General features: G+C 38.5%; 65 protein-coding genes and 1 other annotated feature (1 of these 66 cut by a window edge). Of the genes, 38 read left to right on the forward strand and 27 right to left on the reverse strand.

The window, feature by feature from the left end; genetic code table 11:
- Positions 1-278: 278 nt before the first annotated feature.
- Together M3206_RS11710 and M3206_RS11715 are read right to left on the reverse strand one after the other, a co-directional pair.
- Entirely contained in the window at positions 279-1637 is a 1359-nt protein-coding gene (locus tag M3206_RS11710; protein ID WP_251312711.1) for an MATE family efflux transporter, read from the reverse strand.
- A gap of 155 nt (positions 1638-1792) precedes the next feature.
- Positions 1793-3517, reverse strand: coding sequence for a glycoside hydrolase family 13 protein (locus M3206_RS11715; RefSeq protein ID WP_251312712.1), 1725 nt, complete (start codon positions 3515-3517; stop codon positions 1793-1795).
- A 521-nt stretch (positions 3518-4038) separates the two neighbouring features.
- On the opposite strand from M3206_RS11715, the gene M3206_RS11720 reads away from it, so the two are divergent.
- From M3206_RS11720 to M3206_RS11740, 5 genes are all read left to right on the forward strand, one after another.
- Positions 4039-5304 (forward strand): extracellular solute-binding protein, encoded by a 1266-nt coding sequence (locus M3206_RS11720; protein WP_251312713.1) that lies wholly within the window; start codon positions 4039-4041, stop codon positions 5302-5304.
- Between the two features lie 153 nt (positions 5305-5457).
- Positions 5458-6720 (forward strand): carbohydrate ABC transporter permease, encoded by a 1263-nt coding sequence (locus tag M3206_RS11725; RefSeq protein WP_251312714.1) that lies wholly within the window; start codon positions 5458-5460, stop codon positions 6718-6720.
- 1 nt (position 6721) lies between these two features.
- The gene (locus tag M3206_RS11730; RefSeq protein WP_251312715.1) at positions 6722-7558 is read left to right on the forward strand and encodes a sugar ABC transporter permease; all 837 of its coding nucleotides are present in this window, start codon (positions 6722-6724) and stop codon (positions 7556-7558) included.
- 26 nt (positions 7559-7584) lie between these two features.
- Positions 7585-9108 carry an alpha-amylase family glycosyl hydrolase gene (locus M3206_RS11735; protein WP_251312716.1) on the forward strand — a complete coding sequence of 508 codons (1524 nt, stop codon included), beginning with the start codon at positions 7585-7587 and terminating at the stop codon, positions 9106-9108.
- Between the two features lie 106 nt (positions 9109-9214).
- Positions 9215-10237 (forward strand): LacI family DNA-binding transcriptional regulator, encoded by a 1023-nt coding sequence (locus M3206_RS11740; RefSeq protein WP_251312717.1) that lies wholly within the window; start codon positions 9215-9217, stop codon positions 10235-10237.
- A 39-nt stretch (positions 10238-10276) separates the two neighbouring features.
- Here the strand turns inward: M3206_RS11740 and ligD (M3206_RS11745) are convergent, their stop codons facing one another.
- The 3 genes from ligD (M3206_RS11745) to M3206_RS11755 are packed head-to-tail and all read right to left on the reverse strand — an operon-like array spanning position 10277 to position 13016.
- A complete protein-coding gene (ligD, locus tag M3206_RS11745; protein ID WP_251312718.1) occupies positions 10277-11197 on the reverse strand; it encodes a non-homologous end-joining DNA ligase in 921 nt (306 codons plus the stop codon).
- Positions 11170-12132 carry a non-homologous end-joining DNA ligase gene (ligD, locus tag M3206_RS11750; RefSeq protein WP_251312719.1) on the reverse strand — a complete coding sequence of 321 codons (963 nt, stop codon included), beginning with the start codon at positions 12130-12132 and terminating at the stop codon, positions 11170-11172. Before ligD (M3206_RS11750) ends, ligD (M3206_RS11745) begins: the two co-directional genes overlap by 28 nt.
- Positions 12129-13016, reverse strand: a complete 888-nt coding sequence (locus M3206_RS11755) for a Ku protein (RefSeq protein ID WP_251312720.1) — start codon at positions 13014-13016, stop codon at positions 12129-12131. Before M3206_RS11755 ends, ligD (M3206_RS11750) begins: the two co-directional genes overlap by 4 nt.
- A gap of 169 nt (positions 13017-13185) precedes the next feature.
- Between M3206_RS11755 and M3206_RS11760 the strand changes: the two genes are divergently transcribed.
- On the forward strand, positions 13186-14316 hold the full coding sequence (locus tag M3206_RS11760; protein WP_251312721.1) for a histidine kinase N-terminal domain-containing protein: 1131 nt from the start codon (positions 13186-13188) through the stop codon (positions 14314-14316).
- A 391-nt stretch (positions 14317-14707) separates the two neighbouring features.
- On the opposite strand, the gene M3206_RS11765 is transcribed toward M3206_RS11760, so the two are convergent.
- A complete protein-coding gene (locus M3206_RS11765; RefSeq protein ID WP_251312722.1) occupies positions 14708-14851 on the reverse strand; it encodes a DUF3941 domain-containing protein in 144 nt (47 codons plus the stop codon).
- A 57-nt stretch (positions 14852-14908) separates the two neighbouring features.
- A complete protein-coding gene (locus tag M3206_RS11770) occupies positions 14909-15772 on the reverse strand; it encodes a DegV family protein (protein WP_251312723.1) in 864 nt (287 codons plus the stop codon).
- 198 nt (positions 15773-15970) lie between these two features.
- On the opposite strand from M3206_RS11770, the gene M3206_RS11775 reads away from it, so the two are divergent.
- Together M3206_RS11775 and M3206_RS11780 are read left to right on the forward strand one after the other, a co-directional pair.
- Positions 15971-16795: a YitT family protein gene (locus tag M3206_RS11775; protein WP_251312829.1), complete on the forward strand. Its 825-nt coding sequence runs from the start codon at positions 15971-15973 to the stop codon at positions 16793-16795.
- Positions 16796-16933: 138 nt separating this feature from the next.
- Entirely contained in the window at positions 16934-17752 is an 819-nt protein-coding gene (locus tag M3206_RS11780) for a BsuPI-related putative proteinase inhibitor (RefSeq protein WP_251312724.1), read from the forward strand.
- A 105-nt stretch (positions 17753-17857) separates the two neighbouring features.
- Here M3206_RS11780 and M3206_RS11785 read toward each other — a convergent pair whose 3' ends face one another.
- Together M3206_RS11785 and M3206_RS11790 are read right to left on the reverse strand one after the other, a co-directional pair.
- A complete protein-coding gene (locus M3206_RS11785; RefSeq protein WP_251312725.1) occupies positions 17858-18118 on the reverse strand; it encodes a NifU N-terminal domain-containing protein in 261 nt (86 codons plus the stop codon).
- Positions 18119-18137: 19 nt separating this feature from the next.
- Complete coding sequence (locus tag M3206_RS11790; protein WP_251312726.1) at positions 18138-18590, reverse strand: GNAT family N-acetyltransferase; 453 nt, start codon at positions 18588-18590, stop codon at positions 18138-18140.
- A gap of 149 nt (positions 18591-18739) precedes the next feature.
- Between M3206_RS11790 and M3206_RS11795 the strand changes: the two genes are divergently transcribed.
- Positions 18740-19327: a GDSL-type esterase/lipase family protein gene (locus M3206_RS11795; protein WP_251312727.1), complete on the forward strand. Its 588-nt coding sequence runs from the start codon at positions 18740-18742 to the stop codon at positions 19325-19327.
- Positions 19328-19352: 25 nt separating this feature from the next.
- On the opposite strand, the gene M3206_RS19085 is transcribed toward M3206_RS11795, so the two are convergent.
- The 3 genes from M3206_RS19085 to M3206_RS11810 all read right to left on the reverse strand — a co-directional run bounded on the left by M3206_RS19085 (position 19353) and on the right by M3206_RS11810 (position 20800).
- Positions 19353-19706 carry a DUF3813 domain-containing protein gene (locus tag M3206_RS19085; protein ID WP_349774012.1) on the reverse strand — a complete coding sequence of 118 codons (354 nt, stop codon included), beginning with the start codon at positions 19704-19706 and terminating at the stop codon, positions 19353-19355.
- Between the two features lie 2 nt (positions 19707-19708).
- Entirely contained in the window at positions 19709-19852 is a 144-nt protein-coding gene (locus tag M3206_RS11805) for a hypothetical protein (protein WP_251312728.1), read from the reverse strand.
- 135 nt (positions 19853-19987) lie between these two features.
- The gene (locus M3206_RS11810) at positions 19988-20800 is read right to left on the reverse strand and encodes a Cof-type HAD-IIB family hydrolase (protein ID WP_251312729.1); all 813 of its coding nucleotides are present in this window, start codon (positions 20798-20800) and stop codon (positions 19988-19990) included.
- Positions 20801-20938: 138 nt separating this feature from the next.
- Here M3206_RS11810 and M3206_RS11815 point away from each other — a divergent pair, with 138 nt between their 5' ends.
- Positions 20939-21715, forward strand: coding sequence for a prolyl oligopeptidase family serine peptidase (locus M3206_RS11815; RefSeq protein WP_251312730.1), 777 nt, complete (start codon positions 20939-20941; stop codon positions 21713-21715).
- 5 nt (positions 21716-21720) lie between these two features.
- On the opposite strand, the gene M3206_RS11820 is transcribed toward M3206_RS11815, so the two are convergent.
- Positions 21721-21912 carry a hypothetical protein gene (locus M3206_RS11820; protein WP_077361738.1) on the reverse strand — a complete coding sequence of 64 codons (192 nt, stop codon included), beginning with the start codon at positions 21910-21912 and terminating at the stop codon, positions 21721-21723.
- A gap of 101 nt (positions 21913-22013) precedes the next feature.
- Here M3206_RS11820 and M3206_RS11825 point away from each other — a divergent pair, with 101 nt between their 5' ends.
- From M3206_RS11825 to moaD, 4 genes are read left to right on the forward strand one after another with little or no spacing between them, the layout of a single operon-like run.
- Entirely contained in the window at positions 22014-23336 is a 1323-nt protein-coding gene (locus M3206_RS11825) for a molybdopterin molybdotransferase MoeA (RefSeq protein WP_285876938.1), read from the forward strand.
- On the forward strand, positions 23273-23797 hold the full coding sequence (gene mobB, locus M3206_RS11830) for a molybdopterin-guanine dinucleotide biosynthesis protein B (protein WP_251312731.1): 525 nt from the start codon (positions 23273-23275) through the stop codon (positions 23795-23797). The genes M3206_RS11825 and mobB overlap by 64 nt, the downstream gene beginning before the upstream one ends.
- Positions 23798-23804: 7 nt before the next feature.
- Entirely contained in the window at positions 23805-24260 is a 456-nt protein-coding gene (locus M3206_RS11835; RefSeq protein ID WP_285876948.1) for a molybdenum cofactor biosynthesis protein MoaE, read from the forward strand.
- Entirely contained in the window at positions 24261-24500 is a 240-nt protein-coding gene (moaD, locus tag M3206_RS11840; RefSeq protein WP_251312733.1) for a molybdopterin converting factor subunit 1, read from the forward strand.
- Positions 24501-24522: 22 nt separating this feature from the next.
- Here moaD and M3206_RS11845 read toward each other — a convergent pair whose 3' ends face one another.
- A complete protein-coding gene (locus M3206_RS11845; protein WP_251312734.1) occupies positions 24523-24666 on the reverse strand; it encodes a hypothetical protein in 144 nt (47 codons plus the stop codon).
- A gap of 677 nt (positions 24667-25343) precedes the next feature.
- Between M3206_RS11845 and M3206_RS11850 the strand changes: the two genes are divergently transcribed.
- Positions 25344-25661 carry a hypothetical protein gene (locus M3206_RS11850; protein WP_251312735.1) on the forward strand — a complete coding sequence of 106 codons (318 nt, stop codon included), beginning with the start codon at positions 25344-25346 and terminating at the stop codon, positions 25659-25661.
- Positions 25662-25752: 91 nt separating this feature from the next.
- Positions 25753-25932: a YjzC family protein gene (locus M3206_RS11855; RefSeq protein WP_251312736.1), complete on the forward strand. Its 180-nt coding sequence runs from the start codon at positions 25753-25755 to the stop codon at positions 25930-25932.
- A 52-nt stretch (positions 25933-25984) separates the two neighbouring features.
- Here M3206_RS11855 and M3206_RS11860 read toward each other — a convergent pair whose 3' ends face one another.
- Positions 25985-26164 (reverse strand): YjzD family protein, encoded by a 180-nt coding sequence (locus M3206_RS11860; RefSeq protein ID WP_251312737.1) that lies wholly within the window; start codon positions 26162-26164, stop codon positions 25985-25987.
- A 421-nt stretch (positions 26165-26585) separates the two neighbouring features.
- On the opposite strand from M3206_RS11860, the gene M3206_RS19090 reads away from it, so the two are divergent.
- The 3 genes from M3206_RS19090 to M3206_RS11875 all read left to right on the forward strand — a co-directional run bounded on the left by M3206_RS19090 (position 26586) and on the right by M3206_RS11875 (position 28664).
- Positions 26586-27326: a serine aminopeptidase domain-containing protein gene (locus M3206_RS19090; protein WP_251312738.1), complete on the forward strand. Its 741-nt coding sequence runs from the start codon at positions 26586-26588 to the stop codon at positions 27324-27326.
- A gap of 120 nt (positions 27327-27446) precedes the next feature.
- Positions 27447-28343, forward strand: a complete 897-nt coding sequence (locus M3206_RS11870) for an NAD-dependent epimerase/dehydratase family protein (protein ID WP_251312739.1) — start codon at positions 27447-27449, stop codon at positions 28341-28343.
- 141 nt (positions 28344-28484) lie between these two features.
- On the forward strand, positions 28485-28664 hold the full coding sequence (locus M3206_RS11875) for a ComZ family protein (RefSeq protein WP_251312740.1): 180 nt from the start codon (positions 28485-28487) through the stop codon (positions 28662-28664).
- Between the two features lie 42 nt (positions 28665-28706).
- Here M3206_RS11875 and M3206_RS11880 read toward each other — a convergent pair whose 3' ends face one another.
- Positions 28707-29018, reverse strand: coding sequence for a YppG family protein (locus M3206_RS11880; RefSeq protein WP_251312741.1), 312 nt, complete (start codon positions 29016-29018; stop codon positions 28707-28709).
- A gap of 213 nt (positions 29019-29231) precedes the next feature.
- Here M3206_RS11880 and M3206_RS11885 point away from each other — a divergent pair, with 213 nt between their 5' ends.
- The 3 genes from M3206_RS11885 (at position 29232) to M3206_RS11895 (ending at position 32328) form a co-directional block, all read left to right on the forward strand.
- Positions 29232-30164 (forward strand): beta-ketoacyl-ACP synthase III, encoded by a 933-nt coding sequence (locus M3206_RS11885; RefSeq protein WP_251312742.1) that lies wholly within the window; start codon positions 29232-29234, stop codon positions 30162-30164.
- 41 nt (positions 30165-30205) lie between these two features.
- A complete protein-coding gene (fabF, locus tag M3206_RS11890; protein ID WP_285876939.1) occupies positions 30206-31444 on the forward strand; it encodes a beta-ketoacyl-ACP synthase II in 1239 nt (412 codons plus the stop codon).
- A 137-nt stretch (positions 31445-31581) separates the two neighbouring features.
- Positions 31582-32328, forward strand: a complete 747-nt coding sequence (locus M3206_RS11895) for a YjbA family protein (RefSeq protein ID WP_251312743.1) — start codon at positions 31582-31584, stop codon at positions 32326-32328.
- Between the two features lie 213 nt (positions 32329-32541).
- Here M3206_RS11895 and trpS read toward each other — a convergent pair whose 3' ends face one another.
- Positions 32542-33531 (reverse strand): tryptophan--tRNA ligase, encoded by a 990-nt coding sequence (gene trpS, locus M3206_RS11900; protein ID WP_251312744.1) that lies wholly within the window; start codon positions 33529-33531, stop codon positions 32542-32544.
- A 58-nt stretch (positions 33532-33589) separates the two neighbouring features.
- Positions 33590-33836, reverse strand: a binding site (T-box leader).
- A 26-nt stretch (positions 33837-33862) separates the two neighbouring features.
- Positions 33863-34234 carry a DUF3899 domain-containing protein gene (locus M3206_RS11905; RefSeq protein WP_251312745.1) on the reverse strand — a complete coding sequence of 124 codons (372 nt, stop codon included), beginning with the start codon at positions 34232-34234 and terminating at the stop codon, positions 33863-33865.
- Between the two features lie 429 nt (positions 34235-34663).
- Here M3206_RS11905 and M3206_RS11910 point away from each other — a divergent pair, with 429 nt between their 5' ends.
- From M3206_RS11910 to M3206_RS11935, 6 genes are all read left to right on the forward strand, one after another.
- Entirely contained in the window at positions 34664-36343 is a 1680-nt protein-coding gene (locus M3206_RS11910; protein WP_251312746.1) for a peptide ABC transporter substrate-binding protein, read from the forward strand.
- A 235-nt stretch (positions 36344-36578) separates the two neighbouring features.
- Positions 36579-37508 (forward strand): oligopeptide ABC transporter permease, encoded by a 930-nt coding sequence (gene opp3b / locus M3206_RS11915; protein WP_251312747.1) that lies wholly within the window; start codon positions 36579-36581, stop codon positions 37506-37508.
- Positions 37508-38530, forward strand: a complete 1023-nt coding sequence (gene opp3C, locus M3206_RS11920; protein ID WP_251312748.1) for an oligopeptide ABC transporter permease — start codon at positions 37508-37510, stop codon at positions 38528-38530. The genes opp3b and opp3C overlap by 1 nt, the downstream gene beginning before the upstream one ends.
- Positions 38531-38551: 21 nt before the next feature.
- Positions 38552-39571, forward strand: coding sequence for an ABC transporter ATP-binding protein (locus M3206_RS11925; protein ID WP_251312749.1), 1020 nt, complete (start codon positions 38552-38554; stop codon positions 39569-39571).
- Positions 39571-40569 carry an ABC transporter ATP-binding protein gene (locus tag M3206_RS11930; RefSeq protein WP_251312750.1) on the forward strand — a complete coding sequence of 333 codons (999 nt, stop codon included), beginning with the start codon at positions 39571-39573 and terminating at the stop codon, positions 40567-40569. The genes M3206_RS11925 and M3206_RS11930 overlap by 1 nt, the downstream gene beginning before the upstream one ends.
- Positions 40570-40693: 124 nt before the next feature.
- A complete protein-coding gene (locus M3206_RS11935; protein ID WP_251312751.1) occupies positions 40694-41545 on the forward strand; it encodes a DegV family protein in 852 nt (283 codons plus the stop codon).
- Positions 41546-41576: 31 nt separating this feature from the next.
- Here the strand turns inward: M3206_RS11935 and M3206_RS11940 are convergent, their stop codons facing one another.
- The 3 genes from M3206_RS11940 to M3206_RS11950 all read right to left on the reverse strand — a co-directional run bounded on the left by M3206_RS11940 (position 41577) and on the right by M3206_RS11950 (position 44261).
- Complete coding sequence (locus M3206_RS11940; protein ID WP_251312752.1) at positions 41577-42116, reverse strand: HD domain-containing protein; 540 nt, start codon at positions 42114-42116, stop codon at positions 41577-41579.
- A gap of 106 nt (positions 42117-42222) precedes the next feature.
- Positions 42223-43983, reverse strand: coding sequence for a UbiD family decarboxylase (locus tag M3206_RS11945; RefSeq protein WP_251312753.1), 1761 nt, complete (start codon positions 43981-43983; stop codon positions 42223-42225).
- A 95-nt stretch (positions 43984-44078) separates the two neighbouring features.
- Positions 44079-44261 carry a hypothetical protein gene (locus M3206_RS11950; RefSeq protein ID WP_251312754.1) on the reverse strand — a complete coding sequence of 61 codons (183 nt, stop codon included), beginning with the start codon at positions 44259-44261 and terminating at the stop codon, positions 44079-44081.
- A 127-nt stretch (positions 44262-44388) separates the two neighbouring features.
- Here M3206_RS11950 and M3206_RS11955 point away from each other — a divergent pair, with 127 nt between their 5' ends.
- The 3 genes from M3206_RS11955 to spxA all read left to right on the forward strand — a co-directional run bounded on the left by M3206_RS11955 (position 44389) and on the right by spxA (position 45865).
- On the forward strand, positions 44389-45003 hold the full coding sequence (locus M3206_RS11955) for a GNAT family N-acetyltransferase (protein ID WP_251312755.1): 615 nt from the start codon (positions 44389-44391) through the stop codon (positions 45001-45003).
- Positions 45004-45034: 31 nt separating this feature from the next.
- Positions 45035-45169 carry a hypothetical protein gene (locus M3206_RS19020; protein ID WP_285876940.1) on the forward strand — a complete coding sequence of 45 codons (135 nt, stop codon included), beginning with the start codon at positions 45035-45037 and terminating at the stop codon, positions 45167-45169.
- Between the two features lie 297 nt (positions 45170-45466).
- Complete coding sequence (gene spxA / locus M3206_RS11960; protein WP_251312756.1) at positions 45467-45865, forward strand: transcriptional regulator SpxA; 399 nt, start codon at positions 45467-45469, stop codon at positions 45863-45865.
- Between the two features lie 94 nt (positions 45866-45959).
- Here the strand turns inward: spxA and M3206_RS11965 are convergent, their stop codons facing one another.
- Positions 45960-46625 (reverse strand): TerC family protein, encoded by a 666-nt coding sequence (locus M3206_RS11965; protein ID WP_251312757.1) that lies wholly within the window; start codon positions 46623-46625, stop codon positions 45960-45962.
- Between the two features lie 321 nt (positions 46626-46946).
- Between M3206_RS11965 and mecA the strand changes: the two genes are divergently transcribed.
- The 3 genes from mecA (at position 46947) to pepF (ending at position 50857) form a co-directional block, all read left to right on the forward strand.
- Positions 46947-47618, forward strand: a complete 672-nt coding sequence (gene mecA, locus M3206_RS11970; RefSeq protein WP_251312758.1) for an adaptor protein MecA — start codon at positions 46947-46949, stop codon at positions 47616-47618.
- 166 nt (positions 47619-47784) lie between these two features.
- The gene (locus M3206_RS11975) at positions 47785-48963 is read left to right on the forward strand and encodes a competence protein CoiA (RefSeq protein ID WP_251312759.1); all 1179 of its coding nucleotides are present in this window, start codon (positions 47785-47787) and stop codon (positions 48961-48963) included.
- 76 nt (positions 48964-49039) lie between these two features.
- A complete protein-coding gene (pepF, locus tag M3206_RS11980) occupies positions 49040-50857 on the forward strand; it encodes an oligoendopeptidase F (protein WP_251312760.1) in 1818 nt (605 codons plus the stop codon).
- Positions 50858-50909: 52 nt separating this feature from the next.
- Here the strand turns inward: pepF and M3206_RS11985 are convergent, their stop codons facing one another.
- From M3206_RS11985 to M3206_RS12005, 5 genes are all read right to left on the reverse strand, one after another.
- Positions 50910-51086, reverse strand: coding sequence for a hypothetical protein (locus tag M3206_RS11985; RefSeq protein ID WP_251312761.1), 177 nt, complete (start codon positions 51084-51086; stop codon positions 50910-50912).
- A gap of 93 nt (positions 51087-51179) precedes the next feature.
- Positions 51180-52082, reverse strand: a complete 903-nt coding sequence (locus M3206_RS11990; protein WP_251312762.1) for a ClpXP adapter SpxH family protein — start codon at positions 52080-52082, stop codon at positions 51180-51182.
- Entirely contained in the window at positions 52066-52482 is a 417-nt protein-coding gene (locus tag M3206_RS11995; RefSeq protein ID WP_251312763.1) for a globin, read from the reverse strand. The genes M3206_RS11990 and M3206_RS11995 overlap by 17 nt, the downstream gene beginning before the upstream one ends.
- Before the next feature lie 543 nt (positions 52483-53025).
- Positions 53026-53694 (reverse strand): lytic transglycosylase domain-containing protein, encoded by a 669-nt coding sequence (locus M3206_RS12000; RefSeq protein ID WP_251312764.1) that lies wholly within the window; start codon positions 53692-53694, stop codon positions 53026-53028.
- Between the two features lie 50 nt (positions 53695-53744).
- Positions 53745-54326 (reverse strand): CYTH domain-containing protein, encoded by a 582-nt coding sequence (locus M3206_RS12005; RefSeq protein WP_251312765.1) that lies wholly within the window; start codon positions 54324-54326, stop codon positions 53745-53747.
- Between the two features lie 125 nt (positions 54327-54451).
- Between M3206_RS12005 and M3206_RS12010 the strand changes: the two genes are divergently transcribed.
- The 4 genes in view from M3206_RS12010 to M3206_RS12025 are tightly spaced (at most 14 nt apart) and all read left to right on the forward strand, a layout consistent with a single transcriptional unit that may run on beyond the window.
- A complete protein-coding gene (locus M3206_RS12010; RefSeq protein ID WP_251312766.1) occupies positions 54452-54850 on the forward strand; it encodes a hypothetical protein in 399 nt (132 codons plus the stop codon).
- Positions 54847-55494 (forward strand): GTP pyrophosphokinase, encoded by a 648-nt coding sequence (locus tag M3206_RS12015; RefSeq protein ID WP_285876941.1) that lies wholly within the window; start codon positions 54847-54849, stop codon positions 55492-55494. The genes M3206_RS12010 and M3206_RS12015 overlap by 4 nt, the downstream gene beginning before the upstream one ends.
- A 14-nt stretch (positions 55495-55508) precedes the next feature.
- Positions 55509-56303 carry an NAD kinase gene (locus M3206_RS12020; RefSeq protein WP_077361669.1) on the forward strand — a complete coding sequence of 265 codons (795 nt, stop codon included), beginning with the start codon at positions 55509-55511 and terminating at the stop codon, positions 56301-56303.
- A 1-nt stretch (position 56304) separates the two neighbouring features.
- Positions 56305-56551 carry the 5' end (the start) of an RluA family pseudouridine synthase gene (locus tag M3206_RS12025; RefSeq protein ID WP_251312833.1) on the forward strand. It continues 650 nt past the right edge of the window, so only the first 247 of its 897 coding nucleotides appear in the window; the start codon lies at positions 56305-56307; its stop codon lies beyond the right edge, outside the window.

Below are 56551 nucleotides of genomic sequence, written 5' to 3' on the forward strand. Positions count from 1 at the left end.
ACAGCTTGAACCTTAAACTCAGGTTTATAGGTGATAGAACGATCTGAAACATGGCTTACATTTGGATTGTTTTCAAGTTGTTTTCTTTGAAGTTCGTTATAGATAATTTTACTCACTGTGGATTCCCGTTCTCCCTGTTTGGTTTGATTATAACGGTTTTCTTGTTTAAGAACACAAAAAATCCCGAATACCGGACTTTTTATAAGTGTCCATTATTCGGGATACAGTTCATCTCTATTGAGTGACCGCTTTTTTATATTTGTTTTTTCCCCGTGTAGTTAAGCCGTCGCTTCAGCACCCCGCACCATGATTTGATTCTGCCATTTGCGTTTTCTCCATCTTGCAAGCATGAATAGGCCACGCAACCATTCGTCTGCAATAAAAGCGATCCAGATACCGGCTAATCCCATGTCGAAGATGATGCCGAGAAGATAGGCGAGGGTTACACTGACTCCCCACATCGAAATGACGCCAATCACAACAGGAAACTTAACATCACCGGCAGCCCGCAAGCTTGAGATAATAACAAGATTGAACGAACGGCCAGGTTCGAGTAAAAGAGTTAAATACAACAACAGTGTACCTTCTCTTAGGATCTCAGGATTGTCTGTAAAAATGGAAAGAAGAGGTTTTGCAAAAAGGGAAGCCACTCCTGCCATTAAAAAGCTGATAATCATCGCATAAATCTGGCTCTTTAAACACATCTTGTAGGCAGAGTCATAAGATCTCGCACCTATCATGTGCCCAATTAAAATTTGTGTCCCTTGTCCGATCGCCACAGCGAAAAGAAATATAAACATCATGATATTAAATGTGTACACCTTTGTTGTAAGTGCAGAAGTCCCAAGCCATGTAATGAAAAAAGTAATGACCATTTGAGAACCGCTATATGAAAGGTGTTCACCTGCAGAAGGGAGTCCAATTTTTAATACACTTTTAATATGAAGCGGAATCAACTTGATTGAGCTTGCAAAAGGCAGGGGGATAGAAGTCCTCTTGAATAATAGATACCAAATAACAACTAATCCTAAAAATCGACTGAAAACCGTAGAGATGGCGACTCCTTCAACACCAAGAACAGGAAATCCGAAAGCGCCGAAAATAAACAAATAGTTTCCGATCACATTTAAAATATTCATTCCAATCGTTACATACATCGCATCCTTTGTGTACCCGTAGCTGCGAATAGCTGCACCAATCGTCATAATAACAGATTGAACAAAAGAAAAACCTCCGACAATTAAGAGATAGCTTTTCGCCTCTTTTATCAATTCTGAAGGAGTGTTGATCCACCTTAAGAAAATGTCACCCCAAATCAGTAACATGCCACTCAACAGCAAACCAATTAGTAAGTTTGTCATGATTGATACAACGGCAACCTCTGCAGCTGTTTTTTCAAGTTTCGCACCTATCGCTTGTGCAATAACCACACTCGCTCCTGTAGCAACAAAACCGAACATCACAATAATAATTGATAACAGCTGGTTTGTCAGACCAACAGCTGCGACCGAGTGATCAGAATATTGGCTGAGCATAAGGGTATCAGCGTTCCCCATCAACATATGAAGCAAAATCTCTATAAATATGGGCCACGTTATGGCAAAAAGGGAAAGCTTCGCTGCTTTACTTCCATTCATTAAATTCCCTCTCCATCAAGTTGTTTAGAATATTTTCCTATTGTAGCAGAAAATTGCATCCATGAAAGAAAATCCCCATACTTTTTAGTAAGGGGATCTATGGAGTACAAACAATCTTCATAAGGATGAGGTGTCCGCCGCACGCCCAAAGTATTTTACTTTTTTCGATACATGCTGAAACCATAAGGGGGCAATACGCCTGAAGCATCATTACCAAATAACAATTCATAGCCTTCTGCGATCACATAAGCATTCTCAACTGATTCATCTCCAGCGTTTAATACAATCATGATGCTTTCCTCATAAGAAGATCTTTCATAAACGAGAGTCCGGCCCTTTGCCGAGATGAATGAAAGGCTGCCTTCATTTGCTAAAACCCTGTGTTCTTTGCGCAGAGTAAGTAACGTTTGGATATGGTGAAAAAGGTCTAAATCTTGTTTTTCTTCATCCCACTCCATACATTCCCTGCACCCAGGATCTATTTCTCCCGCCATACCAATCTCATCTCCATAATAAATACATGGAGTCCCTTTAAAACTCAGCATGAGAAGGAAGAGGAGTTTCATTTTGTCCTTATTGCCATCACAGAAGTTTAAAACACGTTTCGTATCATGAGAGCCAAGAAGGTTAAACGCTACTTCATTCACGTTTTCAGGATACATCTGCATAACAGCGGTCATTTTTTCAGAGAATCCTTTTGCATCAATCGTTTCTTTAGCAACAAAATCAAGGGCCGCATTTGTAAAAGGATAGTTCATGACTGCATCGAACTGATCTCCTTGAAGCCATTTTATCGAGTCATGCCAGATTTCTCCTAAGATATATGCTTCAGGTTTCGCGTTCTTTACAACTTTTCTAAACGCTCTCCAGAAAGAATGATCCACCTCATTAGCTACATCGAGTCTCCAGCCATCGATATCGAACTCTTTGATCCAATAACTTGCTACCTTCAGCAAATATTCAAGAACTTCCGGATTTTCGGTATTCAACTTTGGCATCGTTTTTTCAAACGCAAATGTATCATAATTCGGTCGCGGTTCTGTTACGATTGGAAACTCTCTTAGATGAAACCAATTTTTATATCGGGAGTTATCCTCATTCTTAAGAACATCCTGAAACGGTTCAAAATAATAGCCACTATGATTAAACACGGCATCTAGCATCACTTTAATCCCATTTTCATGACAAACCTGTACAAGCTTCTTAAACGTTTCCTTATCTCCGAATTGTGGATCGATCTCTAGATAGTCTATCGTATCGTATTTGTGATTAGACTTAGCTTTGAAAATGGGAGTGAAATATATGCCTGAAATACCTAACTTCACAAGATGATCAATATGATCGATCACACCTTGAAAATCACCGCCGAAAAAGTTGTCCGGCTTAGGTTCTTCACTTCCCCAAGGAACAGCATCTTCAGGATCATTACTCTGATCACCATTTGCAAAGCGCTCAGGGAAAATTTGATACCAGACTGTATCTTTAACCCAACAAGGAGCACGGAATACATCAATCGCGTTTAAAAAAGGAAAACAGAAGTAATAAGCAGTATCGTCAAGGGGGGCTTCTTCATAAAATCCTTTTTCCGTATACACTACTGTTTCATCACCGTTCGAAATTTTAAACCCATAACGCAACCTTCGAAAAGGCGGTTGAATCTCTATATGGTAATAATCAAACCATTCATCTGTTCCGCTTAGAGTCATAAGGGAAGAAGAGGTTTGCCATCCTTCCTCCGTCCAGTCGTACGGATCTCCGTAAATCAAAGTAACCTGATCAGCATCTCCTTTTTTGGTGCGCAGACGGATATGAAGAGTTTTCTCATCATAAGCATACGCATAATTATTTCCCGGCCTGTGGTAGATCGCTTCTTTTAACATGTCTGTTCTCCCTTCTTTAATCACTGAAGTAGTTGATTTGCGCTCCAGGTTGCTCGCTTTCCACGGGGCGTGCGGTGAGCCTCCTGCCGCTACGCGCCATTAGGAGTCTCCACCTGACCGCTCGTCCCGTAGGAGTCGGCAACCTTACACTCCAATCAACTTGTCAATGAAGCAAATTTATAATCTTTTAGAAGGCAAAAAGAGCTTTTATAGGAATAAAAAAAGGGCACAACCTATTAATTGCCTAGGTTGTACCCCTTTGGATGTACATTGCCTTCCTATTGTTGAAAGTAGTATAAACCGCTTACATCATGAAAATCAAGGAAAATGAAAGCGAATCCAAAAAAAAATAAAAAAGTATTGTAAAAATGATAACCCGAGGTATAATGAAATGGAGCAGGTAATGCAATCGTTTTCATAAGCGACAATAACGACATAAATTCCTAAGAATTATATTTTTTTGTTGCTTTGTGCAAACGTTTGTATGCTTTGAATTTTTATATCTAATGGGGGTACAATTCATGAAAAAGTTATTAGCTTTGCCTTTAACTTTTGCTCTTGCTGCAAGTGCTCTAGCTGCTTGCGGGCCGCAAGAAGGGACAACTTCAACCGGCGGAAAGAAAGAAGATTCAAGCAAAAAGCCAGAGAAACTGGTTATCTGGGAAGACCAGGAAAAAGGTGTAGGGACAAAGGATGCTATTAAAAAGTTTGAAGAAAAACATGGCATCAAAGTAGAACTTAAAGAAATCCCTATGCTTGATCAACAAGAGAAACTTCGTCTTGACGGACCAGCTGGTAAAGGACCAGATGTTATCACAACACCGCATGACCGTATCGGGCCTTTAGCAATTGAAGGATTGATTACTCCGGTCGAAGTTTCTGACGATGTAACCAAGCTATACACAGAGTCATCAGTTAACGCATTAACATATGACGGTAAACTTTACGGACTTCCAAAGTCAACTGAAACACCTGTATTCATCTACAACAAAAAAATGATGGATAAAGCACCTGAATCATTAGAAGATCTAATGGCGTACGCTAAAGGCGACAAGGGTGGCGCTCAATACGGATACCTTGCAAACTGGACGGACTTCTACTTTGCACACGGTGTGCTTTCTGGATTTGGCGGATATGTGTTTAAAGAGGACAACGGTACATTAGACCCGAAAGACGTTGGTCTTGCAAACGAAGGTGCTGTTGAAGGACTTGATTACATCACGAGCTGGTACAAAGAAGGTTTATTCCCGAAAGGAATTATCGGTGAAAAAGCTGGTTCTACAATCGATGGCCTGTTCACTGAAGGTAAAGCAGCTTCCGTTATGAACGGACCATGGTCTTTCCAAGGCTATAAAGATGCTGGAATCGATATTGGTGTAGCTCCAATGCCTAAGCTTCCAAACGGTGAGTACGTAAAAACATTCATCGGTGTAAAAGGTTACAACGTAAGTTCTTTTTCTAAGAACCAGGAATGGGCTACAAAGCTAGTTGAATTTATAACGAATGAAGAAAACGCAAAAGTACGCTATGAAAAGACGGCAGAGATCCCTCCAGTTGTATCTTTAATGGAGGACCCAATTATTGCAGACAACGAAGCAGCTAAAGCAGTAGCTGTTCAATCAGAACGCGGTGTTCCAATGCCTAACATCCCTGAGATGGCAGAAGTTTGGGTTCCAGCTGCAAATGCACTACAGTTATCTGCAACTGGAAAATCTAAGCCAAAAGCAGCATTAGACAGTGCAGTGAAGACAATCGGACAAAATATCGAAGCGAACCACAAAAAATAAGCAGCAATAAGAGGAAAGCGGTATCCGTTGTCGCGGGTGCTGCTTTCTCTCACTATTGTGTATGTTGGAAAGGTTTCGCTAAAAGAATGGGTCCTGAAATCTTTCGAACGATACACAATTTAGTAAGTGGGAAAAGGAAAGGGGAAACCTGTAATGACACATCGTAAGACGGCAGCATTGCTGTCCATCATTCCAGGAGTGGGCCAATGTTATAACAAACAATGGGTTAAGGGATCAATATTTTTATTCTTGGCCGCTTGTTATTTTATTGCGTTTCTGGATTTTCTAAACATTGGACTATGGGGAATTGTAACACTTGGTACTGAAGTGCCGCGAGATCATTCGATCTTCTTGCTTGTAAATGGGGTAATCTCTCTAATTGTCGTTGCAATCGGACTTGGCTTTTATGCTCTGAACTTTTATGACGCTTATCAAAATGGAAAAAAACGCGACATGGGACTAAAGTTAAATACTCTTCGTGAACAGTATCATAATGTGATCGACAAAGGATTTCCTTACCTTATGGTGGGACCTGGGTTCCTGCTTTTAGTTTTTGTCGTGATATTTCCGATCATATTTATGCTTTTGCTATCATTCACGAACTATAATTTATACAACTCACCGCCTAGCAAACTCGTAGACTGGGTAGGTCTTCAAACATTCATTGAAATGTTCACACTTGATATTTGGCGCGAGACGTTTATCTCTGTATTCGCATGGACGATTATCTGGACGTTTACGGCTACAACACTGCAAATCGGTGTAGGGATTTTCCTTGCTGTTCTCCTTAATCAGAAAGATTTAAAATTCAAAGGCTTAATACGTACTTTATTGATTCTGCCATGGGCGGTACCTGCGTTTGTATCCATTCTAATCTTCTCAGGATTATTCAACGATACGTTCGGTGCGATTAATAATGATGTTTTAGCAGCCTTTGGAATCGATTCCATCCCTTGGATGACAGATCCATTCTATACAAAAATAGCATTGATCTTTATACAGTCCTGGCTTGGTTTCCCATTTGTTATGGCGATGACTACTGGGGTTCTTCAATCCATTCCGGGTGAGCTCTATGAAGCAGCAACTGTTGATGGGGCAACAACTTGGGACAAATTTAAAAAGATTACGCTGCCTATGATTCTATTTACGACAGCTCCAATCTTGATTACACAATATACCTTTAACTTTAATAACTTTAACGTAATCTACCTGTTCAACAATGGAGGTCCTGCGATCCCTGATCAGAATGCAGGGGGGACTGATATCTTGATCTCATGGATTTATAACCTAACGATGACATCTGCTCAATACAGCAAAGCTGCAGCAGTAACCGTTATGCTATCTATTATTATTGTTTCCGTGTCACTGTTCTACTTTAGAAAGACCAAATCATTTAAGGACGAAGGAATGATTTAATATGAGTATAAAAACAGCAAATAGAATTCGTTTAACTCTGTCCTATCTTATTCTTCTAGGTGCAATTGCTGTTGTGATCTATCCTATCATTTGGGTAGTCGGCTCTTCACTGAATCCAGGAAATAGCTTATCAAGTTCGACGATTATTCCTGAAAATGCAACGTTGGATCATTATAGAAAGCTCTTTGCTGAAACCGAATATTTAACGTGGTACTGGAATACGCTGAAGATCTGTTTTATTACGATGGTTCTTTCCGTCATCTTTATCGGTCTTACCGCATATGCGTTTTCAAGATATAAGTTTGTTGGGCGCAAGAATGGATTGTTGCTGTTCCTGATTTTGCAGATGATTCCTCAGTTTGTAGCAATCCTTGCAATCTATATCCTTGCATTCCAGGTAGGATTACTAGATACACATCTTGCGCTAATCCTTGTATACGTTGGAGGATTAATTCCGATGAACACGTATTTGGCGAAGAATTATTATGATACGATTCCAAAAGAGCTGGATGAATCTGCACGTATCGACGGTGCTGGGCACTTCCGTATCTTCTGGCAGATTATTTTGCCACTTTCTAAACCGATCTTAGCGGTCATAGCATTATTTAGTTTCATTTCGCCTTTTGCTGACTTTATCTTAGCTTCGATCCTTATCAGCTCGGATGAAAAACAGACATTGGCAGTTGGCTTGTTCAACATGATCTCTAATAAATTTGGTAATAACTTTACGCTTTTTGCGGCAGGTTCTGTGTTGGTTGCGATTCCGATCGGTTTGCTTTTCTTATCGTTGCAGCGTTATTTCATCTCTGGATTAACAGCAGGCGGAACAAAAGGTTAAAAAGTAAGCAGTCAGGAGGAACGGCGATGGGCAAAAGATTTATTTTCTTGGCTATGTCGTTTCTTCTTTTTTTATCTGTTCAAAATAAAGCGCTTGCAGAGAAAAAGGAAGAACGGTCATGGAAAGACGAAACCATCTATTTTATAATGATTGACCGTTTTCATAACGGAGACAAAAAGAATGATTTTGATGTTGATCCAACTGATCCATCCGCCTACCATGGCGGAGATTTTAAAGGGATTACAAAAAAACTTGATTATCTGAAAGATCTTGGTGTAACAGCCATCTGGATGACCCCTGTGGTCAAGAATGAGGAACGAGGCTACCATGGCTATTGGACAGAAGATTTTTATGAAACCGAAGAACATTTTGGAACTGAGGAAGAACTGAAAAAGCTCGTACAGAAAGCCCATGATCGTGACATAAAAGTTATAGTAGATCTTGTTGTCAATCACACAGGCTATATTCACGCCTGGCAGAACAACACCGAAAAAAAGGATTGGTTTCATCCCAAACAGGAGATAACCAATTGGGATGATCAGCAAAATGTAGAAAACGGATGGCTAGCAGGTTTACCAGATTTGAATACTGAAAATCCAGAAACAAGAAAATACCTACTGGACATGGCTGAATATTGGATAAAAGAAACGAATATAGACGGCTACAGACTCGATACAGTAAAGCATGTTCCAAAAGATTTCTGGGTTGAATTTTCGGAAAGAGTAAAAAATGTGAAGTCAGATTTTTATCTGATCGGTGAAGTATGGCACAACGATCCACGGTATATTTCAGAATATAATAAAGCGGGAATTCAATCCTTTGTCGATTATCCGCTTTTTAATGAGATGGTAAGGGTTTTTAGACAAAGCGGTCAATCACTTTCAGAACTGCATTCTGTGTGGGAGAGAAACAAGTATTATTATGATGATCCATACATGTTAGGTAACTTTATCGATAATCATGATAACATCCGTTTTGTAAGAGAAGTACTTCTTAAACAAGAGGATCCAGAAAAGAGATTAAAGATGGCTTTGACCTATCTTTATACCGCTCCAGGAATTCCGATTCTTTATCAAGGAACAGAACATATGGTGGACGGTGGAAAGGACCCAGACAACCGTCGAATGATGGCTTTCAATCAGAACAAAAAGATCGAAACATTTACAGCGAAACTTGGAAGCTTAAGGCAGAAACACCCAGCCCTTCGCCGTGGCGATTTTACGATGATAAAAGATGAAGGAGCAAAAGGGGTATTTAAGCGAACATATAAGGGTGAAACGCTTTATATCGTATTTAACAATGATAAAAAAGCTGTCAATATCGCTTTTCAAGATAAGGCTTTTAAGGGTCATAAACTTGTTGATCTAATGAACCAGAATGAAGAAAGAGCAGATGGAAATAAGGTGGAATTCCAAATAAAAGGAGAAACAGCCCTTATTTTTCTTTTGCAAAAGCATTCTAATAAACCTTTTCTCTACGGTGCAATAGGAGCAGGTATTCTTCTTGTGATCTTGTTAATAAGCTTCTTTTTTAGAAAAAGCAAAAGTTAAAAACTTAATGAATTCTGTATCTTTTTTCCTAAGGATTCTATACAATTATGTTGGATTAAGAAAGCGTATACTGCCAGAGTATTAGTTGGAAAGGAGGGCTCCCAATATGTCAGTTACCATTAAAGATGTAGCGAAATTAGCAGATGTTGCTCCTTCAACGGTATCGAGGGTAATAGCGAACAACCCGCGAATATCTGAAAAAACAAAGCGAAAAGTGAAAGAGGCCATGGATTATTTAGGCTACCACCCAAACTTTAATGCTAGAAGTCTAGCTAACCGCAGCACTCAGGCGATCGGTCTCGTTATGCCGAGTTCTGCAGATAAAGCGTTTCAAAACCCGTTTTTTCCGGAAGTGATCAGGGGTATCAGCACGATGGCGCATGAGCAAGAATATGCCTTATATATGTCCACTGGAAAAACAGAAGACGAAATATTTGATGGTGTTGTCCGCATGGTACAGGGACGACGAGTAGATGGCATCGTTTTGCTTTATTCGCGCGTAGATGATCGTATCATGTGTTATCTGCAAGAACAGAAGTTTCCTTTTACCGTGATCGGTAAACCTTTTAAGAAAGCAGAAACTATCACACATATCGATAATGATAATTTCAAAGCTGGTCAGGAGATGACAGAGTATCTACTCTCTTTAGGACATGAAAGAATCGGTTTTGTTGGGGGAGATTTGAATCTCGTCGTTACGATCGACCGATTATTAGGTTATGAAAAAGCGATCCGACATGCAGGACTGCCACATAAGGATGAATATATCGTACATGAAGAGTTTCTAAAAGAAGGCGGGCAGGAAGCCGTGAAAGAACTTCTGGCGTTGAAAAATCCGCCAACAGCCTTGTTGGTGATGGATGACCTTATGTCATTCGGTGTACTAAGCACATTAAATGATCTAGGACTTAATGTTCCCGAAGACATTTCCTTATTAAGCTTTAATAACGTTATGCTGTCAGAACTTTCATCACCGGCTTTAACGTCTGTCGATATCAATATTTTTCAGCTTGGGTATGAAGCAGCAAAAGGATTACTGGAATGCATTCAATCACCAGAAAAACCAGCAAAACGAGTAGCGGTGCCGTTCAAGCTCATTGAAAGACAATCTTGTAAAAAGATAAACTAACCTAAAAAAGCCCCTATCTGATGAATTTTATTCTATCAGTTAAAGGCTTTTTTCTTTTAGTGCTTGAATAACAGGGGATATAGGCTGCTTGTTTTTCGTCGAGAAAAAATCTTGAAAAGGGTCCCCAATTTCTTTAATACGGTCATGGATAACCGTTAAGGGGAATAACTCTGGACGGAGATCTTGTTTTACTTCATGCCAATAAAGCGGAGCGGCAACGAGTGCATCCTCATTTCCTCTTACGGAGTAAGGAGCTATGATCGTTTTACCTTCAGCATGCTGGATATAATCGATGTAACATTTATTTCCTCTGTTCTTTTTTAAACGTTCAATCGTAAACCATCGAGGTTCCTTTTCAATTAAATAGTGTGCCAGGAATTCAGTAAAAAGACGTGATTCCTCAAATGTAACCTGATCGGCAGGTAATGGAATATAAATCTGCATCCCTTTATTACCACTCGTTTTAATAAAGGTTGTCAGGCGAAGGCTGTCGCAGACTTCTTTTATCATTAATGCCGCTTCTACAGAGAGTTTAAACTCATCCCGCGAAGGCGGATCGAGATCCATAACGATTTCTGAAGGGTATGAGGTATCGGATGTTCGGTAAGGAATATGAAATTCAAAAGCGAGCTGATTTCCAAGCCATAAGAGGGTTGGCAGGTTATTGCACATAATGTAATTAATATTCTCTTTTTGAACCGTTTGAATAAATGAAGGAGCGTAGTCTGGACAGTTCTTCTGATAAAACCGTTCATCTCCTACTCCGTGCGGATATCTGATCACAGTAAGTGCGCGATTTCGAAGGAAAGGCAGCATGAACGGTGCAAGATGTGTTAAATAATTGATGTATTCCACTTTTACAATCTGCAGTTCTGGCCAGAGAGGCTTATCAGGACTTGTCAGTGTAACGATCTCTCCATTCACTTGGAGGTTCAGAGATTCTTTTGCAGGTTTTCCCATGTGCAATCCTCCCAATCAGCATCAAAACGAAAACGGACAAAGCGAGGCTGCCGTAACTGATTTTTGTAGACTTCTAAAAAAGAAAGCTCCACACATAGAGATGGTTCAATTAAAATGATGGAGTTTGATCTTCCGCTTTGATTTTTCTTAACAATTTGTATGAGTGCTTCCTTCTCTTCCGGTGAGATTCCGTGTGAAAATAATCCAACAAACATAATTTGATCATCCTTTATCACACCAACATGGAAAAATCCGTTTTCGGTATCGTAACCCATTAAGATAAAATTACTGTACGTTAGATTTTTTACCTTTATCCAGTGGTTGGTTCGTGTTCCAGATAACCACTTACTCTTTATTTTTTTGGCTACGATTCCCTCGCTTTTGCTAAGACGAACCGTTTGCTCAATATCTTCTCTATCTTTTGTATATGGGATAAAGTTCAAATGAGAAGAAGGGATGACTTTCTCTGTGTCAATCAACAATGTCTTCATTAACTCTGATAGCATTTCTTTTCTATAAATAAAAGGTTCATGAGACATGTATCGTCCTTGTAAAGCTAATAAATCAAAAGCACAAAAAGAAGACGGATACAGCTTAATTGCTTGTTGGATTCTTTCATGTTGTTTCAGCCTTCCTCTTTTTTGAATCTGTTCAAAGTTTGCTTTAAATGGGTTTTCTAATATACAAAGTTCACCATCGATCAAAAGGGGAAATAAGTGATTCACTTTATTTTCAATACCCTTTAAATAATCAGGGATTTCTGGAAAGATGGTGTGCAGGTAATGACCATTTCTAGATGTCATAACAATCTTTGAATGATCCCAATAAAGAAGACAACGAAAACCATCGTACTTTACTTCAAAGACCCAATCCTCACCAACCGGAAGTTTGTCCGAAAGGGAAGGGAGCATGGGTTTTAGAAATGCAGAAATCATGAACTTGAGGCTTTCTTCTTAGCTGTAGATTTTTTCTTTTTTGTTTTCTTTTCCTCGCCCGATTTTTTCTCGCCCGTTTCTTTTTGTTTTTTGGTTTCTTTTTTCTTTGGTTCTTTCCCTTTGCTTTCATTGATCGAAGCTTGTAAAGCTTCCATCAGGTCAACGACATTTGTCTTAGGTTTTTCTTTCGCCACTTTCACTTCATCACCAGAAATTTTACTGTTGATCAGTTCTAGAACCGCTTCACGGTACTCATCCTCATATTTCTCCGGTTCAAATGGAGCAGTTAGCTGTTCGATCAGCTGCTTCGCCATTTCAAGTTCTTTTTCATTCAGTGAGACTTCGTCAGTCAGCCCAGGAACATGATCCACATTACGTACTTCGTCAGGGTAAAAAATTGTTTCTAAAACTAATCCGTTTTTATAAACACGAACAGCGGCAAGGTGCTCTTTTGATCGGAGTGTAAACTTAGCTAGGCCTATTTTTCCTGTATCTTCCATCGCTTTTTTTAATAGAGCAAATGACTTCGTGCCGTTTTCTCCCGGTCCTACAAAATAAGAACGGTTATAAAAAATCGGATCGATCTCCTCTAATTGAATGAAATCGATGATTTCTATCGATTTATCAGATACACCTGCCAATTCATCCAATTCATCTTTTTCAACGACAACAAACTTTCCAGGTTCATATTCATAACCTTTGACAATCTCTTTAGAATCAACCGTTTCTTCACATACCGGACATACTTTTTCATATTGAACAGGGCTATGGCACTTTTCATGTAAATATCTCATCTTAATATCTTTATTTTCAGTGGCAGCAAACAGTTTTATCGGAATATTCACAAGCCCGAAGCTGATTGCTCCTTTCCACATCGTATGCATGAATACCATCCTTTCTCAATTTCAATTTACTTATAGTGTTTGATTTCCAATAAAATAATCGTCATGTATATTTTTCCAACTCTATATACATTTCGACAATAGATTGTAGAATCCGTGAAAATCCTGCATAATGGATGGCAGAGATTGATAATTAAAGGGTGATTTTAGGATGGAATGCAGTACACAAGAACAAATCAATAAAAAGCTGGCTACTTTCCTTATCGAGCAGAAAGCAAGCATCGTTGAAAAATGGCTTGAACACGTACTGTTGCCACAGAATGACCCTTTTTATGAGGAAGTCAAAAAGAACGGATATCAAACGATTCTTGAACTGATCAATTACTTGGAAACAGGATCGCTGGACAGATTAAACAAACTTACGAATAAAATGGCTACAGAGCGAATTGAAGCCAAGGCGGATATTGGGGACTTTGTACATAATATAAACATTGGTCGGAGCGTCGTTTATGAGCTTTTGATGTGCTCTTTATTAAACGAGCATGAAAAAGGCAAAGGCGTTCTCATGATGCAGCGGTATTTCGATCATCTTCTTTATTTAAGTGTAAAAGACTATACGGCATTAAAAGACTCGATCATTGAAAAGAAAAATCAGTTCATTCAAGAAATGCATCATGACAGGTTAACGATGCTTGGACAGATCGCAGCGAGTTTTGCACATGAATTTAGAAATCCCCTTACATCGGTTAAAGGATTTATTTATTTACTTCAAAGAGAGTTGGAGAAAACGGAACAATCTGATCATTATTTTGATATCATCAAAAACGAGATGCAGAGTTTGGAAGAAAAGATCACTCAGTTCCTTTATCTATCCAAAATGAGAGGTCTTGAAGATAAGCTTGTACATGTACCAATAAAGACGCTTATAGAAGAAATGATTGAATTTATGTATCCTCGATTCACGGAAACAAACATCATCATCCATGCTGATTTGGATGAAGAAGTAATGATTGAGGGTGACAGTTCACAGATTAAGCAAGTCTTATTGAATATTCTTGTTAACGCTGTTGAAGAGTTAAGCGAGTGGAACGGTGAACGGAAAATAGAAGTGAAGCTGAGAAGAATGGAAGATAAGGCTGAACTTTCTATCTGCAATAACGGTAATCCAATCCCTGATTATCTGCTGGAGAACGTATTTGAACCATTCGTAACGACCAAATCCCTTGGAACAGGTCTTGGCTTATCGGTTTGCAAACAGATCGTAGAGAAACATAATGGCACGATCGAAGTGAGTTCAGAGGAAGACATCACATGCTTTACAATCATGTTCCCAACCTTATAAAAGGAGGGCTGACTTGAAGTGTAAAAACTTTTGAGTTCTAGCCCTTTTTTTATATAAAAATTAGAGAAAAAAGTGTGTGTTGATGAGTGAAAAACGAGTTTTTCAGTACTGACCTAATAAAATTTTAAGCAAAAATAACTGCCTAACAAGTTGTAACAGATGTTAAGTAGGACTGAATCAGCAAGTCTGAGCGAAAACCTACCTTTTCTGCGCGAAAAAAGGGGTTTTGAGCATAACTCGGCATTCTCCGAGCGTAACTAGAGGATTTTGTGCGAAAAGCGGGTTCTTACGCGAACGTGTAACAAAATAAAAAAACATGTACCGTAAAAACGTCATAGAGATCTTTTGATCAAAAAAAGAGGGCTGACGTTGGTCAACCCTCCTATCATGCTTATAAATGATCAGGTTTTTTAGAATATGGCTGCTTGCCTTTTTCTCTGATCTCATGCTCAGCTACATTATTTAACTTATTTCTCGCTTGATTGTCTACAGGCTTTTTATCATCATCTTTTGTGTAGCGGTGTTTGTGTGTCATATCGTATCCCTCCTGTTTCTAACATCTGTCAGAAGGAAATCGATTATGCATCATGTTTCAAGAAACTTTTTTCGGTGTATTTAAAAAGAATAACGCGATGGTTCCAGGTCCTGCATGAGCCCCTATCGCACATCCGATCATCGTGATCAAAATGTTTCGGTTACCGGTTTCAGCGATGATTAATTCTTTCAGTGCTTGGGCGGTTTCTGTATCATCCGCATGGCTGATTCCAATCGTCACATCATCCAGTGCTTCGGATCGTTCTTTCATGAGTTCGACCATACGGCCTAAAACTTTCTTTTTTCCTCGCAATTTTTCAAGCGGGAACAACTTGCCTTCTTCCATATGAAGGACAGGCTTAATCTTTAAAAGCGTGCCCATCACAGCAGCTGTTTTACTAACCCGGCCGCCGCGCAATAAATATTCAAGGTCATCAACGGTAAAAATAGATTCAAGATGTTTCTGATAGTGCTCGAGGGTGTTCTTAATTTCGTCCATTGTTTTTCCGGCTTTCGCTTCTTTAGCTGCCTCGTAGACCATTAGACCATAGCCAAGTGAAGCAGCCTGACTGTCAAATACCTCAATTTCGGCGTCTGGGTATTCTTCAAGTACCTCATTTTTCATAAGGACCGCGGTTTGATAGGTACCGCTTATTCCTGAAGATAAGGTTATGTAAATAGCGGGAGTCCCATTCTTAGCATAAGAACTTAATGTTTCTTTTATAAGAGAAGGTGGGACTTGTGCCGTTTTTGGCGTCGCTCCATCTTTCATATATGTATATAGCTGTTTTGGCTCAATGTTTGACCGGTCTAAATATTCTTCGTTGTTTATCTGTACAACTAATGGAAGCATAGCAATATCGTACTCATCAAGAATTTGTTTGGGCAGATCAGAACCTGTATCCGTAATAATTTGAATCATTTCATTTCACCTGCTTAGCTTTTTCTATAGTTTACCGTGTGATGGAATGAAAAGGCAATCATCATCTTTCAAAAAAGGTTAATTTGGCTATTGACGATGGTCTGCTTTTTCTGTTAAATATAAATCTTGGACATTGAAAGGAGGGGCTCAACAATGATTAGAGATCGTTTCCGAATTACAGAAATCGGGACAAATGAGATGAAAACCATCTTTTTTATAATTGTAGGTGCTATATTAAACGCAATATCACTGAATATGTTTTTAATTCCCGCTAAAGTATACGCTAGCGGATTTACTGGAGTTTCTCAGCTGATATCATCCTTGCTTGAAAATACAGAATTTCCGATCTCAACAGGTATTTTATATCTTATTTTTAATATTCCGGTTACGGTTCTTGGCTGGATGAAAGTAGGAAAGTCGTTTACGATTTACAGTTTTTTAAGTGTCATCATGATTACTTTTTTCTTAGAGGTCGTTCCGATTACAGTAGTATCGGAAGACATCTTGCTTAACGCCGTATTTGGAGGCGTTATTGCTGCGTTGGGAGTGGGGGTAACCTTAAAATACGGTGCGTCTACTGGCGGATTGGACATCATCGCAATGGTCCTTTCACGAATGAAAAATAAACCGATCGGCAGCTACTTTTTCATATTAAACGGGTTGATCATTATGGCCGCAGGTTTCTTGTTCGGGTGGGAAAAGGCATTATACACCTTAGTTGCTCTCTATGTTTCCTCACGCGTCATCGACGCCGTACATACCCGTCATGAAAAGCTGACGGCAATGATTGTTACGAAGAAAGGAAAAGAGATACAAGAAGCCATCCATGGCAGAATGGTCAGAGGGATCACCATCATCCCCGCAAAAGGAGCCTTCTCTAACCATGACAAAGAAATGCTCATGATTGTCATTACGCGATATGAATTATACGATCTTGAGCTTGTACTGAAAGAAGTAGACCCAAATGCCTTCACAAATATTATCCACACGCAAGGCATCTATGGATTCTTCCGCAACGACTAGGGACAGACCCCAGACAAATACAAATTCATTAATTTTGTACACACGGTATGGACATTTTCCATGCCGTGTTTTATTTATGAATCTTTTCGTTAAAATCACCATATAACGGTAAAAATGAATAGGAAGGTGGTGATTTGCTTGGCGCGAAAATTAAAACAGAGTTTTGTGCTCTTTTTTGCTTTAATTATTATTCTTGCTATCGCATCTGGCTGTTCCAAAGATAATGAAGAAAAGAAGGTTAAAGGGAAGGAAAGCGTTAGTTCGCAACTCAATCCTGTATTATCTATACAACAGAAAAATGATGGAATCGACTTTTTGCTAGCATTAGAAAACCAAAGCAATCATACGGTAACCTTACATTATAACAGTACAAAGATGTTTGATATCACGGTTACTGATACTACAGGCAAAGAGAATTATCGATATTCAAAAGGGAAGAAATATAAACAACAAACAGCGAAGGTTCAGATTCAATCAGGAGCTAGCCATATATGGAAAACGAAGTGGAAGCTTTCACCAGAGGAAAGGAAAGCTGGTATATACAAAGTTAAAGCCGAATTCACCCCAATCAAAGTCACACCAGGCTCAATTAAAACAGAGAAGCTTGTTATTACAGATAACTTGACCTTGCAATCAGGAATGGGTGATTTAAAAAACAACTCATTTCGAAATATTCATTTCACTGGAACAGATGGAGAATATAAAGTTTCAGGTGAAGCTAGGGTCTTTGAAGCATCATTTGCTTACTTAGTTACGGATGGTCATGAAGTTTTAGTGGAAAATCATGCGCAGACTGCAGAAGGAGCACCTGCTTGGGCACCTTTTTCAATAGAAATTGAGATTCCTGAGGATGACTTGCCGATAAATGGTACACTAATGCTTGAACTGTTCTATTATAGTCCGAAAGACGGCGAGAAAACGGATGTATTAGCTGTTCCGCTTGAGACATTTAAATAAAGGATCTGTGAAATTTCAGAACATCTATCCCAAATAACAAACAACTAAAATTTATGACGTGATAAAAACAAAAACCAGCCCTCAAAAGGCTGGTTTTCTCATTCATTAAGCATTCTCATTCAAAGCTTTTTCGATTTCAGGCATGAGTTGGTTCCAGTCACTGTCCGCTGTTTTGTTGACTGTGATGAAATTTTCAAAGCCGAAGATCGATTCTACACCGTCGATTGACAATAAAGCTTTTGCTAGAGAAGAATCCGTATCATCTCCAACACGTGCAGATAATCTTCCTTCTAGAAACTTTTCAGTTGCATCAAACTTGATTGCATTCGGATTTGGTGTCGGGTGGATCGAGAATTCAATGGCCATAAAAACACTCCTTCGTTTATTAAAAGTTAAATGCGTATCTCTTTGAGATGATATCATGAAAATCTAGTGAGTTATACAAATGCTTCGTTACAGAGTTGTTGATTCCTGTTTCCAATTCAATCGATTTAATTCCATCACGTTCAGCCCAATAAATCAGATGAAGAAGTAGTTTGCGGGCAATACCCTTATTTCTGTGCTCTTCGTGGACATAAAGTTCATTCAGCCATAAATAAGGGCCACCGATTCGAATACTAATTCCCAAATTGAAAAAAGCAAGACCAATTATAGAATCTTCTTCTTGAGCGACTATGATCCCGCTCTTATCGGGATTTTCCAGTGCGAGCTTAACTCCAGCAAGCGTACGGGAATGCTCCTCAGGCTCACCATCCATGGTGCGCTGCTGTATGAAAAGGTGCGCAATTTCTTCGATGATATGGGATTCGGCTTCACTCGTTACTCGATATATTTTCATTAGAATGCCCCCAAATTACTCGTAAAAACATTAAATTTAAACATAACATAACACATTATAACAAATTTATTGAAGGAATGACGTTTGTTAAATGGAATTTTATTTCGAATACCTATAATACACATTCAATTAAAAGGAGGTGGGTGGGATTGAAGACTCTTGTTTGTTTTGGGGACAGCATAACCTCGAAAGAAAAGAGTGAAGACGGTTCATTGCGTTTAACATCCCGTTTAAGACAAGAATTAACGGAATGGGTAGTGATGAACGCTGGTATACCTGCGGAAACAACAAGGGCAGCCTTGGTCAGACTTCAAGATGATGTTTTGCGGCATCATCCCGATATTGTAACTATCCTGTTTGGCGCAAATGATTCAAGTGACCACAGACTCATTCCTTTAAAAGAATACGAAAATAACCTCACATATATGGTAAATAAAATTGGTGCAAAAAAAGTAATCCTGATTAGCCCTGCACCTGTTTTTGAAGAAAAACAAAAAGCGAGAACGAACGAAAGAATGCAAACTTATGCTCAGACTGTAAAAAAAGTCGCAAAGCATGAAGGAACGGCATATGTTCCGCTTTTTGAAATACTTAATGAAATGGAAATCGAAAAGTTTGTGATCGATGACGGTCTTCATTTTAATCAATATGGATATGAAGAATTAAGTGATCTTGTTTTAAAAACAATTAAAACGCTAAGCACTATATCATTTCCAAAAAAACAGCTTTCTCTGTAAAAGGAGAAAGCTGTTTATCGTAGTACTACTGCAATTTGTTTTGATCTGAACCATCTTCTAGAAGATTTTGAGCATCTTCCAAGCTTAAGCCTGTCGCTTGAGAGAAAGAAGGAGGTTGCCCATTTTGCCCTTTTTGATTAGAAGTTTCCGTATGATTTGAATGTGCATCAAGTTCCTGCTGAAGTTCAGCGAGCTGAGCACGTTCTGCGTCAGAAGAATTCGCCATGGCTGAGGATAAAGCATTCTGAGCAATTTCCATATCATGACCAGAAAGGTTCGTATGTGATGTATGGTTATTCATCTCATGAGGTGAATGTTGAAACTTTCCTACAGCCTGTTGAACAGCATTTCTAGCCATTTGGAATAATTTATTTGCCATCGTTATATGCCTCCTAAAGAGTTTCTTTCTTCTTTTGCCCGCTTGCGGTCTTCTTGTTCATTTTTGCTGAATGCCATGGTTGTTTCTTGACTTACCATATCAGCACCTTGTTTGATCGTTCGTTTTGATCGGCTTTTTTTACTCATTAAATATACCTCCTTTTTCTCCCGTAGGATTAGTTTTAACCGTGAAGGAGACATTATGTAAAAAGAAGATGAAACAGCCTATAAAAGAAATGGAAAAATAAAAAACCTCTGGAATTCCAGAAGTTTTATGTGTAATCAAACTAGCTTTAATACATTTTTCAAATAATGTGCAATTCCTTCTTCTTCATTTGTTTTCGTAACATAATCTGCCCGCTCTTTAAGTTCATCAATAGCATTGCCCATTGCTACTCCGTGTCCTGCGTATTCGATCATTTCAAAGTCATTGTCTTCATCACCAAAAGCAACGATACGTTCTTGTGGAATATTATAATAAGCGGCAACTTTTTCAAGTCCTTTTGCCTTATTTATTCCTGAACGGATCACTTCGATAATGTTCCATGGAGCTGCCCAAATACGCTGATCAACAACTTCTGCATGTTCTTTTTTCAGCATTTTTCGTAAATCACCAATGTGATGATCTTCCGGATGTACTAAAATGGCGGTTGGGTCCTCGGTTAAAGTCTTTTGAAGATCCCCGATTTGTAGAGGATTTTCGTTCATGATGAACGTATTTACAATTACTTCATCGTGTTTTCTTAAATACACATCATCAAGAACTTCCACCATGATGTTTTTTACCTTGAAGGTCTCACATGCTTTAATGATTCTTTGTGCAACATCGAGTTCCAAAGGTGAATGATGAATGCCGAAAGAGGCATCATGTGGATGATGGACAAAAGCACCGTTAAAATTTACGATCGGCGTTTTTAGATCAAGCTCTTCATAGTACATGTTTGATGATCGAAATGGTCTGCCCGTTGAAATGCAGACGTGGTGGCCTTTTTCAATTAGTTCAAAAAGCAATGCCTTTGTCTTGCGGGGAATTTTCTTTTCAGCTGTCAATAAAGTTCCATCAAGATCAAGTGCGATTAAGTATGGTTGTGTCACAAAAGTACCTGCCTTTTTATATGCTTTAGGTAGAGTGTAATATTTTTCCTTGAAAAAGTCTATGGATACAGGTCTTCATTCATGAAAAGGAAGCTTGTCTCATGATAAGATGGAAAAAAAGAGAAAGAGGAGATACATTTGGTTTCAATTCAGAACGGAATGATTGGGAATATTCCTTTCCTTATGGCTGAAAAAGAAGAAAATAAGGGAATGCCATTGCCACTCTTTATTTTTATACATGGTTTTACAAGTGCAAAGGAACACAATCTGCATTTTGCCTATACACTTGCTGAAAAAGGCCTTCGTGTTATTCTGCCAGATGCTCTTCACCATGGTAATCGAATTTTACCAAACCCTCCAAAAGTAGTGGAATATGAATTTTGGAATATCGTGCATCAAGGTATTAGAGACGTTGATGCAATCATCGATTGGGCAGAGGAAAATAACCTCGTTACTGATGGAGAGGTCGCGGTTGGCGGAACTTCCATGGGAGCTATCATCACGTATGGTTCGCTTGTAAACAACCAGGATATTAAAGCAGGATGCGCATTGATGGGAACGCCTTCTCTTGAGGCATTTGCAAGATGGCAAATTGAAAGGATTGAAAAGGCTGGGCATAAGCTGCCTCTTTCAATAGAAGAAATTGAACATTCATACGAAATCATCAGTAAATTTGATCTCGTGCAAAATATGGATCAGTTAAATAACCGTCCATTATTCATCTGGCATAGTGAGGTCGATGCTGTGATACCATATGAATTTGCAAAACCTTATGTGGACTCTCTAACCCAACATAATAAGCGATCTGTATACATGAATGATAAGTTATCGGGTCATAAAGTCTCGCGTGCAGCTTATCTAAACGCAGTTGAATGGATCGCTCAAAATATAAAAGCAAAAAAAGAAACGGTGTAACCTGGTTACCCCGTTTCTTCTAACTTAAGGCGATATGTTCTTTTTGGCTGATACATATGATCAATTTCGTCTATTTGCTTTTGAAGAGAGTGCATGATACGGAGTGTCCAAACACCTTTCTCATTAAATTCTTCTGGGATGTCGGTAATGGTTACTTTATTGCCGCTTCGGTGGTAATATTCATAAGAAACCTTCATAAATCAACATCCTTTCTATAATTTAAAGAAATAATACCAAATATAGTCCAAAAAGTAAACTGAAAAGTGTTTATATTCTGATAATTTAAGGAGGATCTGTTTTGCCTGTTGTAAAAAGAAATCCGATACCCGTTTCAGACGCAGTAAAAAAGATCATGGAACATACCTCTCTATGGGGAACCGAGGAAGTTCCGCTAACAGAAGCGGATGACCGAATCCTGGCAGATGACCTTTCTGCTACACATGATGTGCCCCCATTTAACCGTTCACCTTATGATGGCTTTGCTATTCTGTCAAAAGATACTGCAGAAGCATCAGAAACCCATCCTGCTAAACTTCATGTTTTAGAAACGATAGGTGCAGGGCAAGTTGCTGTTAATCAAGTAAAAAGCGGAGCAGCTATAAGAATCATGACGGGTGCACAAATACCGAACGGCGCAGATGCTGTAATCATGCTTGAACTAGTTAAAGAGATGGATGAACACGGAGAATCTTATATCGAAATCAAGCGCAACGTTAAATCAAACGATAATATATCATTTCAAGGCGAAGATACAAAAAAAGGAACATTGTTAGCAGAAACCGGAAATCGGATCACGCCCGGTTTGATCGCGGTTCTTGCAACGTTCGGGTATCATACGGTCAATGTCTTTAAAAAGCCTATTGTTGGAATTTTATCAACAGGAACCGAACTACTTGATATCAAAGAACCCTTACAGCCCGGTAAAATCCGAAACAGCAATGCTTATATGGTGGCTGCGCAAGTAAGAGCAATGGGTGCAAAAGTCAACATGTATCAGCATCGGGAAGATGACTTTGAATCCCTTTATGAGAATGTTAAAGAATGCTTAAAAGAATCTGATCTTTTAATCACGACAGGGGGAGTATCTGTTGGGGATTATGATTTTCTTCCGGCCATTTATGAAAAACTGGGAGCTCATGTATTATTTAATAAGGTTGCCATGAGACCAGGTAGTGTGACAACGGTTGCTGTTCATGAGGGGAAATGGCTATTTGGTCTTTCAGGTAATCCTTCAGCCTGCTTCGTTGGATGTGAGCTTTTTGTTAGACCTGTTGTACAATCCGGTATGAAAGTAAGGAAACCGCATTGTAAAGCTGTAAAGGCGGTTCTTGGTGCTGATTTTCCAAAGGCTAATCCATTTACACGTTTCGTAAGAGCTGTTTTGACAGAAGGGGTTGAAGGAAACGTAGTAACTCCGGCGGGACTTGATAAATCAGGATCGGTCTCTTCACTTCTGGCAGCGAACGCATTTATTGTACTTCCAGGCGGGACAAGAGGCTGGGAAAAAGAAAGCGAGGTTGGCGTTCTGACTTGGAATGGCGAAGGGAGTGAGTGGCCATGGGATTCCCCGTTATTCTTCAAGTCGCAGGCTACCAGAACAGCGGAAAAACAACAGTCATAACGAAACTGCTAAAAGAGCTGACAAAGAAAAAAATAAAAACTGCCGTAATAAAGCATCATGGGCATAGTGACGTACTTAATCTTAACGATGCTGGAAAAGATACAGAAAAGCATAGAGAAGCAGGAGCCTTCATTACAGGTATTTCTTCTAAAGGAGGCACCATTTTTTCGATGAACGATGAATTGCCTTTAGAAAAGACAATTGAAGTTTATAAAGCTTTAGATATTGAGTGCGTATTAATTGAAGGATATAAACAAATTCAGTATCCAAGGGTCCTGCTTTGCCGGAACTCCGATGACAGTGACTTAATAAATAAATCAAATGAACTTATCGCTATCATCAATAGAGATCAATTAATGAACCAACCTAGTGTTCCACAATTTATAAGATCCGAAGAAACAGAGTGGATCAAATTTATGATGGAATATCTAACAAGCCGGGTTAATGAGGAGAGGGCATAACATGAAAATGTTTACTATCACACAAAAACCAATCATTAATCAAGACGTTATTGATAAAGTGATTCATCACAACGCAGGGGCAGTATCCGTTTTTATTGGTACGGTTAGGGAAATGACCGGTGAAAAACAGACGCGGTATCTGGAATATGAAGCATATGTACCTATGGCGGAAAAGCAACTCGAAAAAATTGGAGATGAGATTCATAAAAAGTGGCCGAACGCTATAGTGGCCATCACACATAGGATTGGAACACTTCAGATCTCTGATGTTGCCGTAACGATCGCTGTTTCAACTCCTCACAGACAGGATGCCTTTGAAGCCAGCCGGTATGCGATCGAACGAATTAAAGAAATCGTGCCAATCTGGAAAAAAGAGCATTACACGGATGGGGAAGAATGGGTAGGAAATCAACAAGGCACAAAAACGTATCCAGAAGGTCATCCAGAAGGGATTGAAAAATAGATGGTACAAATATTGCTCTTCGCAAGTCTCGCCCAACAAGCGGGTACTCAAAGCGTTTCATGGAAAATAGAGTCTCCTGTTACAGTGGGACAAGTTAGAGGTTACCTTCAAGACCATGTCGGGGAACTTCCAGGAATCGAAAATGCGCTCGTAGCCGTAAATGAAGAATATGCTGATCAAGAAGTTGAGATCAAAAATGGAGATACAGTTGCTTTTATACCTCCTGTAAGCGGAGGTTGAAAAAGAAGGAATGTAACGAAGATTATTCGTTGGATTCCTTTTTTTCTTCTTTAATACATGAAAAACAATAAAGTTTTCCTGATGGTGAGATTTCACCTTGAAAAAATCCATCCATACAATATAAATCTTTTTTACAGCTCTCACAAGGTCCAACATATTCTTTCATTTGTTTCGCCTCCGTTTTATTCAGTTTGACTTCTTCATGCGCGGCATCGAAGTTACAAGTTGTTTTTAACCTGCTGATAAATTTTTTTCATACCTCTGGTTTATCTTTTTAATGATCGCAAAGGTGAATAGCGTGTAGCTCCCAGAAAAACAGCCCCTTTCTTCTAACTAACTCATGTAAGGTTAGTTTAATGGGCTGCCTTTTACAAAGTTCACACATACTTTTCTCCATAAGATATTCAAACCCTTTTCCAATGTCGGTTACGTGAAACGTCTTTGATTTCCTGTTCCGGATACATGTTTTCCGAGTTGCTTACGTTGAAATTCTTGCTCTCTGAGTGTTTTAAGGTGTCAACCTTCACCCTGATTGTACGAGTCTAACACCTGGGGAGGTATTTATTGCGGAGAATCCCACGTTAATTCAAGAAATCCCACGTTAATTGGATTTTTTCCTGCGTTAAATTAAATAATCCCACGTAAAATGAAAAATAACCACAAGTCGACAATCCGCGACAAATTTAACGATTCCCGGCCTGATAAAATTCTCAACTTTTATCCTTTCCTCAGGTTTTTACATCTTACGAAATGAATTAAAAAGTAGAAATTATTGTGTCTAAACGGGACAAAAGAACCAACTTCTTTTTCTTTGAATAGGATAAGTTAAAAGGAGGGCGTGTGATGTTTCGAAATCAATTTGAAGGACAGAATCCCATTCAGCAGGCACTTGGTATAAATAGAAATCCATTTAAAAAGATATATAAATCATGCTTAAAAAGCAGAAATCAGCATGTACAGTTGATGCTCATTGATGGAATGGTCTACTCAGGGTTTATTGAGCATGTCGATCAGCAGAATGTTTACTTTGCGATTCCCTATGTGGAAAACAAACCAAACCAATCCCGAAATAACCAGGCTCAATATAATGTTGCCGGTTATCAATTATACCGATGTATGTTTCCGCTGCAGGCAGTGGCGGGAGTTACAGGAGTATTCTAGTCCCTAATTTTAGCATGTGAACCTTTTCTTTTTTTTAGCAAGTGTTATCACGCAAACCGCGGGTAACCTATAAAAGAAAGGAGGTTCATAAATGGGACAGCGCAGGCATTTTACACACGGTCAAAAAGCTCCAAATAACGGTATTTATGTTGAAATTGGCGAGACTGGAAGCATGGTCAATGATCCTCAGCAAATTCATTTGTCAGCAGGTGACCGGTTTCCGGAGACAACAAACCACAATCGTGTATGGACATATAAAAGAAAACCTTAACATAAACAGACAAAATAAAATAAAAACCCGGCATCCCGCCGGGTTTTCATTTTTATATCTCTTCGCTTTTTGCAGGCAAGATCTCACCAAGTACTGAGATCACGACAGTAAAGATTATACCGAAAATTGATGCTTTAACAAAATCGAATGTTCCGCCTTGCATAGAGACTAATACATAAAAAATCATATTACTTAACAATAAAGACCAGATTAACGTCCAAATATAACGCATGCTACATTCACCTCTTTATGTAAACGAATTCTTTACCCTTCTGTATAGTAACAAAAGTTTAGGAAAAGGAAAAGATTCTTATTAGAATTTATCATTTGGCAAGGCAAGAAAAGCAAAAATTTTCATAAAATGTTCATGCTTAACAGGATTGACTCACATATATAAAGAAAGGAATACGTATACAGACTATTGCTGACACTTTGAATAGACTTTTAAAGAGGAGGCTATATTTATGGAACAAAAATGGGAAGAGTTGAAAGCCCTGGAAGAACAAGATGAGAAGAACCTTACTCCGGAAGGAAAAGAGACTCTTGAACAGCTGAAAAAAGAACTCAATTCCTAAAAACATAGGCAGATAACTTTAGCTATTTTTTTGCCCCTGCATACATTAGTTAAGAAAAGCTAATGTGAGGGGAGAAATGTGAGTATCGATAAACGCACTTTCCAAATAGACAATCAATGGAATATTATCCATCTGCCAGAGCGCCCAAATGGATTTGCGGTTATGATCATCGGTGATTGCAATCATTACGTTGACGCTCATACCAGTCTCTGGAAACAAAGCACTGAACGCGCCCATCTAATTCAATCCCTCAAAGAACAAGGCTATACGATTTTTTATTCGAACTTATATGGACGGAATTGGGGAAGTCCCAACGCTGTAACGCTTGCTAAAAGGCTTTACCATTATGTGATGAAACATGAAATATTAAATCCAAACATCCATATCATTGCAGAAGGCATGGGAACGCTGGTCGCCCTGCGGTTAATGGAAGAAATGGAACCTCAAATTCGCTCAGCTGTCTTTATCAATCCTTGTTTTGACTTGAAACATCACTTTAACCACGAAAGGCAAAACCGCCTTTTCTATAAGCGGTTAGTGAGGGAAATAAGTGCGGCGTATCAAATAGAAGTACGTAAAGTCGCTTCTCTTATTGATCAACTGCCAGATGTAAAAGATTTACATGCCAAAACACCTGTAAAAATCTGGCATGCTGCAAGAGGAGTTTCCTTCAACTTTCGAGACCATAGCCGTAAATATGAAAAGAGAAGACTCGAAATCCAGGCGCCTATAACGCTTTTAATACATGTACCAGAAAATACAATGAATCCTGCTAGAGCCTTCAGGGAATTTTTTAGAGAAAATGAAAAAGTGCTTTAACCCCATTGTTTCTTTTATTTGAAAACAAATGGGGTTTTTAAATGGGAAAAAAAGTATCGTAATTTAGGCTTCTCTCCCATAGGATAATAAGAAGAGAAAAACGAAACTGGAGGCTCATACATGAAAAAGGCACTTGTTACAGGGGCAGCAGGGTTTATCGGTTTTCATTTGTGCAGCCGATTATTAGATGAAGAAGTGGATGTCGTAGGAATCGATATGGCTGAGTCGCCAGACCGTATCGATTTTATTGCACGACATGCAGGATTTCAATATCTCCCACAAAATATTAATGAAGCAGATCTAAAGCCGTATACAAAAGACTGTGATGTAATCTTTCATCTTGCTTGTTCAATTAAACCTGATGCACCGTGGGCCAATATTGAAGAGGAAGTTCAAAGGCATGTTTCTATTCTGAAGAAAGTCGCTTCATTTGCCAATCCAGGTACCAAACTCATATATGTTTCTTCTTATGATGTTTATGGAAAAAGACATGGAGATGTAATTGAAAATTCTCCTAAGAATCCTGAAACGCTTTTTGGCCTAATAAAATTAACCGAGGAAAATATGATTAAACAATTAGCTGAAGAAAATGATTTTCCTTATGTCATAATGCGTTTGCCTACCGTCTACGGACCAGGACAGCCAGAACATCATACTTATCAGCAAGTGATATCCCAAGAGGATGAGAGGCAAGAACAAATTTCAAAAGATACCGTAACGGAAGATGTATTATTTGTAGAAGATGCGGCGGAAGCATTGTTCTTAGCAGGAAAAGCGCCTGCTAAAAATGAAATTTACAATATTTCTAGCGGTAAACCCAACCATTGGCTTGAGGGTCTTACTGAATTAAAAGCAGAAAAGCTGACGTTCACAGAGAAAAGAAAAATGCGAATTAAGGGAGAGAAAGCTGAGCAAGAACTCGGCTTTCGGGCAAAAACCAAAATCAAAGAAGGTATACAAAGACAGATCATGCATTTTAAAAATAAGAAAACCAAGCCGAACTCTAATGAAATCTAACTATAAGGTGGCCAGACGTTTAAGAAGTCTGTGCTACTTTTTTTGTTTCAGTCTATAAAAAAGTTTCTTGGATCCTTTTTTTTCTTTATAATAGTTTGGGGACTCTTTCTCCATGTAACAGAATGAGGAGGCTTTATAACGATGAACAACGAACTTAACATGAAATTTATGCAGATTGCGATGTCTCATATGCCTGAGGCAAAAGCTTTTTTAGAAGAAAAAGGAATTGAACTGGGAATGGAAGACATTCAACCGATGCTCCAGCTTTTATTAAACGTCATGAATGACGCTTATGAACTCGGTAAAGAAGAAAACCAATAAGCTATGTAAGCAAAAAGCCAACCTGAGCGGGTTGGCTTTTTTTTACTTCTTTTTAAACGCGGAGAATATAGGTGATATCTGCTGAGCAACTTTAACAGATTGATCAATTACTGCAAAAATCTTATTGTAGTCCAGAGATCCTTCCTGCGTTCTGAAAGAATGTAAAAATGGGCGCGGTGGAAACGGCGGCTGAAACTGTGGTGCAGGCATTCCTCTAAAACCAGGCCCGCCAAAGCCTTGTGGAGGCATTCCCTGTCTCATATGAAGAGGATACTGCTGCCCATGGTTCATCGGATAACGTCCAGGAAACTGCGGAGGATACATCGGCTGTTGTTGATGCAGAGGATTGTGCATTTTGAACCACTCCTAATATCAATTTCACCAAACTTACATTTTTCTTCCTTACAGGATATGCCCTAAGCCCTTTATTGGTGAAAGAAAACAACTTAAACTAGACAAAATCGCGAATTTGACATAAAATTAGTACCAGGTCATAATATTTGATGTTAATTTGTAGGGAAAGCTATAACAATATTTTTAAAACTATAAAAACAAAGGGGTAATGTTATGAATGCAGGAATCATTGGGATGGGCAGCTATATCCCTGAAAAAATTCTGGCGAACTCCGATCTTGAAAAAATGGTAGATACGAATGATGAGTGGATTCGAACTCGTACCGGAATCGTAGAACGCAGAATTGCAGCAGACAATGTAACAACTTCACATATGGCAAGGCATGCTGCTGAAGAAGCCTTGAAAGAAGCAGGTTTAACAGGAGAAGACCTCGACATGATCATCGTCGCAACCGTAACTCCTGACAATCCATTTCCTTCCGTAGCTTGTCAGCTTCAAGATTATTTAGGTGCCAAGCATGCAGTGGCAATGGATGTCAGTGCTGCATGTGCAGGATTTATCTATGGAACAGTAGTAGCCAAACAGTTTATTGAATCGGGCACATACAAAAACGTACTCGTTGTTGGAGCTGAAAAACTATCTAAAATTACGGATTGGGATGACCGCAATACGGCAGTATTGTTCGGTGACGGTGCAGGTGCAGCAATCTTGGCACCCGTAAGCGAAGGAAGAGGGATCCTTTCATTTGAATTAGGTTCTGATGGAACAGGTGCAAAGCATTTATACCAAGATGAATTTATTCGTATGAATGGAAGAGAAGTTTTTAAATTCGCTGTAAGACAGATGGGAGAATCATCTCTAAGTGTCGTTCAAAAAGCTGGTCTTTCAAAAGAAGACGTAGACTTTTTGATTCCTCACCAGGCAAATATTAGAATTATGGAAGCTTCCAGAGAAAGACTTGAACTTCCGAAAGATAAAATGATCGTAACGATTGATCAATTTGGCAATACATCTTCAGCTTCTATTCCAATGGCACTAAAAGAAGCATTAAAAGATGGTAAGATAAAAGAAGATCATACAATCGTACTTGTTGGATTTGGTGGAGGCTTAACATGGGGTGCACTAGCCATTCGATGGGGCAGATAAGCTGAATTTAACATACCTGATAAAGGAGAGTAGGTTTTATCATGAAAAAAAGAGTAGTCGTAACGGGTTTAGGAGCTATAACTCCTCTTGGAAATAGTGTTGAAGAAACATGGAAAAAGATTTTAGAAGGACAGAGTGGGGTTGGACCGTTAACGAGAAGAAATCCAGAAAAGTTTCCTGTAAAAGTTGCTGCGGAAGCTACGGAGTTTGATCCAACAGCTTTTATGGATAAACGGGATGCTCGCAGAATGGATCGTTTTACACAATTTGCTGTAGCGGCATCACTTATGGCCGTTAAAGATGCAAACTTGGAAATCACCGAAGACATCGCACCTCGTGTGGGTGTTTGGATTGGTTCAGGTATCGGTGGAATGGATACACATGAAGAGCAGTTTAGAATTTTTGAAGAGAAAGGTGTTCGTCGTGTTAGTCCTTTCTTTGTACCAATGATGATTCCTGATATGGCTTCAGGTCAGGTTTCTATTGCAATCGGTGCACAAGGAATGAACTCTTGTACAGTAACTGCATGTGCATCAGGTGCAAACTCTATCGGAGATGCGTTCAAGGTGATTCAGCGTGGAGATGCTGATGTTATGGTAACAGGCGGAACGGAAGCCCCTATTACAGATATGGCATTAGCAGGCTTTTGTCAGGCTGGTGCACTTTCAACAAATCCAGATCCGAATACAGCTAGCCGTCCATTCGATAAGAACCGCAGTGGATTTATTATCGGAGAAGGTGCTGGTATTCTCATTCTTGAAGAATACGAATTTGCTAAAAAGCGCGGAGCAAAAATCTATGCAGAAATCGTTGGATATGGTGCAACTGGAGATGCCTATCATATCACGCAGCCGGCTCCTGGAGGAGAAGGCGGTGCACGTGCAATGAGACAAGCCGTTGAAGACAGCGGTCTTGCTGTTGAGGATATCTCTTACATTAATGCACATGGAACAAGTACTGATTTTAATGATAAATTCGAAACGGCTGCCATTAAAGCTGTCTTTAATGAGCAAGCCTATAAGATTCCTGTAAGTTCTACTAAATCAATGACAGGACATCTGCTTGGTGCTGCAGGCGGCATTGAAGCTATTTTCTCAGTAAAAGCGATTCAGGAAAGCATCCTGCCTCCAACCATCAACTATGAAACACCTGATGAGGAATGCGATCTTGATTATGTTCCTAATCAAGCAAGACAAGCCGAAGTGAAAGCTGTACTAAGCAATTCACTAGGTTTTGGCGGACATAATGCGTCTCTTGTGTTCAAAAAAATAGAAGAATAATGAATAAAAACCCCGTTTCTATAGAGGAAACGGGGTTCTATTTTTCAATTTGCGAATTCCCTTATTTTAGAATAAAAAGGACAACCTCTGACTATACTGATTTTAAATACAAATCGGTAAAAAAGTGAGGGGTACAAATGTTATACTTACGTGATGTTTGGGTCAACTGGTTTGAAGGAGAAGAGAATGGATATAACGTTTGTGAGTTTCATGAATGGAGAAAAGATGACTATATTGAACTCCTAGATCAAGTACCAATTCTAAAGGTTGAATCAACGCTTTTTCATTACATCGAAAATGATTTAAACGATCTTCCAGATGCCTTATTAGAAGAAGTGCATCAAAAAGCATATGTCAGAAAAAACAACCAGCGCGTACAGCTCGAACATTGCTTTATCATTACGGATGAGAAAAAATCGTTGATTGTAGATACAATGGGTTATAGAATTCCGATCAGAAAAAGCAGACTCATTCCAAGACAAGAACAGCTTGTTTTTGAAATGGCAGAGCAAACCGAAACAAAAGTTTACACATTCAGCGAAAAACAGATGAATAAAGAATATCATATCTTGTCACCTAATCCTGACAGCATGAGAGGGTTAACGAGAAAAGAAAGGCAGTTAAAACAACTTCTTTTTATGGCACTGGATCAACTCCATTCAACGAAAAATGTTGCTGAAATGAGGTATTGGTGCACGGAGTGGATGCCTGAGCAATACGGAAAAATTCAAAGAATGGATTTTGACGAAGCATGGGACGCACTATATTGCGAGTTAAAAAACGGATGGTCAAAGCAGCATGAAGATATGTGTGAAAGACTTGTAAAAGGACAACCCTACTTTGAAAAGATTTGGGAGCTTGAGAATGGAACTCAAGTAAACTAAAACGTGCTATCTAAGAGCGATTCTATTTCTTATCGAATGGAATCGTTCTTTTTAAATTCAAAAATTGCGTGATTAATAAGGCAAAACTAAAAGGCTTAAGTCCGGTACAATACCGGACTCAAGCCCATGAAGCTGCCTAATGAAATAACCAGTCTAACTTTTTGGGGTCACTTCAATTTTGGTCGTTTTACTTGGGTATATTTGATGTTAAGGTCAGATGCGTTTACGTGCTAATCCCATAGCGCGCTCAGCTTTGTTAAGAGTTTTGTTAGCAACACGGTTCGCTTTTTCTGCGCCTCGGTCGAGGATGGCATCCAATTCGTCCGTTTCTAAATATTCTTTATAGCGCTTTTGGATGGGCTTCAATGTATTGATGACTGCTTCAGCTACCCCTTCCTTGAATTCTCCATACCCTTTTCCTTCGTATTTTTCTACAAGAGATTTAATGCTTTCTCCTGTGAGCTGTGAATATATCGTCAACAAGTTAGAGATTCCTGGTTTCTTATCTTTATCGTATGCGACAACCCCATCAGAGTCAGTAGTCGCTCGTTTGATCTTCTTTAAAATAACCGATTCGTCATCGAGCATAGAGATAAAAGAATTTTGATTCGGATCTGATTTGCTCATCTTTTTCTCTGGATCCACAAGTGACATGATCCTCGCACCTTCAGAAGCTATTCGTGGTTCAGGAATAACGAACACTTCGCGGTATTTCTTATTGAAGCGTTCTGCGATATCACGAGTCAGCTCAATATGCTGTTTTTGGTCATCGCCAACAGGAACGATACTTGTGTTATATAAAAGAATATCTGCCGCCATCAATGGGGGATACGTTAATAAACCAGCAGAAACCGCTTCTTTTCCGGAAGACTTATCTTTGAATTGAGTCATACGCTCTAATTCACCGATGTAAGAAACACACTGCATCATCCATCCCATTTTTGTATGGGCAGGTACTTCTGATTGAATAAATATTGTGGATCGTTCTGGATCAATACCTGCTGCTAAATAAAGAGCAGCTAAATTCCGGCTGTTTCTTTTTAGTTCAACAGGGTCTTGAGGAACAGTGATCGCATGTTGGTTAACTACACAAAAATAACAGTCATGTTCATGCTGAAGCTCAACAAAGTGTCTCATAGCTCCAATATAATTGCCGATGGTTAAGTTACCGCTCGGCTGAATGCCTGAGAAGATTACAGACATGATTCATCTCTCCTTTTTCTTTAAAAATCAATATAAAAAGGCCCACACGTCTCCTTATATAAGGGACGAATGGACCGCGGTGCCACCCTTTTAATTCTCATAAAATGAAAATCACTCGAATACGTACAGGAAATACCGATACGCTGCCCATTTATATCGTGCGGACATATACACGTCTGAGCCTACTAAAAGGTTCGGTCAGAATGCTCCAAAGCCCATTCCATCATGATCCACTGCCTGTTTTCACCAGCCACAGGCTCTCTGAGAGCTTCACATCATGTACTCTTCTTCTTCATCACATTAATCTTTATTTTTTAGTAGTATACACAAATTACAAGGCGTATGCAACGGCAATTGAAAGAAAGGTTAAAAATAAACCACTGTACAAGAATGATTTCATAAAAGAAACATTAACTCTTTCGGAAAGATGAAAATTTGATTTAAAAGAGATTTCATCTTGAACATCTGGTGTTTTTGATAAAGTCTTAACCACTTTTTTAAAACTAAAGGAGAAAAAGTCGAAAAATCCGCCTTTTACAACATATAATGCGATGCCGATCAATGCAATTGAAAGGGCAAAGTAAAAAAGAGTGTTTACGTATTTTTCAAGGGTCAATGGTCCAGAAGTTAAAAGAGCAACGATGAAAGCAATGGTGACCGGGAATGCTGAAATAACAAGGATTCTTCTTATGCTTATGTTCATTGATTAAGCCTCCAAGTAGTAAAAAATACACCGTGAATATTTAAAAATGTACCACTAAAATTTATGTATACCGTCAGACTATACTCCCATTGTAACAAATGAAATATAAAATTGACGAAAAATAATTAAAATCAAGCATTTAGTGAGAAGAATAGGAAATCGAGAATGTAATATTACTGCTAGTTTACATATAAATTTGGAAACATTTGTAGAAAAGTAAGAAAAAATAGTCTATTACAACATAGTCCTTTATACCTATTTTCTGTTAAGGAAAAGTAATTATAATGGGCTTTTTGTAAAACTCTTAAAAAAAATAATTCCACAATTGTTTGAAAACTTGTATAATCGAACTTGTAGAAGAAAAGTCTGATAATTCTTGAGACTTTCATCTGCTAACAAATTAACAGGATAAAAAGGGGAGGTCGACTCATGAAGAAGTCAAAATGGTCATTGCTTCTTACGCTAGTTCTTGTTCTTAGCATGTTCCTAGCTGCTTGTAGTGGCAGCGGAGATAAGAACAATGCTGGTGAAAAGAAAGGCGGCGAAGGGGAAGCTAGTAAAAAACCAACGGAGCCACAAGTACTTAACATCCTTGATAGTGAAGAAATTCCTTCATTGGACTCTTCACAAGCAACAGACTCTGTTTCATTCGAAGTTTTGAACAATGTTATGGAAGGTTTATACCGTCTTGATAAAGACAACAAACCTACTCCAGGTGTTGCAGAGAAACATGAAGTTAGTGAAGATGGAACAGTTTATACGTTCCACCTAAATCCAAAAGCTACATGGAGCGATGGATCTAAAGTAACAGCTAACGACTTCGTATATGCTTGGAGAAAAGCATTACACCCAGATACTCTTTCTGAATACGCTTATATCATGGGACCAATTAAGAACGCTAACGCGATTCAAACAGATGGTGACCCATTATTCGGTAAAGTAGAAGAGCTAGGTGTTAAAGCAGTTGATGAATCTACACTTGAAGTAACTCTTGAAGCTCCAGCTCCTTATTTCTTAGGATTAACTGGATTCGGAACTTTCTATCCACAAAAAGAAGAGTTTGTTAAGCAACAAGGCGACAAGTACGCTTTAGAAGCTAACACTCTACTATATAACGGTCCTTTCGTACTTAACGAGTGGAAACACAACGAAGGATGGCAGTACAAGAAGAATGATAAGTATTGGGATAAAGAAAATGTTAAGTTAGACGAAATTAACGTTAAAATCGTTAAAGACGTTGCTACAAGCGTAAACCTTTATGAAACTGGTCAAACAGATATCACTGGTCTTAGCATGGAATATGTTGACCAATACAAAGATAATGAAGATCTTTACACTCGTGGAGAAGCTACAGTATTCTTCCTACGTTTAAACCAAAAATCAGAAGCTCTTAAGAACGTTAACATCCGTAAAGCAATTGACATGGCTTATGACAAGCAATCTATGGTAGATGTACTACTTAACAATGGATCTACTCCTGCTTACTATCTAGTTCCTGGTGAGTTCACTCCTGGTCCAGATGGAGAAGACTTCCGTAAAACAAACGGCGACTTCGGCGGATATGATTTAGAAAAAGCAAAAGAACTTTGGGCTAAAGGTCTTGAAGAAATCGGTAAGGATTCTGTTGAACTTGAGCTATTGAACTATGATACAGACGGCGCTAAACAGATGGGTGAGTTCTTCAAGAACCAACTTGAAAAGAACCTGCCTGGAATCAAAATTAGCATTAAAGCACAACCATTTAAACAAAAGCTAGATTTAGAATCTAAAGGTGATTATGACTTCTCATATGCTGGTTGGGGTCCTGACTACCAAGATCCTATGACGTTCTTAGATATGTTCGTAACTAATGGTGCACATAACCAAATGGCTTACTCAAATCCTGAGTATGACAAGTTAATCGAAGGTGCTAAGAAGGAAGCTGACGAAGAGAAACGTTGGCAAATGATGCTTGATGCTGAGAAAATTCTTTTCGAAGACCAAGCGATCTCTCCACTATACCAACGTGGTGTAACTGGACTTCAAAAGCCATACGTAAAAGGCTTAGCTCATCACTTATTCGGAGCTGATGTTACTTATAAGTGGGCATATATTGAAGGAAAGCAATAAACTCTATTGAAAAATAGTAAATAGTTTTTCTCAGGAGAGTACATGTGTTCCTGACATGTACTCTCTTTTTTGCCTGTTAATTATTATTGTAATATTTTATGTGATGATGAAAGAAATCAGAAAATGTCGAAAAGAAAATATTTTCTATTGATATAAAATATTTTGTCCCTTAAGATAGATATTACAGAAAGATTTCAGAACATTAAGTTTGAAACATTTGGGGGAGGTGTTTGTAATGTTGCGTTATATAATTAAGCGTGTGTCTGCTATGCTATTAACACTGCTGATCATTGCAACCATTACATTCTTTTTAATGAAGTTATTACCTGGTTCTCCTTTTAACAACCAAGAGAAGTTATCTGAGTCCCAGCGCTATGCACTAAATGAAAAATACGGGTTAAATGACCCGGTGCCTGTTCAATACATTAATTATCTAGGGAAATTGGCACAGGGTGATTTAGGATATACGTTCCAGTTTGATGGGCGTACGGTTAACTCTTTGATTGCAAACGGTATGGGTCCATCTGCAACAATCGGGTTTGAAGCACTGTTGTTTGGAACATTAGTTGGCTTGGTATTAGGAATTGCAGCCGCGTTGAAACATAACACATTTATTGACTATGGGGCTATGGTCATGGCTGTATTTGGAATAGCAATACCATCCTTCGTATTTGCGGGCCTTTTGCAATACTATGTAGGAGTTAAGCTTGGATGGCTACCTGTAGCGTTTTGGAACGGTCCGGAGTATCACATTATGCCAGCATTCTCTCTATCCGTAGGAGTAATCGCAACTGTAGCACGTTTTATGCGTACCGAAATGCTTGAAATTTTAGGAACAGATTATATCTTGATGGCTCGCTCCAAAGGAATCAGCAAACAAGCGGTTATTATCAAACACTGTGTACGAAACAGTATGATTCCAATTGTTACGATACTTGGACCTATGGCTATCGGCCTAATAACAGGGTCATTGGTAATCGAAAACATTTTTGCCATACCTGGAATCGGTGAACAATTCGTAAAAAGTATCAACCTTAATGACTATCCAGTAATTATGGGTACTACTTTATTCTATAGTTTCTTAATAATCCTAATCATCTTAGTTGTGGATATCCTATATGGAATCATCGATCCTCGTATTCGTGTTGCAGGAGGTAAATCATAATGAGTATGTCAGAAAGAAAACTAACACCCGATTTATTTCGCCCTGCAAATATAGATACAGCGAAAGGCGAAGAAATTACTAAACCAAGCTTAAGTTTTTGGCAAGATGCTATTAGACGATTAAAAAAGAACAAAGCAGCGATGCTTGGACTTTTTGCAATCGTATTCATTATTGTATTCTCTCTAATCGCACCATCGTTAAGTAAATATGGCATGGACGATCAAGAGCTAATGCGTGCAAACTTACCGCCTAAAATTCCAGGCTTAGAGAAGATTGGCTTTTTGGGAGTAAACGGAGTAGATATTCGTGGTGTAAATCAGTACGAAATGAAAAATGTACCCGCAGAGGACGAGTTCTGGTTCGGAACGGACGTACTTGGACGTGACCAATGGGTTCGTGTTTGGAAAGGTACACAAATTTCTCTTTATATCGCATTCTTAGCAGCAACAATCGATTTGATCGTTGGAGTTGTATACGGTGGTATTTCTGCTTTCTACGGCGGAAAAGTAGATAACGCCATGCAGCGTGTAGTTGAAGTATTATATGGTATTCCCAATCTGGTCGTCATAATCTTGTTCATCATCATACTAGATCCTGGGATACTTTCGATCACACTAGCTCTGGTAATAACCGGATGGATAGGAATGTCTCGTATCGTTCGTGCACAGATCCTATCATTAAAAAATCGCGAGTTTGTATTAGCATCAAAAACCCTAGGGTCTACAAACGGCCGATTAATTTCAAAACATTTATTGCCTAACACACTTGGTGCAATTATCGTTACAAGTACTTTTACTATTCCTGGAGCGATTTTCTTTGAGGCTTTCCTAAGCTTTATCGGTCTTGGAATTCAGCCGCCTACTGCTTCACTAGGTGCTTTAATCGCAGACGGATTTAGATCATTACGTATCTATCCTCACTTAGCAATCTACCCTGCATCCATCATGTGTATCTTGATGATCAGCTTTAACTTGCTAGGGGATGGATTACGTGATGCGCTTGATCCGAAAATGAGAAGATAGTAAAGGAAGGAGATTATATAAATGGAAAAATTATTAGAATTAGATAACCTTCATGTCTCCTTCCAGACGTATGGGGGAGAAGTTAAAGCAGTTCGAGGTGTAAGCCTTTCATTAGATAAAGGGGAATCACTTGCCATCGTTGGTGAATCCGGATCTGGTAAATCAGTTACTTCTAAAGCAGTTATGAGACTATTGCCTAATAGAATTGGTTCGATCAAAGAGGGAGCTATTCGCTTCCATGGTAAAGACCTGGCTAAGGCCTCTGAGCGTGAGATGGAAAAAATTCGAGGTGCTGAGATCTCAATGATCTTTCAAGATCCAATGACATCCTTGAATCCTACGATGACAATCGGTAAACAGATCATGGAAGGATTGCGTAAGCATCAGAACATGAGTAAGAGCGAAGCAAAAGAGCGCTCAATCAATCTATTAAAACTTGTTGGTATTCCCAATCCTGAACTTCGAGTAGATGAGTATCCTCATCAGTTTTCTGGAGGAATGCGTCAGCGTGTAGTAATCGCGATTGCATTAGCATGTAATCCGAAAGTACTAATCGCCGATGAACCTACTACTGCACTTGATGTAACGATTCAAGCCCAGATCTTGGACTTAATGCGTGATCTTCAAGAAAAGACGGGTACAGCAATCATTCTGATCACACATGATTTAGGAGTAGTAGCGAACCTTGCTCAACGTGTAGCTGTTATGTATGGCGGCAAGATCGTTGAAACGGGAACTGTCGATGAGATCTTTTATAAGCCGAAACATCCATATACATGGGGACTCTTAGCATCCATGCCAAAATTAAATGCAGATACAAAAGAATTATTAGCTATTCCAGGAACACCGCCTGATTTAATGAATCCTCCTCAAGGATGTCCGTTTGCAGCGCGTTGTCCATATGCGATGGAAGTATGTATTGATCACATGCCAGAAGCTAGTCATGTTTCTTCCTCGCATCAAGCGGCTTGCTGGTTGTTAGATGAGCGAGCGCCAAAAGTTGAACCGCCTGAGGCAGCAGTAGTTGGAGGTGCTCGATAATGGCAGTTGTAGAGAGAGAAAAATTACTTGAAGTTAAAAATCTTAAAAAGTATTTCCCAGCTGGAAAAAAGGGCGTTTTACAAGCAGTTGATGATGTTTCCTTTGACATTTATAAAGGCGAAACACTTGGACTTGTAGGAGAGTCTGGTTGTGGTAAATCTACTACTGGACGTACAATTATTAGACTTTATGATGCAACAGACGGAGAAGTAGTCTATGAAGGTGAAGACGTTCATGGAAGAAAATCCCGTGCAGAATTAAAGAAGTTTAACAGAAAGATGCAGATGATCTTCCAAGATCCATACGCATCCTTAAATCCAAGAATGACAGTTAAGGATATTATTGCTGAAGGAATTGATATCCACGGGCTGGCAAAAACAAAAAAGGATCGCGACAATCGAGTATACGAACTTTTAGAAACAGTTGGTTTGAACAGAGAACATGCTAACCGTTATCCACATGAGTTCTCAGGTGGTCAGCGTCAGCGTATCGGAATCGCTCGTGCACTTGCAGTAGATCCAGACTTCATTATTGCCGATGAGCCTATCTCAGCTCTTGATGTTTCCATTCAAGCACAGGTAGTAAACCTGATGATGGAACTGCAAAAAGAACGTGGACTTACTTATTTATTTATTGCCCATGATTTATCTATGGTTAAACATATTTCTGATCGTGTAGGTGTAATGTATTTAGGTAATATCGTTGAACTTACAACAAGTGATGAGTTGTACGAAGAACCTCTTCACCCATATACACAAGCTCTACTGTCAGCGATCCCTGTTCCAGATCCTGAGTTAGAGAGAAGCCGTGAACGGATCATCCTTGAAGGTGATGTTCCGAGTCCGATCAATCCGCCAAGTGGATGCCGCTTCCGTACTCGCTGTCCACATGCTATGGATGTATGTGCAGCTGTTAAGCCAAAATGGCAGGAAGCAAGAGAAGGACATTGGGTAGCTTGTCATCTTTATGATGAAGAAGCGGTTAAACAAAACAATTAACACATTTAAAACGGTCTCTTGTCATTACAGGAGATCGTTTTTTATGTTAAACTTGAAAGAGTGTGTGTAAAGTGATAAATCCATACACATCCCTACTAGGATTGAGAAGAAAAGGGGTTCATCCATGAAATTAAGTTTTATCGTAGATAGTGCAAGCGACCTAAAAATAAATGATGAATATAAAGATATACCGTTAACTATCGTTCCTTTAAATGTTCAGTTTGGAGAAGACCACTATTTAGATGGCGTAACCATAACAGAAGATGAATTTTATAAGAGAATGTCAATCGAGCCGGAACTGCCAAAAACAAGCCAACCCTCTCCACAGTCGTTTTTTGAGGCGTTTCAAAAAGAATTAAATAAAGGAAATGAAGTATTATATATCGGGATCTCTTCTAATTTGAGTGGTACAGTGCAAAGTGCAACTATAGGTAAAAGTATGCTTACCGAGGAAGAACAAGACCGAGTAACGATTTTAGACTCTGGAATTGCTTCCGGTGGTGTACAAATCTTATTGAATAAAGCAATCGAAATGACTAAAAAGGATACTTCTTTAAAAGATATTGTTCAACAACTCGAAAGAACCAAAAGTGGTCTTAAAGGATATGTACTTCTAGAAACGCTTGAAAATGTTAAAAAGGGCGGCAGAATTTCAGCTGTACAAGGTGCAATCGCTGGGATGCTAAATATTAAACCTATGATTTCTATTATAGATGGAGTTGTTGAAACGATCGGAAAGTTCCGTGGAAGTAAAAAAGGACTAACAAAAATGAAAGAAATGATTTTAGAGTGGAAATTAGAAAACCCTGAAAAAACCCTCTATTTAATCCATAGCTATTCTTCTGCAGAAGAAGTGGAAAAGGAATTCCATGAATTGTTTGAGCTAAATAGCTTTCCAAAAGTAATTTATACCCGCTTTGGTAGTACCATTGGAACGTATGCTAGTGAAAAAGCGATTGGATTTGTAGCTCATTAATCTTTAAAATAATAAACACTCTTTTTCCTACTTAGGAAACAGAGTGTTTTACTTTTTCTTCTTCATTATATTCATCTACCATTTCATCTAATTTTTTGATCATGGTTAATGCCTTAATGTCACTAATTGTACGATAGTGATGGGATCCACCTGGTTCTTCATCCGCTTCATCAGCAAGAGCAACGACCTTCTGCAGGGGATTTAACTTTAATGAGCCATCTGGCAGGTAAGAATCGGTATGAAGTAAAATGGCCAAGGCGATCTCTTTTGCTTTTTTTCGATCTTCTCCCAATGAGACCAAAATACGGTGAGCGCGCTCCGCTCCTTTAATGGCATGAATATCATTTTCCTTATACATGTCATAGTCCCAATGACCATTTTTATACCATGTATAATGTCCAATATCATGAAGAAAAGCTGCCTTTGTGGCTAGATCAGGATCGACACCATGTTTAAGAGCTAACCGGTAAGCATGATAAGCAGTTGAAATGGCATGAACCATACCAGAACGTTTCACATATTTTTGTACATGTGGGTGTTTATATAGTGCCGTTAACGTGATTTTTCTCATAAACGAATCTCCTTTCCTCAAAAAATGTATATTGTTAAATACTTTACCACCTTTTGGACAATATATCAACTTTAATAAAGCAAAAAGAAGCGTAAAAACGCTTCTTTTATTTACGGAAATATTCATTCCATCTCTCAGTAACTATTTGATCAATATCAGGAAGCGTTTCAACCACATCTGGATAAAATGGCTTCATTCTTGCATCAATGATGATGGTTCCTTCATATTTAATTCGGTTGCGGTCAATCGTACTCTTAGCATAAACATCATAAGCTGGATCAAAGCGGGTAAAAGTTGTCCATAAAAATTCAGCTTGCGTGGATGCAATGGATGCATCATCCACTAAGAACACGAGTGGCCAATCTTTAAAGGAATCTTGGGCATTAGACAGCAGATGTTCTGCAAAATCAGGAGCTTCATCAAAGGATGGTCCGCTTATCGTTAAACAGCCTCCGCAGAAAACACTAACATCTTTGATCCCAGATATAGTTCCGCCTTCATATGTTCTTTTCAGTTCACGAACCGGCTCACCAAGTCCTGTCATTATCGCTTTTGAACCTGTATTAAACTTTCGTCCGGTATAATCTAATGTATCCATAGACGTATCATGAATTATCAGCAAATCTCGTTCAGGAAGGAATCGTTCTAGAACTCCTTCTGCTAATTCGGCGAAATTTTGAAGGTTAACCGGTTTGTTTGTTACCATCAAAAACTTGGTTAAGGTTAGCTGACCCTCTCCCATAATACGAAATGCATGAGCTAGACCTTCCTTATAATAAGATTCGCGGACAACAGCCCCTGCTAATGCATGGAAGCCGGTTTCTGCATATGTCCATAGATCTCGTACTCCATTCATGACGACAGGAAATAAAGGACTCATCAACCGCTGCAAGTATTCTCCGATAAAATAATCTTCTTGTTTAGGTTTTCCTACTACTGTAGCAGGATAGATCGCATCTTTTCGTTTCCACATCTTATCGACATTAAAAACAGGGAAATCATGTGCCCATGAGTAATATCCGTAATGATCTCCAAATGGTCCTTCTGGTTCACGAACATGAGGAGGAACCACGCCTCCAAAGGCAAACTCCGCTTCAGCAATCAGAGGATGAGGATGCCCTTCTACATGAGCGAGGCTTAGTTTTTCTCCCATAAGCATGGATGAAAACATGAGTTCCGGTACTGCTTCTGGGAGAGGAGCAATTGCACTAATCATCAAGGAAGGAGGTCCCCCTAAGAATAGTGTAACGGGTAGTGCTTCATTCTTTTGTTCTGCCTCATAATGATGGAATCCGCCGCCTTTATGAATTTGCCAGTGAATTCCGGTTTTCTTTTCTTCTTTAATCTCAATCCGATACATCCCTAAGTTGTGCTCGTGTTTATCAGGGTGTTCCGTATACACGAGTGGAAGAGTTACAAATGGATTACTGTCAAGATGCCATCCCGTGAGTGCGGGGAGATCTTTCATATTGACATTTGTTGTAAACGTTTCAAGTATAGGAGATTTATTTTTACTGGCTTTTTTTGTTCCCAGTGAAAGAACATCCTTGATCATACCTTTTTTCTTCCAAAGAATAGAAGGGGAAGGTGGTAAGAGATCATCAATGGATGAAACAAGTTCTTTAACTAATTGTTCAGGTTTAGGCCCAAAAGCCATATCTACTCGTTTTATAGTCCCAAATAAATTTGTCACAACAGGTATGTTTTTACCTTTTACATTTGTAAATAGGAGAGCGGGGCCTTCTTCTTCAATAACACGTCTGTGAATTTCAGGTATCTCTAAATATGGATCGACTTCGGCATGTATCTCAATGATCTCTTTTTCTTCTCTTAACTGATTAATGAACGTTCTAAGGTTTCTATGCATTTGTACACCTCTATTATGTATGTTACTCTTGTATTATAAAGCAGTTCGGTTAAAAAATGTGAAAAAACAACCCAAAAGGTATGGGTTGTTTCCGTTTAATTTCTTCTTTTAACAGGACTCCAATTTTGTTGAAAAGACTTCGATTTATCCACGAAATGTGTAACTTTCTTACCGCCGAATAATTTTACCGCGATGAATTGGGATATCGTTCCCATCAGTGCTGTAATACCAACCACACATAAAGCTAACAATGCTAAATCGGTAAAGAATGATAGCAAAGAGATTGCCTCCTTTTTTTTACAACTCGTTCACCACGTACTTCTTTCTCTATTGTAGCCCATGATTGCAAAGTAAGAAAGAGGGAAAACTATATATTATATTATTTAAGGAGCTGATGGGGAAAAAATGAATTGGTATGAGAAACTAAATCAATATTTTCCGGTGGAAGAAATGAAATCAAAAGAGCATATGGAACTTCTGCTGGATGAAAAGCGTGATATCTATCATAAAGACGAAGGAAAACATCACGTCTTAATGTACGTTGAACTGCCAGACTTTATTTTTATTGATTATTTATTTGTTTCTAAAGATGCCAGGGGACAAGGACTTGGTCATCAGCTTATTAAAAAATTAAAGGCAAAAGGTAAACCGATTATTTTGGAAGTTGAACCTGTTGACTACGAAGACAGTGACACCGAAAAACGGCTTCGTTTCTATACTCGAGAAGGATTCGAACATGCATCAAGTATCGGGTACAGAAGGCGGTCATTAGCAACCAATGAAGTGAATGAGATGGAGATCTTATATTGGTCACCTACAAAAGAATCAGAAGAAACTATTTATGAAAACATGAAAAAGACGTATAATGAAATACACACGTACAAAGATCAAGAATTGTACGGTAAGTCTTATCAACCTGCTAGTGAAGTGCTCACCTTGGATACTGAACCAACGGTCCCTAAGCCGGGAATGGTAAAAGATGAGTCTTCCGATACGCCAAGGGAGTCTGCTTCCGAATAATATTTTCCTTGTTAAAGGAGGAGTAGGCGTTATGAAACGAAAAGATAAGAAGAAAAAAACAAAGCGCGAATTATGGAAAGAGATGCTTAAGAAAAATCTAAAGAATCTCAAACCAAGTATTCCGAGTAAAGGTCCTGCATCTCAAGTAAAAAAAACCATTGCTTAAAAAGGGCTATGCCAAAAGTAAGTCTTCTTGCTTTTGGAAGCCCTTTATTTTTGTTTTAAACTTTTTTATGTTTTATGAAACTTATCTTTGGGTAATACGTCTATATATATGTAGATTTATTCGGTAAAGCTGTGAAGGGCAAGCTATTGTATTACATCTGTATGACAATTTCGTAAAAATTTACAAAAGTTTGTATAGCCCCTACCGAAAATGTAAATTATGTAGTATACTATGAATGATGATTTAATAACTTTTTTAAAGTACCTAAATCAGAGAGAGGGGAAGGAGAGTTCCAATATGGTCACACTATTTACTTCGCCGAGCTGTACATCATGCCGAAAAGCTAAAGCATGGTTAAAAGAGAATGAAATTCCTTATCAAGAAAGAAATATTTTTTCAGAACCATTATCAATAGAAGAAGTTAAGCAAATCTTGAGAATGACTGAGGACGGAACGGATGAGATTATCTCTACTCGTTCAAAGACATTCCAGGAACTTAACATTAATCTAGAATCCATGCCTTTACAAGATCTATATCAATTGATTGCAGATCATCCTGGATTATTGAGAAGACCTATCATCCTAGATGAAAAGCGTCTGCAAGTTGGTTATAACGAAGATGAAATCCGTCGTTTCTTGCCAAGAAAAGTTCGTACTTTTCAGCTTATGGAAGCACAGCGTCTTGTAAACGAATAAAAGAAGAACTTCCGCTTCTGAAATTTGCGGGAGTTTTTTTATGCTCATTTTATGAAATAACCCTTGTCAGCATATGCTGACAAGGGTTTTCGTTTTATCTTGATTTTCTTTTTATGGAGTTTGTCAAAATACCTGCAAACATGATTCCAATGATTAAGAATACATACAAGCCGTATTTCAGCATTGTGTTATCCTCAAAAACGGAATGTAGCATTTTTTCTTCGATGATCATACCTGCAGCTGTAAAAGCGAGTATACCTGAACCAAGATAAATTAATATAGGAAAACGTTCCATGAAGTGCAATATTATTTTACTTCCCCATATAATGATTGGTACAGATACTAATAACCCAATCACGACAAGAACGATGTTTCCGTGGGCAGCTCCTGCGATCGCCAATACATTATCAAGACCCATGGCGATGTCTGCAAATACGATGGTTTTAACCGCATCAGATAAATTTTTCCCTGCTTTAACATCAAGCTCTTCATCTTCTTCAAGAATGAGCTTGTACGCTATGATTAGAAGTAAAATTCCCCCGGCCAGATATAAGAATGGAATATTTAATAAATAAACAGCTAAAATGGTTAATACTACTCGCACTACGATTGCTAGTCCTGTTCCTAAGAAAATGGCTTTGTTTCTCTGTTTCTCAGGTAAATTTCTGCTGGCAAGTGCTATCACAATAGCATTATCACCACCCAGCAAAATATCGATCGCGATAATTTGCAAAAGGGATATCAGAAAATCTGTTTCCAAAAGTAAAACCCCCGTATGTAATGAAATTTCATGTGTTTTATGGTACAATATGTTAACCTTAAAGACCTTTGAATTATAGTCTAGCTTGACCTTCTGCGTCAAGCAACTGCTGTTCTATATTCAAAATCTAGGCTTAAAAAAGGGCAGTAAATACGGGCCTTTTTTATTTCCAGATTAGCTGTTTTGTCATAGAATAAGGTACAAGAGGTTTAATTGTGATTGACGTATTTTTAGTTGGGGAATAAAAGGTACTAAGTGTTGCTTTTTCTAGGGGTATTTATCCCTTCACGAACAAACCGGAGAGAAGGGAGAGAAGCAGAAATGGAAATTGAAAGAGTGAATGAGTTCACCATAAAATTTTTCATAACGTACAGAGATATCGAAGACCGCGGATTCGACCGGGAAGAGATATGGGCTGACCGTGAAAGAGGAGAAGAACTTTTCTGGGAGATGATGGACGAAGCACATCAGCAAGAGCAGTTTCCATTAGAAGGTCCTCTTTGGATTCAAGTACAGGCTCTGGATAAAGGTCTTGAAATTATTGTTACGCGTGCACAAATGTCTAAGGACGGTAAAAAGATTGAACTCCCAATAGGTGATGATAAGTTAGATTTGCCTGTTGATCAAAATATTGAAAAGCTACTCGATCAGCAATTTCAAACAGATGAAGAAGAGTATGATGAATTAGAGGAATCAGAAGACGATTATTTATCTTTCTTAATATCTTTCGATGACTTTGAAGATGTAATTCTTCTCAGTCATACTATTGATTCTTCTTCATTTGAGAATGCACTCTATCACTTTGAAAATAAGTACTATCTGTATGTAACATTTAATCCAGATGCATCCGACAGAGAACAAGACGATCTGTTAGCTCAGCTTTTGGAATACGGCAATGACTCAGATTTATCCGTCTACCGTATCCAGGAATATGGAAAAACAATCGTTTCTGAGGCTGCATTAGATCATGTACAAAAATATTTTAAATTATAAGTAAAAACCGATTTCAGGTACATTTGAAATCGGTTTTTATTTTTTTACATAAAGGGCTATTCTCTATATTTACGGGCTGTATGCTTATTATTTAGAAAATCTTCAAATGTTCAATAAACTCCTTTACATCATAATGAATGTAGTATGTGGAGGGAGTGGTGACAAAATGCTAGTTGCGCTTTATGACAATCAATTCGTCGATATGACTGGAGAGACTTCAAAGAATCAATGGTATACAAAGATGAAGACCGGTTTGCTTATATGTCCTGTTTGTAAAAATAAAGTAATTCCTAAGTGCGGATCAAAAAACGTCTGGCACTTTGCACATCAATCGCAATACACTTGTGCAGGTCTTCATGAAGCCGAAACAAATTATCACTTAATGGGAAAAAAGAGTCTTTTTCAATGGATGAAAATGAAAAACGAGAACCTTTACTTGGAATATTATTTACATGATATTGCTCAACGGCCGGATATTTATTGGAGTGAGGAAAAACGTGCAATAGAATTTCAATGTGCAACCCTAACAATTGATCGTTTTATGGAAAGAATATTTGGCTATCAATCAATGCGAATAGAATCAGACTGGATTTTTGGTATGAAAAGAATCAAAAGAAATAGCGAGAACTTATATTCACTACAAATGATAGATCTTACCGCTGCCAAAAAAGACAAATCAGGTAATCTTTCTTTAAACTACTTTTGTCCTCTTAAAGAACAATTTCTTCTCCTAAGAAACATCCTTCCTATTTCGCAAAGGAAGGTGATTGCTGAGGGATATACATTTTCTTCTAGAAATTTGGACGCCCATTTTTTGTTGGATACATTGAACAGTAGAAGTTTCGAGAATAAAAAACGATTATGGAACCTACAAAAAAAGACATGGAGGATGACCGCCTATAAAAATGTTTCTCCATCAATTATGTATGTTAAAAAAGTGATGTATTTTAATCATAGGTCTATCACATTGTTTTCACCTCTAGCAGGCATCCCTTCATCTAATTATTACTTCTTTGAAACTTCACCTTTTATTTGGCAATCCCACCTATTGTTTTTTATTGAAAGACTATCTTCTCCCTTTAATCGGAATCAACTTGAAAAAGAGTGTAAAAGGCTAATGGATAAACGGATCTTTATTGAAAGAAAACTGCCTTATGTAAAAGGAAGTTTTAAAGATGCTGTAAAAGGATATGTAAACTTCTTAGAATCTGTAGACCGGATTGAAAAAATAAACGACAGTCAATATAAAAAGAAAAAGCCTGTTCCTTATCCGAAGACAATTGATGAAGCTTTAGAACTAGACAAAATTTTCAGTAATAAAGCCGTATTTTTTGACTTTGCATAAGCATTATCTGGTAAAATGTAGATATATATAAGGAGAATGTAAACCATTTTCTTTAATTTCCTATGGAGGTGTTTGTATGTCTCAAACAAAAACAAAATCATTGCCTAAACGTAATGAAGTTGCCGTTGAAGATACGTGGGATTTAGAAGCCATATATGCGTCTGATGACGTTTGGGAAAAAGAATTTGAGGAAACGAAGCAGATGCTTCCAGAACTTAAATCGTTTCAAGGGAAATTAGGTGAATCTGCCGAGACCCTTTATACGTATCTACAAAAACAAGACGATGTAACAAAAAAGCTCGGTAAACTTTATACATATGCTCATATGAGATATGACCAGGACACAACGAATTCATTCTACCAAGGACTGAATGATCGTGCTTCCAATCTCGCTACACAAGTAAGCAGCACTGTTTCTTTTGCTGTCCCTGAGATTCTATCTCTTTCTGAAGAAGCATTGACTCAGTTCCTTCAAAGCTATGAGCCGCTGACTCTTTATAAACATGCATTAGACGAGATTAACCGTCAGCGTCCACATGTTCTATCAAAAGAAGAAGAAGCTCTGTTAGCAGATGTCAGAGAAGTTGCGAATACGTCAAGCAATACCTTTGGGATGCTTAACAACGCTGACTTAAAGTTTCCTGTTATTAAAGATGAAAACGGGGAAGACATTGAGGTTACACATGGCCGCTACATTCGTTTTCTCGAAAGCTCTGACCGCCGTGTAAGAGAAGATGCATTTAAAGCAGTGTATGGAACGTATGATTCTTATAAAAACACATTTGCAAGCACACTTGCTGGCACGGTAAAACGCGATAATTTCTTTGCGAAAACGCGGAAATTTGAGTCAGCTCGCCAAGCTGCATTAAACAACAATAATATACCTGAAACGGTATACGACAATTTAGTAAAAACGGTTAACGATAATCTTAACCTGTTACACCGTTATGTACGCCTTCGCAAAAAAGCTCTTGGCCTTGAAGAACTTCATATGTATGATTTATACACGCCGCTAGTGAAAGATGTGAAGATGGAAGTTAGCTTTAAGGAAGCGCAGCAGCTCGTGTTAGACAGTCTAGATCCTATGGGTGAAGAATACAAATCCATCGTTAAAGAAGGGTATGAAAAGCGTTGGATTGATGTTCACGAGAATGTTGGAAAGCGCAGTGGAGCTTATTCTTCAGGTGCTTATGGAACAATGCCGTACATCCTAATGAACTGGCAAGATAATGTGAATAACCTGTTTACTCTTACACATGAGATCGGCCATTCCGTTCATAGTTACTATACACGTGAAAATCAGCCATATCCTTATGCTGATTATTCGATCTTTGTGGCAGAAGTAGCATCGACATGTAATGAAGCGCTACTTAACCATTATATGCTACAGAAAACAACGGATAAAAAAGAAAAACTTTATTTGTTAAACCACCACCTAGAAGGTTTTAGAGGTACTGTTTTCCGTCAGACGATGTTTGCAGAGTTCGAACAGGAAATCCATGTTCGTGCAGCAAAAGGGGAGCCATTAACTCCAGAACTTCTAACGAAAGTCTATTATGATCTTAATGTGAAATATTTTGGAGAAGATTTAGTGATTGATAAGGAAATTGGCTTAGAATGGGCTAGAATTCCACATTTCTATTACAACTTCTATGTCTATCAATATGCTACAGGGTTCTCTGCAGCCGCTTCTTTATCCAAACAGATTCTTGAAGAAGGAAAACCTGCAGTTGATCGTTATCTAGAGTTTTTGAAAGCAGGTAGCTCAGATTATCCGATTGAAGTATTGAAAAAAGCTGGTGTCGACATGACGACTCCACAACCAATTGAAGATGCTCTTAAAGTGTTCGAGTCGATCTTAGACGAGATGGAAGAACTTCTTTTCGAGAAGTAATCCTATCATCCAAAAAAATCCTGTCCGGAATATCGGACAGGATTTTCTAATGCTATAAGATCCTTTTTAGTTTAGAACGATAATTGTAACACAGCATCGTAAATAATATGGCGATAAAGAGAGTCGGGAATGCAATGATTTTTGGTGCCATATTTAATAGAGAGAGTACAAAATAATAGAAACTCCCTGCTAACGAAATTAGACTAATCACAATTAGTATGAGATACATTCAATCTCCCTCCTTAGTACATGTTTATTCTTTATAAGAACGGATATGCAAGCACGTCCAAAAAGAAAATAAAACAAAAAACCCACTGATTTCTCAGTGGGTTTTCAGATATCTCCAAAACGTACCATATTTTACGGGAACTCGTTCAACTTTTTGCTGTAGAACAAGCCGTTTTAATTGTTTTTCCGCTTCTTCACAACTGATTTGATAAACTACGGAAACTTCTTTTGTAGCAACAAACGAATAATTAGCAAGAAACTCTTCAAGAGGAGGGAGCGATGCTGGTTCAATCGCTACACCAGACATTTCTCTCAGAATCTCCACATAAACATCATAAGAATAACAACCGGAAATCTTAATTCCATCATCATCAGTTTTATCATTAAAAACGATAAGAGTCGGAATCTGAGTTACGTCCATCTCTTGGGAAAACTTTAAATCACATCTGAGCGCTTTAATCGCAGCCTCTGAAGAAAGGTCGTTTAAGAATTCCTCCTCATCAAGTCCGACAGAACGGGCAATCTCCAATAAAACGTCTTCGTTGCCAATATTTTTTTTGTTTAAAAATAGGCTCTCTCGAAGCTTTCTAAGAAACTTAATCCCTTGCTGTTTGCCTTGAAGTTCCGCTGCCTTAATTGCTAGTGTGGCTTTATGCGGAGATGAGATAGGATTCTCCAACCATACATCACCATCACAGCTCATACCGGATAATGATGCGGTTTTTTCCCATTTCTCAGCGATTTGTTCGGCAGTTTTTAATCCTTTTCTTTTCGGTACATAGGTATTTAACGATTCAAGACGACCACTTACAAAATGGCGAAGTCTGAAATAGTGTCCATATTCAACTTGCAGTTTTTTGAGAACAGGTTCCAATGACCAGCATTCTGGACAAAGCGGATCGATGACAGAATAGATTTCCAATGGCTTTTGACAGGATTGACTTTTAATGTTCTTTTGATCGTCATAAAAGGAATTGGAATTATACAGTGTCAGCATTCTCGCCCCTTTCTGTATCTTCATTCGTATTTACCATATGATAAGCAGTCATTGTTAAGCGGCTTAGTAAAAACTCTTGAAGTTCTGGTTGCAGTTTTTGAATAGTCATCGCACGTTCCATACAGTTTAACCAAGCTTTTGCATGAGTATTAGTTATAGGGAACGGCATGTGACGAGCTCTAAGCATAGGATGTCCGAATTCCTCTGTATATAATGGCGGTCCGCCAAAGAACTGACTTAAAAACCTTGTCTGCTTATAAGCCGTTTCGGTTAAATCATCTGGAAAGAGAGGTGACAGCACAGGATCTTTACTTACTAAATCATAAAAGGTGTTTACAAGCTTTTCGATTCCTTGCTTTTCTCCTAACAGATAATATGGTGATTTTGTTTCATTAAACATGGTGCAAAAGCTCCTTGCGTTAATTTGTAAGTTTATTGTAGCAAGGTTCATGATTTGTAAGCAAACAATATGAACATTAGAGGTCTTTATGTTTAACCTTTGTTAAGTGTAGGTCGGGATATTCTTCCCAGGATGTTCGCTTTCCGTGGGACGTACGGTGAGCACGCTGGAGTCTCGCGCCTTCCTCTCCAATCCCTTTACAATGAAGGATAATCAAAATATGCGAATGACGTTTTTATGGTACGTGTTTTTTATTCTGTTACACGTTCGCGCAAAATGACCCTATCTTCGCTCAAAATCTTCGAGTACCGCTCAAAATCGCTGAGCTACGCTCAAAACCCGTGATCTTCGCTCAGAATGGGTGGACTTTCGCTCAAACTTACTTATTCAAGCCTTAATTTGATTATTAACTGCTTAATTGGCAGTGGCTTTTGCTCAGAATTTTACTAATCATTTGGTTTTGATCTATCAAAACGTTTTTTTCTCATTTTGATATAAAAAAGGGGCTTGAACTCAAAAGTTTTTACACTTTTGAGTCAGCCCCTAAGCAAAAGTTTTGTAAGTATTCATTATTTTTTTCACATAAGCGATGGTTTCTTTAAAAGGAGGGATCCCGTTATATTTATCTACGTTTCCCGGTCCTGCATTATAAGCAGCAAGTGCGAGCTCTTTATTGCCGTTATATTTCTCAAGCATCATCTTCAGATATTTTGTTCCAGCCTCAACGTTTTGGGCAGGGTCGAAGGGGTTGGTGACGCCAAGGCTTCTAGCAGTAGCAGGCATTAGCTGCATGAGTCCTTGTGCACCAGCATGACTTTGGGCTGTGCTGCTAAAATTGGATTCATGCTTAATGACAGAGCGGATTAAATTTGCATTCACACCATATTGATCAGCAGTACGTTCTATTAAATCATCCAGATTCTTTGAAGGAATGTTCATCTTTTCAGAAACTTGCAAAACAGAATCCATTGTTAATTGATTGGATCGATCAGATCGAATAGATAATGGAGCAGGTGTGGGATGATTTATTCGCGAAAATGATTGCATCTGTTGCACAGGCGACGAACCAATGCCAGCTTTCGAATAAGCTTCATCTAACAATGCGGCAAAGGGGCTGGATTCAGTACTGCTGTTCGTTGATGACCCAGGATTTATTGAAAGCTGCTGTAGAGCTTGGATTTCCATGAGTGCTTTGAATGAATGAATATTCAAGAGTATTCCTCCTAGTAAAGAAACAAAAAGATCATTTATGATTCACAGCGTTATTTTAACGACATCTTTTTTGCAAAGAAACGGTGGATTTTGCTCTTTGTTTCACGGTCTGGAATGTTTTTTACTTTTAACAGCTCCTGAAAAATTTGCTGTCCTTTCTTATAATCGGCAGATTCGTATTCTAATTCATAGTCTATATGACCTAAATAATGGTTTTCGTCTAGAACGAGTAAACCTCTTTGGTAAGGGAATTCTACGCGGTGCGTTGTTAATTCTCCTAAATATTTTATATTCTCAGTGTGGATACCTAAACTCTGAAGCTTTTTAGTTACTTCTCCTTCTGGAAGAGTCATTCCATTAATAAGACCGGGGAAAGCATCCTTTTCAATCGTTTGATGGGTTTCAAGGATGTGTTCGTCAAACTGCTGTTTTAAAGTTAGCGTGTATGTATCCTTTTTATAGCGAATTCTCAAAGCACACTTATAGTTTTTTAATTGAAAATCTTCCGTATCAAAATAGTAATTCGTTTGCTCAACAAAATCCGTTTTTTGGACCTTAAATGCATCAATGAGCTGTAAAAACTCTTCATAGGTTATTAAGTTTTTAAATTCGATCTCAATTTCTTGGGACACGGCTTGATTCCTCCTGGTGTATAAGTAAGATAAGTGCATTATCTCATAGCAAAACCAGCATCTCAATTTCTTCATGATTTCTATTTTGTGTTACACTATTAGAGAAGAAACAGGAGGTTTTTATGATGATGCCACTACGAATGAATGTGCAGTCAACTGCATGGGGAAATAACAAACTATATTTACAAGTATCAGATAAAATGAGCGACCAGCTTTCTAAATGGAAAGACAGCGAACGGATGTTAGTAGACTCAGATGGATTAGCATTTATCTATGTGCTTGAGAATAATGATGGTTTTATCCACATCTCAATAGGCAGCAAGCACTGGATGGATATAAAAAAAGCTTTGTTAGAAAAGGCTGCTGTGGCCGTTCAAAATGATCAAGGAGAAGAGCTTGAACTTATTGCTTTCTCTAATGAAATGGAATACTTGACTGAGAACATTCAAGGCAACGCAAACTATGGTCAGGAAATGGAAGACGAAGTGATGAAGATCTTTGGAACTGAGGAAAAGGCACAATGAGTATGGACTGGGAAGCTCTATTAATTCCGTATAAGCAAGCTGTAGATGAACTAAAGATTAAGTTTCGCGGAATCCGTGAACAATTTGAAAGGTCTAACCAGCATTGTCCTATTGAATTTGTAACAGGAAGAGTAAAGCCCGTAAAGTCGATTGTTAATAAAGCCTATCAAAAAAATATTCCCGATAATCGTTTGGAAGAGGAGATACAAGATTTAGCCGGTTTAAGAATCATGTGTCAGTTTACTGATGATATTAAAACTGTCATAAATCTTCTCAGACAGCGGAACGATTTTAAAATTGTTGAAGAAAGAGATTATATTACACATAAAAAGCCAAGCGGCTACAGGTCGTATCATTTGGTTATTGAGTACCCTGTTCAAGTCTTGGGCGGGGAAAAGAAGATTTTAGTTGAAGTACAAGTAAGAACACTTGCTATGAATTTTTGGGCAACGATCGAACATTCGATGAACTATAAGTATCATGGTCAGATTCCGGAAGATATCCGTCAGCGTCTGCAAAGAGCAGCTGAAGCGGCAAACCGTCTCGACGAAGAGATGTCTCAGATCAAAGGTGAAATCCAGGAAGCACAGCTCGTGTTCTTGGAACGCAATGATAAATCCGGTGAAACCAATCTAGGATCATAAAGGATGGAGAGAGAATGAAGTTTGCCATCATTTCTAAAGGCGATAACAAATCGAATATCTTAACGGAAAAAATCCGTTCCTATCTTGAAGAATTCGAATTAGTTTATGAAGAAAAGGAACCCGAAATCGTTATTACGGTCGGCGGTGACGGAACATTGCTTCATGCTTTCCATCATTATGTGCACCGAATCGATAAGACTGCTTTTGTTGGTGTTCATACCGGTCATCTTGGCTTTTTTGCAGACTGGCTGCCAGAAGAGGTGGAGAAACTCGTTATACATATCGCCAAGACACCTTTTCAAATTGTGGAATATCCTCTGCTGGAAGTGACGGTCCGGTACATTGACGGAATTGACGAGAAGAGGTACTTGGCTGTTAATGAATGTACCGTAAAAAGTGTTGAGGGATCACTTGTTATGGATGTTGAGATAAAAGGTGAAAAATTTGAGACGTTCCGTGGTGACGGCTTATGTATCTCTACACCTTCCGGGAGTACGGCATACAATAAAGCTTTAGGCGGGGCGATCATACATCCTTCTCTTGCGTCGATTCAACTCTCTGAGATGGCATCGATTAACAATCGTGTGTTTCGTACGATAGGTTCACCTCTTGTATTGCCTCAGCACCATACTTGTATTTTGAAGCCTGTAAACGATGTGGACTTCCATATTACGATCGACCATTTGTTTTTGGTCCAGAAAAAAGTAAAATCGATTCAATATCGTGTTGCAGAAGAAAAAATAAGATTTGCTCGATTCCGCCCGTTTCCATTTTGGAAAAGAGTTAAAGAGTCGTTCGTCAGTGAATAAGATGAAAAGATTTTTTGAAATTTCTTGGGTTGTAACTGAATCTGATGCTCCTGTCTTATTAAGAGAGTTCTTAAAAGGCAAACAAATATCTAAAGCAGCGCTCACCGATATTAAGTTCCATGGCGGCGCTCTTTTTGTGAATGAAAAAGAAGTAACTGTAAGAACCTCTCTTTCAAGAGGGGATGTTGTGAAGGTTCACTTTCCTCCTGAGAAGCAAAGTGAATCAATGAAAGCTGAGAGTATACCGC

It is taken from the genome of Fictibacillus phosphorivorans (assembly GCF_023715845.1).
Lineage (GTDB): Bacteria > Bacillota > Bacilli > Bacillales > Fictibacillaceae > Fictibacillus > Fictibacillus phosphorivorans_D.

Coding starts and splice junctions, on each gene's coding strand:
- M3206_RS11740 (WP_251312717.1), top strand. CDS start 9,215: ATGTCAGTTACCATTAAAGATGTAGCGAAATTAGCAGATGTTGCTCCT.
- M3206_RS11935 (WP_251312751.1), top strand. CDS start 40,694: ATGAAATTAAGTTTTATCGTAGATAGTGCAAGCGACCTAAAAATAAAT.
- M3206_RS11955 (WP_251312755.1), top strand. CDS start 44,389: ATGAATTGGTATGAGAAACTAAATCAATATTTTCCGGTGGAAGAAATG.
- M3206_RS11820 (WP_077361738.1), bottom strand. CDS start 21,912: ATGAAGGTTTCTTATGAATATTACCACCGAAGCGGCAATAAAGTAACC.
- M3206_RS11710 (WP_251312711.1), bottom strand. CDS start 1,637: ATGAATGGAAGTAAAGCAGCGAAGCTTTCCCTTTTTGCCATAACGTGG.
- M3206_RS11715 (WP_251312712.1), bottom strand. CDS start 3,517: ATGTTAAAAGAAGCGATCTACCACAGGCCGGGAAATAATTATGCGTAT.
- M3206_RS11835 (WP_285876948.1), top strand. CDS start 23,805: ATGTTTACTATCACACAAAAACCAATCATTAATCAAGACGTTATTGAT.
- M3206_RS11855 (WP_251312736.1), top strand. CDS start 25,753: ATGGGACAGCGCAGGCATTTTACACACGGTCAAAAAGCTCCAAATAAC.
- M3206_RS12010 (WP_251312766.1), top strand. CDS start 54,452: ATGATGCCACTACGAATGAATGTGCAGTCAACTGCATGGGGAAATAAC.
- M3206_RS11940 (WP_251312752.1), bottom strand. CDS start 42,116: ATGAGAAAAATCACGTTAACGGCACTATATAAACACCCACATGTACAA.
- M3206_RS11735 (WP_251312716.1), top strand. CDS start 7,585: ATGGGCAAAAGATTTATTTTCTTGGCTATGTCGTTTCTTCTTTTTTTA.
- M3206_RS11995 (WP_251312763.1), bottom strand. CDS start 52,482: ATGTTTAATGAAACAAAATCACCATATTATCTGTTAGGAGAAAAGCAA.
- M3206_RS11775 (WP_251312829.1), top strand. CDS start 15,971: ATGAAAACCATCTTTTTTATAATTGTAGGTGCTATATTAAACGCAATA.
- M3206_RS11910 (WP_251312746.1), top strand. CDS start 34,664: ATGAAGAAGTCAAAATGGTCATTGCTTCTTACGCTAGTTCTTGTTCTT.
- M3206_RS11905 (WP_251312745.1), bottom strand. CDS start 34,234: ATGAACATAAGCATAAGAAGAATCCTTGTTATTTCAGCATTCCCGGTC.
- M3206_RS11720 (WP_251312713.1), top strand. CDS start 4,039: ATGAAAAAGTTATTAGCTTTGCCTTTAACTTTTGCTCTTGCTGCAAGT.
- M3206_RS19085 (WP_349774012.1), bottom strand. CDS start 19,706: ATGGCAAATAAATTATTCCAAATGGCTAGAAATGCTGTTCAACAGGCT.
- M3206_RS11985 (WP_251312761.1), bottom strand. CDS start 51,086: ATGTATCTCATACTAATTGTGATTAGTCTAATTTCGTTAGCAGGGAGT.
- M3206_RS11770 (WP_251312723.1), bottom strand. CDS start 15,772: ATGATTCAAATTATTACGGATACAGGTTCTGATCTGCCCAAACAAATT.
- M3206_RS11805 (WP_251312728.1), bottom strand. CDS start 19,852: ATGAGTAAAAAAAGCCGATCAAAACGAACGATCAAACAAGGTGCTGAT.
- M3206_RS11945 (WP_251312753.1), bottom strand. CDS start 43,983: ATGCATAGAAACCTTAGAACGTTCATTAATCAGTTAAGAGAAGAAAAA.
- M3206_RS11990 (WP_251312762.1), bottom strand. CDS start 52,082: ATGCTGACACTGTATAATTCCAATTCCTTTTATGACGATCAAAAGAAC.
- M3206_RS11730 (WP_251312715.1), top strand. CDS start 6,722: ATGAGTATAAAAACAGCAAATAGAATTCGTTTAACTCTGTCCTATCTT.
- M3206_RS11755 (WP_251312720.1), bottom strand. CDS start 13,016: ATGCATACGATGTGGAAAGGAGCAATCAGCTTCGGGCTTGTGAATATT.
- M3206_RS11885 (WP_251312742.1), top strand. CDS start 29,232: ATGAATGCAGGAATCATTGGGATGGGCAGCTATATCCCTGAAAAAATT.
- ligD (WP_251312719.1), bottom strand. CDS start 12,132: ATGATTTCTGCATTTCTAAAACCCATGCTCCCTTCCCTTTCGGACAAA.
- moaD (WP_251312733.1), top strand. CDS start 24,261: ATGGTACAAATATTGCTCTTCGCAAGTCTCGCCCAACAAGCGGGTACT.
- M3206_RS11845 (WP_251312734.1), bottom strand. CDS start 24,666: ATGAAAGAATATGTTGGACCTTGTGAGAGCTGTAAAAAAGATTTATAT.
- M3206_RS11790 (WP_251312726.1), bottom strand. CDS start 18,590: ATGAAAATATATCGAGTAACGAGTGAAGCCGAATCCCATATCATCGAA.
- M3206_RS11930 (WP_251312750.1), top strand. CDS start 39,571: ATGGCAGTTGTAGAGAGAGAAAAATTACTTGAAGTTAAAAATCTTAAA.
- M3206_RS19020 (WP_285876940.1), top strand. CDS start 45,035: ATGAAACGAAAAGATAAGAAGAAAAAAACAAAGCGCGAATTATGGAAA.
- M3206_RS11760 (WP_251312721.1), top strand. CDS start 13,186: ATGGAATGCAGTACACAAGAACAAATCAATAAAAAGCTGGCTACTTTC.
- pepF (WP_251312760.1), top strand. CDS start 49,040: ATGTCTCAAACAAAAACAAAATCATTGCCTAAACGTAATGAAGTTGCC.
- fabF (WP_285876939.1), top strand. CDS start 30,206: ATGAAAAAAAGAGTAGTCGTAACGGGTTTAGGAGCTATAACTCCTCTT.
- mecA (WP_251312758.1), top strand. CDS start 46,947: ATGGAAATTGAAAGAGTGAATGAGTTCACCATAAAATTTTTCATAACG.
- mobB (WP_251312731.1), top strand. CDS start 23,273: ATGGGATTCCCCGTTATTCTTCAAGTCGCAGGCTACCAGAACAGCGGA.
- M3206_RS12015 (WP_285876941.1), top strand. CDS start 54,847: ATGAGTATGGACTGGGAAGCTCTATTAATTCCGTATAAGCAAGCTGTA.
- M3206_RS11870 (WP_251312739.1), top strand. CDS start 27,447: ATGAAAAAGGCACTTGTTACAGGGGCAGCAGGGTTTATCGGTTTTCAT.
- M3206_RS11725 (WP_251312714.1), top strand. CDS start 5,458: ATGACACATCGTAAGACGGCAGCATTGCTGTCCATCATTCCAGGAGTG.
- M3206_RS11850 (WP_251312735.1), top strand. CDS start 25,344: ATGTTTCGAAATCAATTTGAAGGACAGAATCCCATTCAGCAGGCACTT.
- opp3C (WP_251312748.1), top strand. CDS start 37,508: ATGAGTATGTCAGAAAGAAAACTAACACCCGATTTATTTCGCCCTGCA.
- opp3b (WP_251312747.1), top strand. CDS start 36,579: ATGTTGCGTTATATAATTAAGCGTGTGTCTGCTATGCTATTAACACTG.
- M3206_RS11875 (WP_251312740.1), top strand. CDS start 28,485: ATGAACAACGAACTTAACATGAAATTTATGCAGATTGCGATGTCTCAT.
- M3206_RS11765 (WP_251312722.1), bottom strand. CDS start 14,851: ATGACACACAAACACCGCTACACAAAAGATGATGATAAAAAGCCTGTA.
- trpS (WP_251312744.1), bottom strand. CDS start 33,531: ATGTCTGTAATCTTCTCAGGCATTCAGCCGAGCGGTAACTTAACCATC.
- spxA (WP_251312756.1), top strand. CDS start 45,467: ATGGTCACACTATTTACTTCGCCGAGCTGTACATCATGCCGAAAAGCT.
- M3206_RS11880 (WP_251312741.1), bottom strand. CDS start 29,018: ATGCACAATCCTCTGCATCAACAACAGCCGATGTATCCTCCGCAGTTT.
- M3206_RS11860 (WP_251312737.1), bottom strand. CDS start 26,164: ATGCGTTATATTTGGACGTTAATCTGGTCTTTATTGTTAAGTAATATG.
- M3206_RS11975 (WP_251312759.1), top strand. CDS start 47,785: ATGCTAGTTGCGCTTTATGACAATCAATTCGTCGATATGACTGGAGAG.
- ligD (WP_251312718.1), bottom strand. CDS start 11,197: ATGGGAAAACCTGCAAAAGAATCTCTGAACCTCCAAGTGAATGGAGAG.
- M3206_RS11895 (WP_251312743.1), top strand. CDS start 31,582: ATGTTATACTTACGTGATGTTTGGGTCAACTGGTTTGAAGGAGAAGAG.
- M3206_RS11785 (WP_251312725.1), bottom strand. CDS start 18,118: ATGGCCATTGAATTCTCGATCCACCCGACACCAAATCCGAATGCAATC.
- M3206_RS11925 (WP_251312749.1), top strand. CDS start 38,552: ATGGAAAAATTATTAGAATTAGATAACCTTCATGTCTCCTTCCAGACG.
- M3206_RS12020 (WP_077361669.1), top strand. CDS start 55,509: ATGAAGTTTGCCATCATTTCTAAAGGCGATAACAAATCGAATATCTTA.